Below are 54,049 nucleotides of genomic sequence, written 5' to 3'. Positions count from 1 at the left end.
ACCTGATGGCGGTATGCCAGCCCACTGTGGCCGCGCTGGCGCCGTGGCGTTGATGGCGGAGGATAACGATCCGGCGCAGCCGCCGAGCCTGATCCTGATGGCTGGACCCATCGACGCGCGTATCAACCCGACCAAGGTCAACGAACTTGCCACGAGCCAGCCCATCGAATGGTTCGAGCGCTCGCTCACCAGCTATGTACCATTGCGCTTTGCCGGCGCGATGCGCCGTGTCTATCCCGGCTTCATGCAGCTGATCGCCTTCATGAGCATGAACAGCGAGCGCCATCAGCAGGCTTTCCGTGACCTCTATGACCTGCGCGCCAGCGGCCAGCATGATCGCGCGGATGCGATCCAGGTGTTCTACGAGGAATACTTCGCCACCATGGACCTGACCGCCGAGTTCTATCTCGAGACCGTGAGCATGGTGTTCCAGGAGTTCCTGCTGGCACAGGGCCTGCTGGATGTCGGCGGCCGCCGCGTGAACCCGCACGCGATCCATCGCACGGCGCTACTCACCGTGGAGGGTGAGCGCGACGATATCTGCGCCATCGGACAAACCATGGCAGCGCAGGAACTGTGCGGCAGCCTGCGGCCGTATATGCGCATGCACCACGTGCAAACCGGCGTCGGTCACTACGGCGTGTTCAACGGCAAGCGCTGGGATTCGCAGGTTTATCCGCTAGTGCGCAACGCCGTCCATATGAACGCGTGAGATTGAACGCGCGAGGGGCGCGGTGCGGCCTTGCGGCTTAAGCGGCGTCGCGGTCCGCCGGCCACGGCGTCACCGCCGGCACCGCGCATGGGCCCTCGACGCCGACGGTGCCAAAATCCGCTGGTCCCACGATTTCCAGGTACTCCATGTCCGGCGAGTAGTCGAACAGGAAATGCGTGATGCCGGGGCGCTGGTGCACGCAATCTCCGGTCGCCACCAGCGTCTCCTTGTCCTCATACATGAAGCGCGCCCAGCCCTTGAGCATCAGCACCACATGGAACTGCGCCTCGTGCCGGTGCCAGCCGGTGCCTTGCTCGGGCGGCTGGTTGGCCTTGACCAGCTGCACCAGCAGCTTGCCGCCGGTGGCCTCGGCGATGCCCAGGTCGCGATACAGGAAGAAATCGCGCAAACCCTGGTCAACGAAGGCAGTGTCTTGCGGGCGCACGTGGGAGAACTTCGTGGGAGAGGCATCCGTGGCGGCATCGCCGGCGGACGCGGTGGACTTGCTGAGGGACTCGGCCATGACAAGCTCCTTTCGCTAGGGGAAACGCTCTGCGCTGCGACGCAACATTCACGCCAGCGGCCTGCCTGCCCAGGGCAGCGCCAAAAGCGGCAAGAACCGGTCCAAATGTGGCGCACCGATCGCTGCAAAAGGCACACGCCTGACGCGTCTCCCAATGGGCCTGCACCCCTCAGGGGCGCAGCCCGGCACCGCGCCGGTGCCGCGGCACGGCACGTTGGCGGCTATCATGCAGCGATGCCCACTCCCGCCGCAGCCTGCATGCCTCCTCTTAATTCTATGCATTTCCAAGGCCAGGAACTGATCCGGGTCGGCGACGACACCAGTTTCCTGCTGCTCGCGCCGCAGTTCGGCGCCCGCCTGGTGCGCTGGGTGCATCGGGGCGAAGATATCCTTTACTGGCCGGAAGCCGCCAACTGGTCCCAACTGGCCCGCGTGCGCGGCGGCAACCCGCTCCTGTTCCCCTTTATTGCCAGGCACTTCGTCGACGGCGTACCCGGCGCATGGAAGGACGCCGGCGGCACGGTGCGGGCAATGCCGGCCCACGGCTTCGCGCGCGACCTACCCTTCGACGTCACGCACCACGAGCCGGGACGCAGCCTGACCATGACGCTGCAAGCGTCCGACGCAACGCGCGCGGCCTACCCCTTCGATTTCCTGTTTGAAGTCACCTACCGCCTGCTTGGCGACGGCCTTGAGGCCACGTTACGCACGCGCAATGCCGGCGTGCAGGCCCTGCCTTACTACGCTGGCCATCACTTCTATTTCCCGCTCGCGCATCGGGTGCGCACCGCTTCCACGCTGGCCATGCCGGCCGCGGAGCTGATGCGCCAGCGCCCCGACGGCTCGCTGGAGGCGAACGGCAAGGGGGCCGAAGCCTATCGGCTCGACGACCCACGGCTGCAAGACACCTTTCACGTACTGCAGGCTCAGGCTCCAGCGCCGCGCCATTGCACGCTGGCCACGCCACCCGATGCCACCGCCCCGCGTGGGCGCAAGCTGGTGATCGAGTTGGATACGCCGGGCAGCGCGCCGTGGTTCGCCGTCACCACTTGGTCGGAGCGCGCCGACTCCGACTTCTACTGCGCGGAACCCTGGCTCGGCCTGCCCAACGCCATTCATCACGGCACCGGGTTGCGCTGGCTTGCGCCTGGCCAGGAAGAAGCGGCGGTCTGCCGGCTGCGGCTGGAGTCATAGAGGCAAGCGCACTATCGAGTTCTCCCGATCAGGGATAAACATAACGCCTACGTCACTCAGAGACGCTTCGGCAGAGTGCGGCTCGGTCACGCGGGAGCCGCGCCGGACAGTGGACAAGCCATTTCCCGACGCGATCCTCGATGCTGGCCCCGTTCGCGGTAGATGCCCTCTAGGCGCCGGGCGTTTTGTCTATCAGAACTTGGTGGCCTGCATCCTAAATCCTGAAGCTTGGCGCGGCGGCTCGACCTGTGGCTCGCAGCCCCGGCCCCCTGGGACCACCTGCGATGCCATCCACTATAATCGCGCGGTCGCGACGGGGGTTCCGCCGCTATTGAGAGTCAAGCAGAATTTATGACGTTTCGAGCAACGAAGCTGGCTACCTTTGCCAGCGCCCTGGTTCTGGCATTTCCAATTCTTCTTCTCTGTGTGCCACGTGGTTCAGGGATTTTTCTGGCCGCGGTGGTAGTGCTAGCGTTATGCGGCGGCCACCGAATGGCCAAGACCTGGGGGACATACCGTGATCTGCTCAATCCCTTGAGCCTGGCCATTCTGGCCCTGATGGTCGTCTACCTGGGATCAAAGCTGTACTTCGGCGTGCCGTGGAACGTTATCGACAACCCGTCAAGGATTCTACTTGCCTTACTGGCCTGTGTCGTGGTCATGCGCACGGTCCCGGATCCCACTGCAATCTGGCGTGGGATCACCATCGCACTGGTAGCTAGTCTCGCAATCGTCGCCATTCAGCACTACACGCTAGGCGAGGAACGACCGTCCGGGTGGACACAGGCCATTGCGTTCGCCAACATGGTTGCCGCGCTTGGTTTAGTCGGCTTTGCTCGACCGGGCACCAGTCGTCGCGTGCACGCGTTGGCCTGGGTGAACCTTGTGCTTGCAGCGATGATTCTGTTCTTAAACGGGACACGAGGGGCGACGCTCGCCATGCTTCTCACCGCGCTTCCGCTGCTCTTTGTCCGATACCGAGGACTGAGCGCTGCAAGGTTCTTTGCTGCGATAGCACTCTTTGCAACGTTGGGTGTTGGCGCCTATCTGATTCCTGGCGGTCCCGTAGCGCAGAAAATTGATCAGGTGCGCAACGAGGTCGGGCAGTTCGAGAAAGGGGATGCGGAAACATCCGTCGGCGCGCGTCTGGAGGTATGGAGAATCGCGGCAAGGTCGATCACCATGCACCCTTGGATGGGCGTAGGCGTGGGGCAGTTTGCCCGAATCCTGCATGCATCTGACTTCTGCAAGAGCACCAAGTCCACAGCATGCAATCTGGAGCACGCACACAACGACGTGGTGGAGGCTGCCGCAACCACCGGCCTACCCGGCATGCTCGCGCTGCTGGGTATATTCCTTATTCCTGCAGTCCTGTTTCTGCGGACGTTGCGCGCATGCTGCAACAATGACAACGCGCTTGGTGTCAGCCTCAGTGGGGCTGGGCTTGGCGTCGTGATGGCAAGTTTGATCAGCGGCCTGACGCAAGTGACGATGGCGCATCAGGCGAACATCGTCTTCTACGCCGGCATTATTGGGCTGTTGCTTGGTCTAGCCGGGGTGCAAGCAAAGCTTCCCCGCGCCGCCAAGGCAAATGTCTGAGGAAGCACTGTTCAAACGACTTAGCAATCAACGGCCGGACGCGGAAATATGAAAGGCATCGGAAACCATGCTAGAATCCGCGTCCAGCAAGCCTTAGCGGGCGTCGTATAATGGCCATTACCTTAGCTTCCCAAGCTAAAGACGTGGGTTCGATTCCCATCGCCCGCTCCACCTCAGATTGAGACGAGCCGCCTTCGCCACTGGTCGCATGCCCGATCAGGATTCGCCCGGCGGCTTTTTTGTTGCCATGCTCCCCCAAGACCCCAGTTCCGACCCGACGCCAGCCGACGACGCTGACAATGCGCCCGCCAAGGCCGCCGACGGCAGCGACGTGGCGCATCCGCGCCGCATCCGTTCCTTCGTGCGCCGCGCCGGACGTACCTCCACCGGCCAGCAGCGTGCCATCGATGACCTGGGCCCGCGCTTTATCCTGCCCTACGCACCGCAGCCGCTCGACTGGGAGGCCACGTTTGGCCGCGTCGCGCCGGCGATCCTCGAAATCGGGTTCGGCATGGGCGAGACCACCGCGCATATCGCGCAACTGCGCCCCCAGGACAACTTCCTGGGCTGCGAGGTGCATGAGCCCGGCGTGGGCGCCCTGCTCAAGTTACTGGGCGAGCGCGAGATCGGCAATGTGCGGATCATGCCGCACGACGCCGTGGAGGTGATCGCGCACATGCTGACGGAATCCTGCCTGGACGGCGTGCATATCTTCTTCCCGGACCCGTGGCACAAGAAACGCCATAACAAGCGGCGCCTGGTGCAGCCGCCGCTGGTCAAGCTGCTGGCCAACCGCCTCAAGCCGGGCGGCTACCTGCACTGCGCGACCGACTGGGAAGAATATGCTCACCAGATGGTGGAAGTGCTGTCGGGCGAGACCGCCCTGGCCAACACCTCGGACGCCGCCGGCGGCTTCGCCCCGCGGCCTGACTACCGACCGGTGACCAAGTTCGAGCGCCGCGGCGTGCGGCTTGGCCATGGCGTGTGGGACGTGGTGTTCCGCAAGCGGGCCTGAGGCCGCGCCGTAACCGGCGCACCATGAAAAAAGCGTGGCCTGGAGCCACGCTTTTTTATTCCGGCGACGGTTGCCAGCGCTATCTGCCGCTAGCGCTTTCAGGCATGCCAGGCGATCAGCCCCGAGTACGCGGTCGCCAGCACAACAACGCCGAAGATGATCCGGTACCAGGCAAATGGCTTGAAGTCATGCGTGGCGACGAAGCGCAGCAGCCAGCGCACGCACAGGAAGGCGGACAGGAAGGCGAAGACGAAGCCGATGCCGAAGATGCCCAGGTCGTCCGCGGACAGCAGCGCGCGCGACTTGTACAACTCATACACGGTGGCGCCGAAGATCACCGGGATCGCCAGGAAGAAGGAGAACTCGGTAGCCACCTGGCGCGAGAGCCCAAACAGCATGCCGCCGATGATGGTGGCGCCGGAGCGCGAGGTGCCCGGGATCAGCGCGAAGCACTGCGCCAGCCCGACCTTGATCGCATCGCGCCAGTTCAGGTCGTCGACCGACTCGATCCGCGGCGCGCCGGCCTTGGCGGCCTCCAGCAGCGCGTTGCCTTGCGGGTGGGATACCTGGCCGCGATGGCTTTCCCGCCATTCGGCCCACAAGATCACCACACCGCCGATGATAAACGCGGTGGCCACGGTGACCGGGTTGAACAAGTGAGCTTTGATCCACTTTCCGAATACCAGCGCCAGCACGATCGCCGGCACTGTGGCCACGACCACATTGATGGCAAAGCGCCGGGCCTTCTCATCGGTGGCCAGCCCACCCACCACGGTGACGATGCGGTGGCGGGCAAGGGCAATATCCATGCTGATTGGAATAAGTGGGATGCTGAATGGAGGAGCGAAGGAAAAGCCAAGGACAGGCGAGCAAAAAGGAAACGTGCAACCGTCAGCCCGATGCCATCAGCCACGCACCGGGCGCCAGGAATCACGACTATCCACCATGACCATGACACTGGAGTGGCTGCGCCGCGCACATGCCTGCGCGCGGCGCGTCATCAAGGCCGATTGATCTTGACGTTGATCCCGTTGGGCAAAACGGTGATTGTACCGGGTTCGACACTGGCGCCGGCGAGGCGCAATTCGTCGGGACGGAACGTATGGAGCGGGTAGCCTTGCAGCAACTGCTCCGCGAGGATGCCGCCGAGCGCATTGAGCTGACGCGTGAATTGAGGCGGCAGGCCTTTGACGTCGAACTGCTGGACCTGCGGATCCTGCAGCACCACCGCGCGGCTGGCCGGGTCGTAGCGCAGTCCACTGTCCAGCGCGAAGCGGCCGGTCAACGGCTCGCCGAAGAACAGGCGGTTGTTCACTGTGGCATCGAACTGCACGTTGACGCGGTTACGGCTGGGGTCCAGCGTGAGCTGCGGGTTGGCGAGCTGGATGTCGAACAGCTCCATATAGCGCTTGTTGAACGGAAACTTGCGCTCCAGGGCCGATTGCAGCTGGCTCTGCGAGAAGGTGTAGTCGTTGCCCATCATGCCGCAACCGGCCAGTGCCCCGGCCAGCGCGGCGGCGCCGCTTGGCCAGCCAGCGCCGGCGAGTGATCATGACCATCGGTTTGTTCCTTGCGGGTTCAGGCGGCGCGGCCAGGCGCGGTGGCGACTTCGAGCTGTGTCAGCCAGGCCAGCGCATGCCCGCGGGTTTCGCCGCACATGTCGGCAGAGGGCTTGAGTCCGGCGCAAAACGCCGGCCGCGTGGGTTCGCCAAAAATCGCGCAGCGCCGGTCGGGCAGCAACTGCGCGCAGGGTACGCCGGCCGGCTTGCCGCCGGGCATGCCGGGAATCGGCGAGGTAATGGAGGGCGCGGTGCAACAAGCGCCACAATCGGGCCGGCAGGAAAGTTCAGACTGGTAGGACATGGCAAAGGTTCAGGCGCGGACGACGCCCGGCAGCCCATATTGTGCCCCAAGCCGTGCGGCCCTCCCCGCGCTTGACCGCCTGATTCCGCTCCACTACATTACTGACCCAAGAGTTATTTATTTGCGAATCATGCGGAGCGCGCCCCGCAGAGGTGCGCAACGCCCCAGTGAAAAATCCTCCAGGCCAGAATCAGGAATCCGCGAACACCAAACGCTGGGCGCGCCGCAAGGCAGCGCGCCCACAGGAACTGGTGGCGGCCGCACTCGATCTCTTCGTTGAGCGCGGCTATGCGGCCACCCGGCTTGAAGATGTGGCAGCTGCGGCTGGCGTGTCCAAGGGCACCGTTTATTTGTACTTCTCTAATAAGGAAGAGCTGTTCAAGACCGTGGTACGCGAGAACCTGGTACCAACCCTGACCAGGGGCATCGACCTGGTGGAGAGCTACCAGGGCTCGACGCCGGAGTTGCTCAGGGAATTGCTGCGCGGCTGGTGGGGCCTGGTCGGGGCGACGCCGGTAGCGGGCCTGACCAAGCTGATCATGGCCGAATCCAGCCATTTTCCTGACATTGCCCAGTTCTACCATGAAGAAGTGGTGTTGCCGGGGGATGAGTTGTTCGCGCGCGTGCTCAGGCGCGGCGTGGCGCGTGGCGAGCTGCGAGACATGCCGCCCAACCCGACCACAACGCTGATCTGCGCGCCGCTGATGTTCCTGATGCTGTGGCAGCGTGCGTTCAGCGCGTCGTCACGCATCGAGATCGACCCCGAGGCGTTCCTCGACAACCTGCTCCAGATGTTGCTGTTCGGCCTGACCACCGGCACCGCGCGCGATACGCCACTGCCACCGAAGGTCGGCCCCTACGTCTGGGAACAGATACAACAAGAAGCCCTGGCGCAAGCGCAGGGGCAGCAGGCCGCGCGGGAGATCCCTGCGCAGCCGCCGGAGACTGCATGACCCGACGCAAGAAGATCTTGATCGCCGCGATCGCCACCGTCGCGGTGATTGCCGTGCTGAGCGCCGCAGCCGCCGTGCGCAAGGCTGGCAATGGCAAGCCCGGCACGGCCCCGGTTGCCGCGGCGCCCGACCTGGTGGAATTCCTGCAATCCGACCTGGTCGATGCCGCCACGCAAGACTTGCGCGTGTCGCTGCCGCTGTCGGGCGGGCTGCGGGCGCTCAACCAGGCCTCGGTCAAGGCCAAGGTCTCGGGCGAGGTGCAGCAGGTGCTGGTGCGCGAGGGCGAAGCCGTGCGCGCCGGCCAGGTCATCGTGCGCATCGATGCGACCGAGTACCAGGCCAAGGTGGCGCAGGCGCGCGGGCAGATGCTGGCGGCCCGTGGCCAGTACGAGAATTCGAAGCAGACCTTCGAGCGCAACCGCGAGCTGGTGGCCAAGGGCTTTATTTCCAAGACCGCCTTCGACAACTTCCAGAGCAACCTGGACGTGGCGCACGCCAATCTCGATGCCGCCCAAGGCGGCCTTGAAGTTGCGCAGAAAGCGCTCGCCGACACCATCGTCAAATCGCCGCTGGATGGCCTGGTGGCCGCGCGCGCGGTGCAGCCGGGCGAGAAAGTCTCGCCCGACACGCGCCTGATCGACGTGGTCGACCTGCGTGCGCTGGAACTCGAGGCGCCGATCCCCATGGCGGATGTGGCTCGCGTTGCCATCGGCCAAGCCGTGCAGCTCGACGTGGAAGGCAGCGGCCGCTTCGAGGGCAAGCTGGTGCGCATCAACCCGGCGGTAAGCCAGGGCACGCGCAGCATCATGGTCTATGTGCGGCTGGACAACGGCGAGGCGCGCCTGCGCGCGGGCATGTTCGCCCAGGGCGCGCTGGTGCTCGGCCACCATGCCGGCGTGGTGGCCGTGCCGGCCACGGCGGTACGCAACGATGGCGAGCGCGCCTTCGTCTACAGCGTGGAGAACAACGTGCTGGCGGAACGCCAGGTCAAGCTGGGCATCCGCGACGATGCGAGCGGGCTGGTGGAGATCGCCGGCGGCCTGGCTGCCGGTGCCAAGGTGGTGCGCAACAACCTCGGCACCCTGCGCGCGGGCAGCCGCGTCAAGCTGGTCAAGGCGTAGGAGCCCCCCCATGTGGTTCACCCGCCTGTCGATCCAAAACCCGGTGCTGGCCACCATGATGATGATGGCCTTCATCGTGATCGGCCTGTTCTCCTACCAGCGCCTGCCGGTTGACCAGTTCCCGGACATCACCTTTCCCATCGTCGTGGTGCAGACCGAGTACCCCGGCGCCGCGCCGGAATCGGTGGAGTCCGACGTCACCCGCAAGATCGAGGAAATCGTCAACACCATCTCCGGCATCGACGAGATCTTCTCGCACTCCTACCAGGGCACCTCGGTGGTGGTGATCAAGTTCGATCTGTCCGTCGATGTCGGCCAGGCCGCGCAGGATGTGCGCGACAAGATCGCGCTGATCCGCCCGCAGTTCCGCGACGAGGTGAAAGACCCGCGCGTGCTGCGCTACGACCCGTCGGACGCGCCGGTGTTCTACCTGTCCGTGTCGAACGCGCCAGGTGCGCAGCGCACGCAGCGCGAGCTGACCACCGTCGCCGACCAGATCGTGCGCAAGCGGCTGGAAACCGTGCGCGGCGTGGGCGCCATCAGCCTCGTTGGCGGCACCAAGCGCGAGGTGGAGATCCGCATCCGCCCGGCACAGCTGGAGGCGCTCGGCATCGGCGTGAACCAGGTGATGGATGCCATCCGCAACGAGAACCAGGAACTGCCCGCGGGCGAGCTACGCTCCACCTCCACCGAAACGGTGGTGCAGATCAAGGGGCGCGTCATCACGCCCGATGCGTTCCGTCACATCATCGTGGCGCGCCGCGCGGGCCAGCCGGTTACGCTGGAGCAGGTCGCCGACGTGCGCGACGGCGAGGAAGAACAGGAAAGCCTGGCCATGCTGGACGGCAAGCGCGCGCTGTTCCTGGCGGTGGTGAAGGCACAGGGACAGAACACGGTCGACACCGTCGACGGCCTGATCAAGATGACCGACGAGGTGCGCAAGCTGGTGCCCGCGGGCGTGCAGCTCACCGTGGTCAACGACGCCGCGCGCGGCATCCGCAGCAGTGTCAAGGAAGTCCGCTCCACCCTGCTCGAAGGCGCCTTCCTGACGGTTGCCATCGTCTTTCTGTTCCTCGGCTCCTGGCGCAGCACGGTCATCACCGGGCTGACCCTGCCGATTGCATTGATCGGCACGTTCGGCGTGATGTACATGTTCGGCTTCACGCTCAACGTGATCACGCTGATGGCGCTGTCGCTGTGCGTGGGCCTGTTGATCGACGATGCAATCGTGGTGCGCGAGAACATCGTGCGCCACAACCTGATGGGCAAGGACCACCGCACGGCGGCGCTGGACGGCACCAACGAGATCGGGCTGGCGGTACTGGCCACCACCTTCTCCATCGTGGCGGTGTTCCTGCCGGTCGGCTTCATGGGCGGCATCATCGGCCGCTTCTTCCACCAGTTCGGCGTGACGGTGGTAGCGGCGGTGCTGATCTCCATGTTCGTCTCCTTCACGCTGGACCCGATGCTGTCCTCGGTCTGGCATGATCCGGACCTGCACGGCACCGGCAACAAGAAGAGCCTGTACGGCCGCACCGTGGGCCGCATGCTGGACTGGTTCTCGGCGCGCATGGATGCGCTGGGCCACGGCTATGGGTCGATGCTGGGCTGGGCGCTCAAGCACCGGCTGGCCACGGCTATCATCGCGGCGGTGACGTTCTTCGGCAGCTTCGCACTGGTGCCGCTGATCGGCACGGAGTTCGTGCCGGCCGCCGACCTGGGCGAAACGCAAGTGGGCTTCACCACGCCGGTAGGCACGTCGCTCGCCGTCACCGAGGCCAAGGTCAGGCAGGTGGAGGCCGCGCTCAAGGCCTTCCCCGAAGTGGCCTACACCTACGCTACCATCAACTCCGGCAACACCTCCGGGCGCAACAACGCGCTGGTCTCGGTGCGCCTGACCGAGCGCCGCGCGCGCAAGCTCACCACCACGCAACTCAACCCGATGATCCGCGAGCGCATGGCCAGCATCGCCGGCATCACGCTGACCATGGTCGGCATGCCGGATGGCGCCGGCGGGCAGAAGGCACTGCAGGTGTCGATCCAGGGCGACGACCTGGAAACGCTGCGGCGCCTGTCGCTCGAAGCCAGCCGACGCATGGCCGCCGTGCGCGGCCTGACCGACCTCGACTCCAGCATGAAGGACGACCGCCCCACGGTGGAAGTGCGCATCCGCCGCGAGCTGGCGTCCGACCTGGGCGTGGGCATCGTGCAGATTGGCAATGCGCTGCGCCCGCTGCTGGCCGGCGACGCCATCAGCTCCTGGCGCGCCCCCGACGACCAGAACTACGACGTGCGCGTGCGCCTGCCCAAGGACGCCCGCACCGGCATGGCGGACCTGAGCGCACTCATGATCGCCAGCAACCAGAACAATGCCGACGGCTCGCCGCGCATGGTGCCCCTGCGCCAGATCGCCGAGCTGGTGCCCACCACCGGCGCCAACCAGATCAGCCGGCGCGACCTCTCCCGCGAGGTCGAGCTGACCGCCAATACGGCCGGGCGCTCGCAGGGCGAGGTGGCACGCGAGGTCAAGGCGGCGCTCGATGGCATGAACTGGCCGGCGGGCTACAAGTACCGCTTCGGCGGCTCCACCAAGTCGATGAACGAATCGTTCGGCTTCGCGGTGTCGGCGCTGGCGCTGGCGGTGATCTTCATCTACATGATCCTGGCCTCGCAGTTCGCCAGCTTCTTCCAGCCGATCGCCATCATGACCTCGCTGCCGCTCACGCTGGTAGGCGTGTTCGCGGCGCTGCTGCTGTTCCGCTCCACGCTGAACATGTTCTCCATCATCGGCTTCATCATGCTGATGGGGCTGGTGACCAAGAACGCGATCCTGCTGGTGGACTTCGCCAACCAGGCCAGGCGTGGCGCCGACGGCCAGCCGCCGATGTCGCGCGAGGCCGCGCTGGTCGCCGCCGCGCGGGTGCGGCTGCGACCGATCCTGATGACCACGCTGGCGATGATCTTCGGCATGGTGCCGCTCGCCTTCAGCCTGGGCGAGGGCGCCGAGCAGCGCGCGCCGATGGGCCAGACGGTGATTGGCGGGATCATCACCTCGTCGATCCTGACGCTGGTGGTAGTGCCTGTGATCTATACGTACCTCGACGACTTCAGCGCGTGGCTGGCCCGCCTGTGGCGCGGCAAGCAAGCCAATGCGGCGTGCGCCACGGCGCCCGCGGCCGGTGACACGCCCGCGCACAAGCCAGCGAGCGCGGAATGAAGCAACCCCGCCCGAAAGCCCGGAATGCCGCAGCCATGGCCGGACTGCGGCATGGAGGCCACACCTTGGGCGAAGCGCTTGGGCAACTGCCTTGGCGCGGGGTTAAAATATCAGGTTTGACGGATTTCCCCGGCCCCTGGCACCGCGCGGCCGGAACTCTGAACTGATTAGCGGTTGGCATTGGAAGGAATGGCAAGATGGATCTCGAGAAAGCCCGATTCAATATGATCGAACAGCAAATCCGCCCCTGGGATGTGCTGGATCAGGAAATCCTGGACCTGCTGGCGGTGGTCAAGCGGGAACAGTTCGTGCCGCAGGCCTACGCTGCGCTGGCCTTCGTCGACATGGAAACCGAAGGCAATGCCGCCACCGGCTGGGCCGCCAGCGCCCCCTACGACGTGATCTGCATCTCCGGCGCACTGCCGTGCGTGCCCGCATCCATCCTGTCGCAAGTCAAGGTAGGCGGGCGCATCGCCGCCATCGTCGGCGCGCTGCCGGCCATGGAAGCGCAACTCATCACGCGCGTCAGCGAGACCGAGTACAAGACGGTCAACCTGTTCGAGACTGCCATCACGCCGCTGATCGGCGCCGAGCAGCCATCGCGCTTCCAATTCTGAGCGGGAAACAAGACATGCAGGTAATCAACGCCCCCGAACTGATGCAATGGATGGCGGACGCCAGCCGGGCGCAGCCGGTATTGCTCGACGTGCGCGAAGGCTGGGAAGTGCAGACCTGCGCCATGCCCGGCATCACCCATATCCCGATGGGCCAGATCCCGGCACGCGCCGGCGAACTCGACGAGGAAGCCGACATCGTCTGCATTTGCCATCATGGCGCGCGCAGCATGCAGGTGGCAAGCTTCCTCGAGCGCCAAGGCTTTGCCAAGGTCTATAACCTGACGGGCGGCGTCCACGCGTGGGCCGAGCAGGTCGACCCGGCCATGCCGAAGTACTGAACGCACGACAGCACGACCAGCACCACCGCACCACCAGCACCAGCACCACCGCACCAAGAGCATCAATTCCAAGGCGCCGGCTTCCCGCGGCGCCAATTCCCTTGAACGCTGATCGTTAGAAACGTAAGCCGCGCGCCCGGTGCCCGGCAGACTGGAGATGTCATGAGGTTTGCGCTTTTCCCTGCGCGGGGCGTGCCCAAGACGCGCCTGGCACTGACGGGCTCACTGCTTGCGCTGCTGCACCTGCCGGCCGCGCATGGCGCCGACCTGCTCCAGGTCTATCGCGACGCACAGGCCAACGATGCGCAATTCGCCAGCGCGCGCGCGCAATTGGTGGCCAGCCAGGAAAAGCTGCCGCAGGGACGCTCCGGTTTGCTGCCACAGATCAGCGGCACGCTAAACGCCACGCGCACCAATGTCGACCAGACGGTGCCCTTGGTATCTGACCGCTTTATCAACAACAACAACTGGTCGCTGCAACTGATCCAGCCACTGTTTCGCTGGGATCGCTGGGAAACCTACAAGCAGGGCGAACTGGCCGCGCTGGCTGGCGAGGTGACCTTCAGCCAGGCGCAGCTCGACCTGATCACCCGCACTTCGCAGGCCTACTTCGACGTGCTGGCCGCGCAGGACAACCTCTACCTGGCCGGCGCGCAGAAAAAAGCCATCGGCGAGCAACTGGCGCAGGCCAAGCGCAACTTCGAGGTCGGCACCGCCACCATCACCGACGCCAACGACGCGCAGGCCCGCTACGACCTCGCCGCCTCGACCGAGATCGCGGCGCAGAGCGACCTCGAAATCCGACGCGCCAACCTGCAGCAGATCACCAGCAAGCCGGTCGACGAGCTGCTCGGATTGCGCACCGCCGCCACGCTGCCGGGCCCGCAACCGCCCGATGTGAACACCTGGGCGAGCCAGGCCGAGAACACCAACCCGCAGGTGGGCCTGGCGCGCTACAACCTCGACACCGCCCAGCGCGAGTACAACAAGGCGCGTTCCGGGCACCTCCCCTCGGTCGACCTGGTTGCCTCGTACGGCTTCGTCAACGCCACCGGCAACGCCGCGCAGCAGGTCAATATCTCCAGCCGCTACAACAGCGCCCAGATCGGTGTGCAGCTGAATGTGCCGATCTACGCCGGTGGCCAGATCCAGTCGCGCGTGCGCGAAACCGCCGCGCTGGCCGACAAGGCCGCCAGTGACCTCGAGTTTGCCCGCCGTACCGCAGCCCAGAACGCGCGCCAAACCTACTCGGGTGTGTCCAACGGGCTCGCCCAGGTCAAGGCTCTGGAAGCCGCCGAGCATTCCGCACAGAGCGCGGTGGAATCCAACCAGCTCGGCTACGAAGTCGGCGTGCGCATCAACATCGACGTGTTGAACGCCGAAGCGCAGTTGTTCTCCACCCGCCGCGACCTGGCCAAGGCGCGCTACGACACCATCATGAACGGGCTGCGCCTGAAGGCCGCTACCGGCGCGCTGACCGAAGACGACGTGGTGCAGATCAACACACTGCTGACCTCGACCCCGGGCTCAATGTACAAGCTGCCGGAGAAGGTCAAGCTTGGCACGGCATCGCCAGCCGGCACGCCACCGGCAAAGCGCGCTGCCACGCGCCGGGAAGCCATTACCGGAGCGCCCGCGCCGCGCAGCTGATGCGTTGCCGGGCGCCTGGCGGCAGTCGCCATCCGCTCAAAATGCAAACGCCGCGGCATCGACCGCGGCGTTTTGCTTACTGGCTCAGTGAAGCTCAATTCGCCCGGGTGCGAGACTCCACGTTCAACAACTGCCAGCGGATCGCGGAAGCATCCATCGGCGGGTTCTCCACCCGCGTCTCGCGCACCCGCAGGGTGTATGCCACGCCCGGCTCGAAATCCAGCCCCTCGATCGGCCCATACCAGAGCGTCCACGGCGCGCCCGGGTTCTCGCGCACGCGATAGCAGGTCTGCCGGGCCACGCCCGAGCACTCCACCCGCTGCGAATCCACGTACACCGTCTTCTCCACGCCACCGGCGGCCGCCTGCGCATCCAGCTTCGCGCCGCGCTGGCCCACCCCCTCCCGCTCGATGAATTGCAGCAAATCCCCGTCAGCGGTCTTCCAGATGATCTGGCGGCCCGTTGACCCGGCCGACGGCTGCGTACCCACGGTGGTGAACGGCGACTGCATCGCCTTGAGCAGCGCGCTCTCCAGTTCCCCGCGCGGCGCCGCGCAAGCCATGCGGGTTCCCGCCACCCGATCGAAGCGCATGCCCGTTGCCGTCTTGCCATAGCCACCGGTAAAGCGATTGCATCCGCTGTATCCGCTCACCGTGCCTTGCGCGGAATCGATCCCGCCATTGAACTCAAAGATGATCGGCTCGCCATTGTCGCCATGCGGAATGGACTTCAGCGTGCCATCGGCCTGCTGCCAGCGCACCAGCTCCCAGCGGCTGGGGCCGCCGGTCTGGGCCTGGTTCAGGCTGACGCCGGCGCCGGGTGAGTCCGGCGCGGGCGATGTGGCACAGGCGCCCAGGGCGGCGGCAAGCAGTACGGCAGCGGCGGCACGCGCGGTCAACGCTGCGGGTGAAAGACGAATCATTTTCTGCATCTGGAAGCTCCTGATAGGGGCCGCGCGGCCTGATCGGCCCGCACCGCCCGGCGGTAGCTCGCAGGCCCGGTGGGGCCGCGAGCCTGGCCCTCGCGCGAGATAGTTTAACAACCGCCCGGGCAAGAGGAACATCGGGCGGCGGCCTACAAGCTGCCGCATGCGGCAGCGAAAAGCGGCGTCGCGGCAAGACAGAACCGCCTAGTTCGCGCCGCCGAGCACCTGCCGCAGCGCAGCCATCGTGCGCGCCGTGGCACCCCGGTGAAGCACCGCGAACTCGCGCGCATTGCCCCGCATGGCGGCGAGACCGGGCGCGTCGCCCAATACGGTTGCCGCCGCGCGCATCAGCGCATCCGCATCCGACACGCGCTGGCAGGCGCCGGCAGCGATGGCATCCTCAGTGGCTTGCGCAAAGTTGAAGGTGTGCGGCCCGATCAGGACGGGCGTGCTCGCGGCGCAGGCCTCGATCAGGTTCTGCCCGCCCAGTGGCAGCAGGCTGCCGCCGATAAAGGCGATATCCGCGGCGGCGAAGTACATCGCCATCTCGCCCATGGAGTCGCCCAGCAGCACGTCCGCCGAGACCGGCTCGGGCAGGCCTGCCTGGTCCCACGCGGCGGCGTCACCGAGCGCGCTGCGCCGCTGCAGCGTGAATCCGGCACGCGTGACCATCGCCGCCACTTCATCGAAGCGCTGCGGATGGCGCGGCACCAGCAGCATCGCCGGGCGCGGCACATCGGCGCCAAGCGCCTGCCAACGCGCGAACGCTTCCAGCAACAATGCCTCCTCGCCGTCGCGCGTGCTGGTGGCGGCAAACACCGCGCGCGAGCCAAACCCCTGGCGCAGCAAACGGCCGCGCCGCAGCCCATCTTCGGGCAGCTGCATATCGAATTTCAGGTTGCCGGTCACCTGCACCAAAGGCAGCCCAAGGGCGCGAAAGCGCTCGGCATCGCCCTGGGTCTGCGCCAGCACCGCGGTGAAGTCGCGATACATCGCGGTGGCGGCGCCGCCAAAGCGCGCGGTGCGCCGGAAGCTGCGCGGCGACAACCGGGCATTGACCAGCAGCAGCGGCACGCCAGCCACGCGAGCACCGCGCACAAGGTTGGGCCACACCTCTGTTTCCATCAGCATGCCCGCGTCCGGGCGAAAATACCGCAGGAAGCGTTGCACCAGCCACGACAGGTCGTACGGCAGGTAGCACTGCAACACGCGCGGCTCGGCGCCATACAGCTGCGCGCCGGTCTGCCGCCCGGTGGGCGTCATATGCGTGAGCAGGAGGCGATGGGTTGGATACCGCGCCAGCAGCGCGTCGATCAACGGCTGGGCGGCGCGGGTCTCGCCCACCGAGACGGCATGGACCCACAGCCAGGGACCGGCCGACGGCAGGGCGCCGTAGGCGCCAAGGCGCTCGCCCACGTGCTGCACGTAGCCGGGCTCCTTGCGGGCGCGCCACACCAGGCGCAGCAGCGCGACCGGCAGCGCCAGCAGCCAAAGCAGGTTATACAGAACGCGCAGCATCAATTCCCCTGCCCGCGCACGCGCCGGGCGGCGGCGTAGACTTCATCGACAGACGGCACGATGCCGTCATCGCCCACATTGGCGATGCGGTCCGACCAGTAGCCCTCGGTCTTCCAGCGCCACGTCGCCGTGTAAATCTCCACAGTGGGCCGGCACAGGGCCGCGGCGATATGGACCAAACCCGTATCGACACCGATCACCACTTCGGCGCGATTAATCAGGCCGAATCCCTGCATGACCGTGAAGCGCGGCAGCACCTGCGCCTGCGGGACGCCGGCAGCGATCTCCTGCGCCGCGCGCCGTTCCGCGTCGTTGCCCCAAGGCAGCAACATGGTCAGGCCCTCGGCCACCAACCGGCGGCCGAGGTCGTGCCAACTGGCCAGCGGCCACTTCTTCTTCGCGCCGGCGGTGGCGTGAAAGCACACTGCGTAGCGCGTTGGCAGGCCAGCCCACAGGGGGTCGCCGACATGCAGCGTGCGCGCGCCGGGGCCGAAGAATTGGGGCGGCTCCGGTGGCGTGCCACCCGTCAGGGCCGCGCCCAGCAGGCGCGAGCGCCGCACCGAATGCGTCTGGCGGGGTACGGTCACCGGCGCGGTATAGAACAGCCGCGCGGCCGGCTCATAGCCGGAGCCTTGCGTGGCATTGGCCAGCCCGATCACCGGCGCGCCCTCGCGGCGGTTGGCCACGCGTGCCACCACGGCGGTCTTGAGCAGGCCCTGCGTCTCGATCACGGCGTCGTAGGCGTCCTCTCGCAGGGCGCGCTTGAACGCACCGATCTCGCGCCAGCTAGCGGCCTGGTAGAAACGCTTGCGCCAGCGCCGCAGCGCGAACGGAATCACCCGCCGCACTTCGGGCAGCAAGCGTACGAGCTCGACATAGCCCTCCTCGACCACCCAGTCGATCTCGCAACCCGGCCAGCGCGCGCGCAGGTCGTGCACCAGCGGCATGTTATGCACCACGTCGCCTAGCGACGAGACCTTGACCACCAGGATGCGCGGGCGCGCGGGCAGCGCATGCGGGGTCAAGGATTTGCCCATTGTTCCCGTCAGGGGCTCAGTCAACGGCATCCGCTCAGAACGGGAGTTGCGCGTCCGGCTTTTCCGCCAGGATCACACGTTTGAATTCAGCCTGGATACGCGCCAGCGCGGCGTCGTTGTCAGCCTCGAAACGCATCACCACCACAGGCGTGGTGTTGGAAGGACGCGCCAGGCCAAAGCCATCGGGGTACTCCACGCGCACGCCATCGATGGTGATGACTTCGCGCGCGCCGTCGAACTTTGCATTGGCGCGGATCTTGTCGAGCAGTGTGAAGGCTTCGCCTTCCGCGCATTTGAGCTGCAGCTCGGGCGTGCAGTTGGAATTCGGCAGGGCGTTGAGCACCGCGCTCGGGTCAGCATGCCTGGACAGGATCTCCAGCAGGCGCGCGCCGGTGTAGAGGCCGTCGTCAAAGCCGTACCAGCGATCCTTGAAGAACACGTGGCCGCTCATCTCGCCGGCCAGCGGCGCGCCGGTCTCCTTGAGCTTGGCCTTGACCAGCGAATGGCCGGTCTTCCACATCAGCGGCTCGCCGCCGTGTTCGCGGATCCATGGGGCCAGCTTGCCGGTGCATTTCACATCGTAGATGATCTGCTGGCCAGGATTGCGCGACAGGATCTCCTGGGCAAACAGCATCAGCTGGCGATCGGGGAAGATCACCTCACCGTCCTTGGTCACCACGCCCAGGCGGTCGCCGTCGCCGTCGAAGGCCAGGCCGAGCTCACAATCCGTGTCGCGCAGGCACTGCATCAGGTCCTGCAGGTTTTCCACATGGGCCGGATCGGGATGGTGGTTGGGGAAGTTGCCATCCACCTCGCAGAACAATTCCGTCACCTCGCAGCCAAGCGCGCGGAACAGGTCGCCCACGAACGCGCCCGCCACGCCATTGCCGGCATCCAGCGCGATCTTCATCGGGCGTGCCAGCTTGATGTCGCCAACGATGCGGTCCAGGTACTGCTGGCGGATGTCGACCTGCTGGTAGCTGCCCGCGCCGCTGGCGAACTTGCCGGCGTCGATGCGCTGGCGCAGCGACTGGATCTGCTCACCGTAGATCGCCTTGCCGGCCAGCACCATCTTGAAGCCGTTGTAATCGGGCGGATTGTGGCTACCGGTCACCATGATGCCGGAGGTGGCGCGGCGCCCTGCCAGCTCGACATTGGTGCCGAAGTACACCATGGGCGTGGCCACCATGCCGAGGTCGATCACATCCATGCCCGCGGCGCGCAGGCCTTCGACCAGGCCGCCCAGCAGGTCCGGGCCCGACAGGCGCCCGTCGCGCCCGACCACCACAGCGCGCTCGCCCTGCTCTGCGGCGGCCGTGCCAAACGACAAGCCAATCGCACGCGCCACGTCGCGCGTGAGGGTCTTGTCGACGATGCCACGGATATCGTAGGCCTTGAAAATGGAAGGATCAGCTTGCATGGTTCATCCTGTGTGTAGGCTGTACAACCGGTCGACATTGCCGGCCGCGAATTCCGGCCGGGGCCGGGGCGATGGGCAAATGCGCCAAAGGCCCTATTTTGCCGGATTGCGAGTGGCACGCCAGTTATAATCGACTGGCTTTGCTGGAAAATGGCGCTGCAAGCCAGCCTGGAAGTGGCTCGATCCCCACCCAAGCGGGGTGCCCAGGGCCCGCCGAGCGGTTGGGGACAAGCCTGCCGGACAGGCTTGCCGCCGGTCCTCTCCCTGGCTCATCGGCCATACCGACATGCCCTGGCAACCTGTTCCTGTAGCCCATCCTAGCGCTTTTTGCCCAGTGCCTTCGCCCCTGCCCTCCCGCCGCCCGCGTATCGCCTTCCTGATCACGAACTCCGAGATCGGCGGGGCGCAGACGCACGTTGCCGATCTGCTGCACGCCCTGCGCGACAGGATCGAGCCCGTGCTGCTGGCCGGGGGCGACGGGCCCCTGCTGGACGCCGCCAGGGCCGCCGGCGCCCGCGCCATACGCCTGGCCCTGCTCGACAATGCCCTCTCGCCGCTGCGCGCGCTGGCTGCGCTCAGGGAACTGCTCGATGCCCTCCGGGAAACCACGCCCGACCTGATCCATGCGCATAGTGCAAAAGCCGGCGCGCTGGGCCGGGTGGCAGGCTGGCTGCTTGGCATCCCCGTGGTCTATACCGTGCACGGCTTTGCCTTCAAAGCCGCCGCCCCGGCTCGCCAGCGCCTCATCTCGCGCTGCATGGAGTGGCTGCTGGCGCCACTGACCGCGCGCCTGATCTGCGTGGCGCAGGGCGAACGCACGCTGGCCGCGTCGCTGCCGATCCCCGCCGCGCGGGTCAGCGTGATCCGCAACGGCATCGCCGACAGCGGCGCGCAGGCCTCGCCCGGCACGCCGCTGCGGCGCATTGTGATGGTGGCGCGCCTGGCCGCCCCGAAGCGAGCCGACCTGCTGATTCGCGCCTTCGCGCGCGCCGCCCTGCCCGATTGCGAGCTGGTGCTGGCGGGCGTCGGCCCCCAAATGGCCGCCCTGCAGTCCTTGGCCGATCATGTGGCACCGGGCCGGGTAAGGTTTGCTGGCCCGGTCACCGACGTGCCCGCCCTGCTGGCTTCGGCCCAGGCTTTCGCACTGGCGTCCGACCATGAAGGCTTCCCGCTTTCGGTCCTGGAGGCCATGCGCGCGGGCCTGCCCATCGTCGCCAGCGACCTCCCGGGCATCCGGGAGCAACTGGACAGCGGCGCCAGCGGCCTGCTGGTCGCCGGCGATGACGAACACGCCTGGGCGGCCGCGCTGGCACGGCTGGCAGACGACCCCACCCTGCGCGAGACACTGGGACGCAATGCCCGGACGCGCTGGGCCGGCGAGTTTGGCCTGGCGCCAATGGCCGAAGCCACGTGGACGATCTACCAGCAAGCACTGGCGGGCAAGCCGGGCGCCGCCCGCGCGGCGGCCAGCATCGGAGCAGGTGGACAATGAACAAGACCCACAGCGTCGGCCGCCCTGCCCATCTGACCCGCCCGCAAGGCTCGGAAACCGTTCGCCGCGCCAGCCGCATGCTGGCCTGGGCGCTGCTGGGCCTGCTGCTGTTCGGCCTCAATATCGCGCTCGCCGAGTTCGCCCATCACGCCGGCCTGGTGACGTACGTCTTCACCCGCACGCTGCTATGGTCCGTGCTGCCCTACCTGTTCGCCTTCGTGCTGCTGCACCGCTCCCTGCACCTGCCCGCCATGGAAGGCAACAGCCTGGTCGGGTTGGCCACCACCCTGCCCTTTGCCGCGCTGCTCTTCGTCTTCGCCGCATTCCACCTCGAATACTCGCGCGGCGCGCTGCTGCTCAGCTATCTCACCACGCTGGGCTGGATCTGGTTCGGCTACCGGCGCTTCGTGCGCAACTACGTGCCCGTGTTCGGCTATACCGATGCCGCCACGCTGGCGCAACTGGAGCAGATCCTCGCCATGCCCGGCGCGGCGCCGGCCAGCCCCACCCACTTCCAGGCGATCAGCTCGCTCGACGAAGCCGTGCATTGCGACGGCCTGATGCTGGACCGCAACGCCACCGCCGACCCCGAGCGCACCCGGGTGCTCGCCCAGTTCAAGCTCAGCCACGTACGCATGTATTCCGTCGAGCGGATCGGCGAGATGCTGACTGGCCGCGTAGGCCTCGCGCACATCGACGAAAACTTCCTCGACGACTACGCCGCGCACTACTTCTACAGCTTCGCCAAGCGCCTGATCGACCTCGCCGCCGTACTCTGCATGGTGCCGCTCGCGCTGCCGCTGGGCGTAGCCGTGGCGGCAGCGATCCGCCTCGAATCCGCCGGCCCCGCCTTGTTCCGCCAAGGGCGGGTGGGCCTGTTCGGCAAACCGTTCACCATGTTCAAGTTCCGCAGCATGGCGTTCGACGCCGGCGCACCGGCGCAATTCGCCGCCCGCCGCGATCCGCGCGTCACCCGCGTGGGCCGTGTCATCCGTAAATACCGGCTCGATGAAATCCCGCAGTTGTGGAACGTGCTGGTAGGCGACATGAGCCTGATCGGCCCGCGGCCCGAGCAGGTACCGATGGTCGACGAATTCGCCCATACGATTCCGTACTACCCTTACCGGCACCTGGTGCGCCCCGGCTTGTCGGGATGGGCCCAGGTCCAGCAGGGCTACGTGGGCACGCATGAAGAAACCGTGACCAAGCTCAGCTATGACCTGTACTACGTCAAGCATTGTTCGTTTGCACTGGATCTGCTGATCGGGGTGAAGACGTTGCGGACGTTGTTGACGGGGTATGGGGCGCGGTGAGCAAACCATTCTCCTCTCTCTCCACCAACACGCCCATGCGTATTCTGCTGCTCACTACGGGTCTTAAGCTCGGTGGCGCCGAGCAGCAGGTGGCAGCGCTGGCGCGCCAATTCATCGCGCTTGGCCATTCAGTTGCAGTAGTTAGCTTGACTCGAGGCTGCGAAGTTATGCTGCCCGACGCGGCGACCATTCTGGAACTCGGCATGCACAAGACGCCCACTTCAATGGCACGCGCACTTTGGCGCTTACGCGCATTCGTGCGCGACTGGCGCCCGGATATCATCCACGCACACATGGTTCATGCCAACCTGTTTGCGCGCGCCATTTCCGCCATCACCACCGCGCCACCCGTTATCTGCACCGCCCACAGCGTGCGCGAGGGCGGCAGGCTACTCATGCTCGCCTACCGGCTCACCGACCGCTGGGGTAGTCTTATCACGCATGTGAGTCCACAAGGGCGTCAGGCAATGATTGAGGCAGGAGCAGCGCCAGGTGAGCACTTTGCAGTCATGCCCAACGGCATAGACACCACGCAGTTCAGTCCTGACCCCACGGCCAGGCAAACCGGCCGGACAGCGCTGGGACTTTCGTCAGATACCCGATTGATCCTTAACGTCGGCCGCCTAGTGCCGCAGAAGTCCCAACTCCTGCTGATCGAAGCTTTTGCGCTACTCGATCCTAGCTTCGATACCCGGCTGATGATCGTTGGTGATGGACCGGAGCGTTACGCCCTCGGGCAAGCCATCCAAAAGCACAATCTGGAGTCGCGTGTCATCCTGGCGGGAACTCGCCGCGATATCACAACGTTACTCAACGCCGCCGACCTCTTTGCGCTTTCCTCCAGCATCGAAGGCATGCCATTGGCGGTAGGCGAGGCCTTGGCTTGTGGGTGCCCGGTAGTTGCCACAGATGCTGCCGGCGTGGTGGAGTTGCTTGGCGACTGTGGAGACATCGTACCGAGAGGCAACGCTTCAGCACTGGCTGAGGCTATGCGCAAGGCCCTGGCCGCAGGTATTGGCTCGGCAGCCGATCAAGAGGTACGCCGGCAGCGCATCACGTCGCGATTCGGGCTGGAGGCCGTCGCCCGGCAGTGGCTGACTTGCTATGCTAAGTTGCGATTGGCCTCCCCCGCAGCCTACGCTGGATCCGCGTAATGCAGCGCCGGGTTGCCAGTAACCTGATCTGGATGCTTGTGGAGCGAGGCCTCCAGGTTGTCGCCGGTATCGGCATCGTAGCGATGCTGGCGCGCGGACTTGGACCGGAAGGCTTTGCACATTTTCAGTATGCGCAAGCACTAGTCTATATTGCATCCTCCATTGCCCTGATTTGCGGCAGCGAGGTTGTAGTCCCACGCCTGGTTGCAGATACGAGCCCGCTGGCCCAACACCGCTTGATCAGCCATGCTTTTCGACTTCGGCTGGCGGCAGGGGGGACAGGGTACCTGCTGATGTGCGCCTTCCTCTCCATCACCGCGCAACCCATTGAATTCTGGCTACCATCGCTGATCCTCGGCGTGGCAGTGATGTTGCGCGAACCTTTCGGTATTGTGACTGCCTGGATGCAAGCACATACGCAGACCCGGCCCAATACGCTGTTCAATCTTGCATCCTTGTCGGTAAAGGCGGCCTGTGTTGCCCTGCTCTTCATGCTCGGCACTCGCAATGTACCCGTCTACGCACTGGCTTTCTTGCTTGAATCCGTGCTAATGGCTGCACTGCTAGCAAGCTTCTACTTAAATCGTGCTCAGCACGCACCCACCTCCCATGACCCTGCACTGACCCGGGAATTGTTCGGCAACGGGCTTTTTTTCTGGGCCAGTTTCATGCTGATGATGGCGTCGCGCAGAATTGACCAGTTACTCCTGAAGCCGCAGGTATCGCTTGGCGATCTCGGTGCCTATGCAGCATCAGTGCAAATCCTCGACAACTTTGTGGTACTCGCCACGATCCTGGCCGCAGGGGTTGCACCGATCTACGTTTATGCGCAGCCTACCCTGGCACAAGCCCGCCGCAACATCCTGAAGATCGCGGTCGCCATGACAGCCGTGGGCACGACTGGCGGCATTCTGATTGCGCTGAGCGCCCACTGGATAGTCCACCTTCTCTATGGCGCGGCGTTCGCCAAAGCGGCCAACCTGTTGCAATTCACGGCACTGGCTTCAGCCCTTGTCTTCGCCGACGTCGGCCTGACCTTGCTACCGATCTATTTGCGCCGGCCGCGTCTGGTGGCGATAAAGTGGGGGCTGGTGTTCGGCGTCACCATTGCTATTGACCTCATCGCCATCCCACGTATTGGGGTCTATGGCGCAATCGTCGGCTATGCCACCGCCAACCTGCTTTCAGTATTATTTGGCCTTGCACTTTGGATACATAACGCACACACCACGCTGGCAATTCAGGAGACCCGCGCGTGAAATCAATGCTGCCGAACGTGTGCTTCCTGACGGGAACGCTAAACGTCATGGCGGGCGCTGAACGGATGACGGCCACAATCGCAAATGCACTAGCCGAACAAGGCTACGCAGTAAGCATCCTGAGCCTGTGGGATTCAGCGAGTTGCTTCCCGCTGCATCCAGCGGTCAAACACAGCGCGCTTTTTCCGCAGCGTCCGTCTTTCAAGCGCGCCTATGCGACGACGGTGGCTGGCATCCGACGCCATGTCAAGCTATGCAAGATTGACGTACTGGTGCAGGTCGACACCATGCTGGCGCTGTTCGTACTGCCTGCAACGCTGGGCCTCGGCCTGCGGCACGTCGCATGGGAGCATTGCCACTTCGATGAAGACCTTGGCAAGCCGGCTCGGAAGCTTGCGCGCCGGCTTGCCGCACGCTTCGGTGACCATATCGTGGTACTCACCGAACGGGACCGGCAACGATGGCTCGAGGCACTGAACCCGCGCTGCCCCGTTGTTTGCATTCCCAACCCTCTGCCCTTTCCGATGCCCGCGCAACCCGCACCGAGAACAGGTACGTCCGTCATCGCGGTGGGAAGACTGGTACCCGCAAAAGGATTCGATACGCTGCTGCGCGCCTGGTCGCAAGTAGTTGCCCAGGCACCCGATTGGAGGCTTGTCATCGTGGGGGAAGGCGAGGAACGGGTCGCTTTGGAGCGCCTACGCTCGCGACTTGGCCTGAACAGCGTTGTCTCGCTTCCCGGCGTTTTCCCCGATATAACGAATGCGTATAAACATGCCTCGATATTTTGCCTTAGCTCTCGCTATGAAGGCTTCGGGTTGGTGCTACTCGAGGCGATGGCCTTCGGCTTGCCTGTCGTGTCCACAGACTGCGAGACAGGGCCTCGCGAGTTACTCGATTCCGGGCACGACGCCCTAGTGGTGCCGGTCGATGACAGCGATGGAATGGCTCAAGCGTTGCTACGCCTCATCGTTCATCAAGAGGATGCCACGCGGCTCGGAAAAGCAGCGCGACAAAAGGCGCACCGCTTTTCAATGAAACGGATCGTATCGCAGTGGCAGGCGTTGCTGGGCCGCTCCAGGGATGACAGGCGATGTAAAGCGGAGTCGTTCGGGAGCGCCAAGGAATGAGGGAGGGCCGGGGTACCAATCGTGTGCGCGATCGCAAGCTTCGCCCCAGCCATCCAGTGGCCCTTTCCCCCACTGAACGGCCAGCACACCGCCCGGAACGATAGTACCTATTACGACTCTTTCTTCGCGCTCCCCGGGCGCAAGGCATTCATCAGAACGTCGCGCCAGAGGAAAGCCGCACTCAGTAGCGCAGCAAGCAATGCTACCAACACCATGACCATCAAGGGCCGTGGGCGCTCTGGTAAGTTCGGCACAGACGGCTCCGCGATAAAACGAGGTTGCGACTGGAACCGGACCGTCGTCGCCGATATATCGGCTGCTAGCGACGACAACTTCTCCTTCTGGGCGTCAGTCGTGGCCTTCTTGCCGAAGTCAGCAATCACGGCGGACACCTTGATCACGCTATCACTGCCTCTGTGCGCTTGTGCCGCAGCAGTTTCCGCCTGATCGGCCAGATCCTTCATCAAGGTTTGTTGGTCAGCTTCGCGATCGAGCCTCTGGATCTTCTCGCGGATGCCGATAATCTCGGACTCGGCCCCAACAAGTTGCGCCATCGGAGACATGAATTTCTCATTGTCCTTACGCACATCGACCACCTGCGAGGCCTCGCGTCGGGCGGCATCCGGATAGTCAGCCAGGATTTTCTTCAGCGCCGTTGCCCTGATTTGTGCCTGCTCGATATCAAACTGATACTTGCGCCTGCGCTCAGCAGCGCGATCGGAAAACTGCCTGCTATCCGACGTCCAAACTGAAACGAGCTGACGCACAGCCTCCAGCGTTGCCATATCCTTGAAATATGCGCCAAGCCACGTGGCCACCTTGGCTGCGTCATTGGGATCCGAGGTCGTGGCGGTGAACCGTACTCCCAGGTACACGATCGGAACCAGCGCGGTATCCCGGCTTTCCTCTGCAGCCCTCTCACGCCCCGCAGGCCGATCGCGCTCGCGCTCGCGCTCCTTCCCCTTCTCGCGCTCCTGCTCCAGCTGGAGTATGAGATCAGGCAGTTCCTTGGCATCGCCTCTGCTTACCCGCGGCACCGGCTTCTGCCATTCACCTTTCACCACGTCCTTGATCAAGCGATTGACATCATAGCTATCCAGGCCTGCGGGCGGCGATACCGCCACGAACTGACGCACAGTCCTGGCATCATTAGCCAACTCGGAAATCCGCTTGTACTCCGACGTACTCATTTCCACCTTAAGGACACCCTCGGATCTATAGCGCAGCAGCGGCCCATAGCCCAAACCCGCGCCTACAGCCGCGCCAGCCAAAGCAGTCACCAAAACTATCAATACCTTCTTTCGCATATTCATTCCAAACTTCTGTAGGGCTATTTTTTTATTTAACGAATGGCATTCAGGCAGCGATCACACAACTCTCGGCTCCTGCTGATTGCGGGTTATATCCGTGCACCAGTTGCTTCAGGACGCGCTTGATCGTCACCTCATCGTTGTGCCCCGCAGCCTGTCGCATCTCACCTAACACCAGCGCCAGTTGCCGCCACGCCACGAAATCTTCGCGCGCTTTCATGATTCGCTCGTGTGCGGTGGATTCCGGATTGTCACCAATCAACAACTCTTCGTAGAGCTTCTCTCCTGGCCGCAGGCCGGTAACCTTGATCTCGATGTCACCGTTTGGATTATCGTCGTCACGCACTGTCAGCCCGGACAGCTTGACCATTCGCCGCGCCAGATCCATGATTTTCACCGGAGATCCCATGTCCAGGACGAACACATCGCCGCCATGGGCCATGGCGCCAGCCTGTAATACCAGTTGGGCTGCCTCCGGAATGGTCATGAAGTAGCGGGTCACATCCTCATGGGTCACCGTCACGGGACCGCCTTCACGCAGTTGCTTTCGAAACAGCGGCACCACGCTACCACTGCTGCCCAGGACATTGCCGAAGCGCACCATGGAAAATATGGTGTCGTTCCGTACGTCCTGGCTCTGCATGCCGTCCTGCAAGTAAAAATCCACGGTTTCGCTAGCTGCCAGCGCTTGCAGGACGAGCTCGGCCATGCGCTTTGTAGCACCCATGACATTGGTGGGCCGCACCGCCTTATCCGTAGACACAAGGACAAAATGTGCCACCCCGCTTTCCATGGCGGCCCGTGCCGTGTTGAGGGTTCCAAACACATTATTCAAGACACCCTCCGACGGATTGCATTCCACCAGGGGTACATGCTTATAAGCCGCTGCGTGGTAGACGGTGGCCGGCCGATAGAGTTGGCAGATCTCCCGCATACGGCCAAAATTGCCCACACTCGCCAGCAGGGGAACAACGTCAACCGGCAATTCATGCTCGGCGCACAAGCTCTCCAACTCGCGATGGATCGTGTAAAGTCCAAATTCGCTATGCTCTACCAGCACCAGTTGTCGCGGCTTCTCCAAAAGTATCTGGCGACACAACTCACTGCCAATACTCCCGCCGGCGCCGGTGACCAGCACCACCTTGCCAGCCAGATTGCGTGCCAGCAAAGCTGGGTCTGGGGGTACGGCCGCGCGCCCCAGCAGATCTTCAACATCCAATTCCTGGAAGTCATGCACAGTTACCCGCCCAGACGCTAGGTCCACCATACCTGGTAGCGTACGTACATGAACCGGCAATTCTCGCAATTGGGCAATAATCGCGTTGCGGCGCGCACGACCCAGGGATGGGATAGCAAGCAAAATATCGGTCACTCCCATACGCTCGACAGCGTCGGACACTTCGTCGGGGCTCATAATGTCAACGCCGTTGATGCTGCGACCGACTTTGGCTCCGTCATCATCTACAAAGCCCAGCAGCACAAACTGGTGCGCGACACCCAGGGCGGAAGCTGTCTGCACCCCTGCCTCGCCCGCCCCATAAATCAGTAGCCGACCTTCGGAATAAAGCGCCTTCCCGGACCAGCCTGCCAGCCAAAATCTTGCGAGGGCCCGGCTCGCGCCAACCAGCAGCAGGAACAGCATCGGCTGGATCAACCCTACGCTACGGGGCACGCCCTCCCATTTGACCAGGAGGAGAACGACAAAGAACAGCGCTCCATAGATGCCGACTGCCTTGGCCGTGCTTGCCAATGCGGCCATCCCTGTATATCGGAAGATGGCACGGTAAAGGCCAAAGCGGACAAAGATGGGGAACGCAATCAATGGCGCCAGAAGGTAGACGTACTTTTGTTTTGTTGCTGTTGTGGGAGTCCCGTCTGGTCAATGCGCAAATAGAATGCGACCCAGACGGAAACCAACGCCAGCGCCAAATCCAGTGCAACCACTACCACGCGCTTGGCAGGGCGCGGCAACGCCAGCAATGGGACGGCAAACTTGTTCAACGGCATGCGCGCCCCAACACATCCGCCACTACCTCGCGGGTCCTCTGTATCTCCGCTCTGGTAAGCGTGGGATGAACCAGGAACATCAGACTAGTTTCGCCCAGCTCGCGAGCCACGGGCAAGCGTTCTGCTGGGCGCCAGCCCGTATTGTCGAACGCTTTTTCCAGGTACACCTCGGAGCACGAACCCTGAAAGCAGGGCACGCCGCCCTCGTTAATAGCCTCCACGAGGCGATCACGGGTCCAGCCAGGAGCAAGGTGCTCGGCTTGCACGTAGACGTAGCACTTATAGTGAGCGTGTACGCTGCCTTCGGGCACGGACGGAATGCGTGTCACTGGGAACGGGCGACAGGCCGCCCAGATGGCCTCGGCGTTGGCCGTGCGTTGAGCGGTCCAGTCTGCCATGCGTCGCAACTGAATGCGCCCGATGGCCGCCTGCATTTCCAGCATGCGCCAGTTGGTACCAAAGCTCTCGTGCAGCCAGCGAAAACCCGGCGGGTGCTGACGCTCGTATACCGCCTCAAAGCTCTTGCCGTGGTCCTTGAATGCCCACATGGCGCGCCACAGGGCTTCGTCATTAGTGGTCACCATGCCACCTTCGCCGCCTGTGGACATGATCTTGTCCTGACAGAAGGACCATGCGCCCACGTGCCCGATGGCCCCTACGCTGCGGCCTTTGTATCGAGCACCGTGCGCCTGGGCACAGTCCTCGATCACCTTCAACCCATGCTGCTCAGCCAACGCCATGATCGGGTCCATGTCGCATGGCCAGCCGCCAAGGTGAACGCAGAGCACGGCCTTGGTGCGCGGCGTAAGCACGCGCGCAATGGTGGCAGCGGAGAGATTCCCGCTATCTGCCTCCACATCGGCAAATACTGGCGTGGCCCCAACGTTGACCACGCTCGAGACGCTGGCAATAAAGGTTCGCGGTGTCACCACCACTTCATCGCCCGGGCCGATCTTCAGCGCGCTAAGCGCTACATCCAGCGCCAGCGTGCCATTGCCTAGCGCTACGGCGTGGGAAGTTTCGCACCAGGCAGCAAACTCCTTTTCGAACTCACGGCACTCGGTGCCCGTCCAGTAATTGACCTTATTGGACAACAGCACCTGCTGCAGGGCATTGGCCTCTTCTGTAGTGAAGCTAGGCCATGGGGAAAATGGAGTATTCAACATAGGTTGTCAAACTATCAAAAAAGTCAGTTGCGCCAGACTAGACGCCTCATATTCGGACAAGCGGCATTGCGGGGCACCCAGCCACCGTCAAGCCATCCCCTACTGCCTTTACCACTACAGCGCCGGCACCTACCATCGCGCCTGCGCCAATACAGGTTCCCTGGCGCACTGCAGCCCCAATACCCACCCAGCTGCAGCCCCCCACGATCACGTTACCCGATAGATGCGCGCCCGGACCGATATGCACGCCCTCCGCCAAAACGCAGTCGTGGTCCACCGTGGCCCCGGTGTTTATGATGCAGGCCTCCCCTACGGCGGCATCGACAGTCACCACGGCGCCCGCCATGACCACGGTACCTGCGCCCAAGCGAGCGAACGGGCTCACGCAAGCATGCGGATGTACTACCGTGGCCAGCCGCGCGCCCGCTGCGCGCAAGACCTGTTGCTTCTCCCACCGCGCCAGGCAGTTGCCAATGGACACAAGCACCCCGTCGAATTCCAGAACACGCGTCAACAGTGCCGCCGTATCACCACTCACAGGCCAATGGCCATTGACGGATACTCGCGGCCACGCATCGTCGAAAAACTCCACGCTTTGCCAGCCTGCCGCCAGTGCAGCGTCCGCCACTACTTTGCCGTGGCCGCTGGCTCCCAGCAAAGCTAGTCGCTTCATTGCTTGCTACCCGTGAACTTGGACATTGTCGCCTCACCGGCAGCACTGATACCTTCGCGCACCAACACCTTTCGTACCGTTAGCCACAGTATCTTGACATCCAGCCACAGTGACCAGTTATCGACATACCACACGTCGAGCTTGAACTTGTCCTCCCAACTGAGCGCGTTCCGGCCGTTTACCTGCGCCCACCCGGTGACCCCTGGGCGTACCTCGTGACGACGAGCCTGCTCGGTCGAGTACAGAGGTAAATACTCCATCAGCAGCGGACGCGGGCCAACCAAGCTCATGTCGCCCTTGAGGACGTTCCACAGCTCGGGCAGTTCGTCCAAGCTGGTACCTCGCAGAAAGCGTCCAAAGGCGGTAAGCCGGTCGGCGTCCGACAGCAACTGGCCATCTGGCCCACGCGAGTCCGTCATCGTGCGGAATTTGATCATCTCGAATGGGCGACCGCGCAAACCTGGCCGTACCTGTCGAAAAAACACGGGACTGCCAAGCCTCCTGCGCACCAACAGGATCAGGATCAGAAGTGGTAGGCACAGAAGCAATAGTGCCCCCGCGGCCAAGAGAAGATCAAAAACTCGTTTCATGCGATGCCCATTTCACGCAGCATCACGGCGTTAACCTTATGCACGTCGTACTTATCTTCCGCGATCTGGCGCGAGCGTTGACCCATGCGCGAGACTTTCTCCCCATCTTCAATGAAGTTCAGCATAGCTTGCTCCAAACCGTCCACGGACTTGACGGGCACCAGGAAACCGTTATCGCCGTTGATCACCGTCTCGCGGCAGCCCGGCGCATCGGTCGTAATGATCGGCCGCCCCATCGCCATGGCCTCAAGCACGGAACGCGGCGTACCCTCACGGTATGAGGGCAGTACGTAGACACTGCTATTGGCAATGGCTGGCCGCACATCCGACAAACGACCAAGGAACTCCAACGTACCATCCTCCACCCAGGCATCCAGTTCATGCTGCGCAATGGCATCCGGATTGGAATCAATCCAGCCAACCAGCGCACACCGGACATCCGTATATTTTGTCCGGATGCGGCGGGCCGCCTGCGCATATTCACGCACCCCCTTGTCGCCCAATAGCCTCGCGATCATCAGGAAACGCGGTGATCCGGTCGGCACAGGGGCCACTGCGAAACTGGAGACGTCCACTCCCGAACCATTAACCACACAAGAAGGCGTGACGGCGGCCAGGATTGACCTCTGACGAAACAAAGCCTCGTCATCTGGGTTCTGAAAAAATACCCCATGCGCCCGCCCAAGCGCCAGGGCGTACAAGCGCTGTACCATCGCCTGCAGCGCGCCGCGCCCGCCCTCGCCCTGGAATGCATAACCCAGACCGGTGATCAATGCGAAGCGATGCGGAACACTGGCCAGCCACGCTGCCAGGGTCCCATAAATGACTGGCTTGACGGTGTACCCCATGACCCATTGAGGGCGAATGCGACGCATCACGCCGCACAACGACCACAGCGTGCGCAAATCCGCGAGCGGATTCGTGCCCGTGCGCCGCATGGGAATGTCGTGCACGGTCAGCCCCCGAGCTTCCAACTGCAAGCGGATCGGATGCCCAATCGGCACTTCCGGTGCGGCTACATGCACCTGCAGGCCCTTGGCCTGCAGTGCAGCAATCAAGGGGGCCCTGAAGCCCATGAGCGACTCGGCAAAGCCCGCAATCATCAGGAACTTCACGTGCCCCCTCCCAACGACACCGACTCTCCAGCCAGCCACGCCTGAAACATCAAAATACACCACAGAGGGTGCTGCCAGTTGCGCTGCCCGCTTAGATGCTCAGCCCACTTCTGACGGATAGGCACCGGATTCAGGAACCCCTCGCGCTTGAGGCGAGACTCACTCAGCAGTTCTTCCGCCCAGGGGCGGAGCGGCCCCCTCAACCAAGTATCAATTGGCACACCAAATCCCATCTTCGGCCGTTCTATTAGCGCTTGCGGTACGTGCCGATAGAGTACCTCGCGTAGCGCCCACTTCGTGGTGTAGCCATTGTTTTCACGACGCAGCTTGCATTCGAGCGGAAGCTGCCATGCAAACTCGACGACGCGATGGTCCAGGAACGGCACGCGCGTCTCCAGACTCACTCCCATGGCCGCGCGGTCTACCTTGGTCAGAATGTCATCGGGGAGGTAGGTCAGCATGTCGAGCGCCATCATGCGCTCCACGTCGGTCAATCGAGCCAACTCAGGCAGCGCCTTGGTGAGCAGTGTGACGGGCTCGCCCCCTCCCAGTACAAGCGAAGCCGGATCCTGCCACTGCGATACCATCCCGCGGTACAAATCCTCGGCGGAACGCGCCGCCATGACCCCCGCGCCTTTATGGAGCTTATCGCCCACGTTCGCCCAGCGCGAAGCCATAGGCACCAAAGTAGCCAATTGATTCAGGCTCTGGGGCGAGAAGCGCGTCAGGCCCCATGCGATCGCCGAGCGGACGCTCGATGGAGCAACAGACAGTCTCTTCCACAGACTGGCCGTCAGCTGATAGCGGTTGTAGCCACAAAAAAGTTCGTCGCCCGCATCGCCCGAAAGCGAAACCGTAACATGCCGCCGTGCCAGCTCACTCACCAGGAAGGTGGGTATTTGCGACGAGTCAGAAAACGGCTCCTATCCCCAGGTGCCTTGCTACCGCCTTGGCATGCTCCGCCTCGTTGTACGCAGTTTCGTGAAAGCCGATGGAAAAGGTCTTCACGGGGCGCGAGGACTGCGATTGCATCAGCGCCACCACAGTCGAGGAGTCCACCCCGCCAGACAAGAAGGCACCAAGTGGTACATCGGCCATCATCTGCTGGCGTATGGCGTCTTTCAGCAACGCCTCCAAAGTGTCCACGGCATCCGTCGTGCTGCCGGCGAAAGGCCGTGCGGAGCCTTTCGCCGCGACTTCGGCACCAGACCAATAGGCACGTATCGAAGGCTCCCGCGCCTGCAAGGAGACCCTCAGCAATTGTCCCGGTGGCAGTTTGCGAATGCCTTGGTAGATTGAGTACTCGCCGCCCACATTGTTGTGGCGCATATAGAGACACAAAGCATCACGGCTCACCTGCCTCTCAAACGCCGGGTGCGCATGCAACGCCTTCAACTCTGACCCGAACAGGAAGACGGCCGCACGGCCGCGTCCCTGCCAGCCATAGTACAGCGGCTTCTCTCCAAGACGATCACGCCCCAGTGTGAGCATGCGCTCTTGCCGATCCCACAAGGCAAAGGCAAACATCCCAATGGCACGCCCCACTGTGGCCTCGATACCCCATGCATCAAACCCTGCCAGCAATGTTTCGGTATCGGAATGCCCTCGCCAGTCGGGCGCCACTCCTTCCCTTTGCAGTTCCGCTCGTAAGTCGAGATGGTTATAGATCTCACCATTGAACGCGATGATGTAGCGACCACTGCCTGAGGCCATCGGCTGATGCCCTGCCGGCGATAGATCCACAATAGCCAGGCGCCTATGCCCGAAACCGATCTGCGCGTCCGGGTCGCACCACACGCCACCATCGTCCGGGCCACGGTGGCGGATTCGGTTGGCCATGCCCTCCAATAGGACGGCACGATCCGCTGCACTTTGCGAGTCTCCGCCCAGGAACCCTGTAAAACCGCACATGTCTACCGCGCTCCGACTTTCTGCAGCAGTTTCGCCAAGCGCGGCGCCACCTGCTGAACACAATACTCCGCTTCCACACGTCGGCGGCCCTCTCGACCCATAGCAGTGCGCATGGACAAATCTCCAAGCAGCTGGCTCAATCTAGTTACCCAGGCCTGCGCGCCGTCTGCCAGGAAACCATTCTCCCCATCGCGGACAATCTGCGTGTTCACACCTATGGGGGAAGCCACGACGGGCAACCCGCACGCCATATATTGAATCAGCTTGTAGCCGCACTTGCCATGCTCCCACGGAGAATCGAGCAACGGCATAATGCCAATGTCGCACTGCGCAATGGAGGCGACCTCGGTAGCTTCGGTCCAGGGAACGCACTCCACATCGACGCCGGGCAAATCCACGTTGGCACCGATCACCCGCAACTTGAAAGCAAAACTGCGGGCGAGTTCCTGTAGCGGCGCCTCCAATGTCGACAAATAGCGCGCCGTGGAGGGAGAGCCGATCCATACAATACGAGGCACTTGCCCTTCCTCGTAAGACCGCGCGGTCAGATCGTAGCGCTCCAAGTCCACCACAGTCGGCACAATTTCCACCCATGGCGCACCTGCATCCCGCGCGCGTTGCGCCAAGTACTCGTTACCCGCAACCACGAGGCTTGCTCCGGCCATCAGCCGGTCGATGCGCCGACCCAGCATGCATCGCACCAACGATGAGCGATGTAGGTCGTAATTATGAAAAAGCGCATCGTCGTAGTCCAGCACGTAAGGCACTCCGCGCAGCAGAGCACGTTCTAACGAGGCCGGGAACCAGGGCAAGGCTTCTTTTTCAATCCAGAGCAGGTCAAACGACTGGCGGCGTACGAGTTGCTTGATCCTTGCCCAATAGGATTGAATCAAGTGGCTACGCTGATAGCGTCCGCCTCGATATCTTGCCATCAGCGAGTCATCGTCGAGAAATGCTTGCGTGCTGCAGACGACGCCGGCGCTCTCCAGCCTTGGCGCAAACTGCATGAAACGCATTCGGGACGATGCGCCCATGCGCCCATAACGAGTCAGGACGAGACCATTAATAGTTTCCATCAACGCGCCTCTACCGGTCGAATCGATCGCAAGATAAGAGAAGGAAATAAAAACAAGTGCAAACAAGTAGACGTACGTTGCGTTATATTTCGGCACAAAAAAGCTAAACATCGAGACCAGCACCAGATTTGCCCAAAGAAATAATCCTGGCACGGACCTTGACCGAAGCGCAACTAAGGAAACGAGATCAATCGCAAAAATGATCAATGGCGCGCCAACGAAAACAAACAGCAATCCACCGTCGGAAAACAATGGCTCAAGGAAGGTACCGACATTGGTCAGAAATGGCACTTCCCTAAACTCGAGGATCTGCGGAGGGACCCCGGAAATAGCGCCAAACCCCTCCATAATTTTGGCTAACGGATAGAATACCCTGGACAGCCCAAAATCCGGACTCACATCACTCATTAATACGGAGAAATACCCAAATCCCCCAAGAATATAGACAAAGAAATTATTCAGCAACCCCTCCCCAGCATCGTATTTCCCGGTATATAGCGCCTGGGCAAAAAAAATCACCAGCGGCCCCAAAAATACAGCAAGATAAAATCGAAATGGGCTCTTCATAGACCCAAATTTGATTAATCCGAACCCCAGCGCGGAAGCAAGAAACAATATGGTCGGTCGAGTTCTATCTACAAACAGCAAATTTAAAAGAAACCAAACAAACCGATCAGGCTGAATAAAAATTTATCGACCAGGGTCGAAAGCAGGGTCGAAGCCTTCCCCGCGAATATCGCAAACAGGCAGTAAAAAATCGACAACCAGCTAAAATAGGAAATCTGGAAGCCGATCGATGAGGAATCCTCTGCCAACGCTCGAATTTCAAGCGGGTCGTTAAAAAAGGCCGTGAAGAATCCACCGATTCCGCCAAAACTCGCAGAAAAATCGTAAACATACAAAAACAAGCCGATAAAGCCAAACAAAGTACTCAGAGCAAGGAGGACATGATCCGACTTGTCATAGACAACATCCTCGCCCACCTTTCCGATCTCAATACTGTAAAAGTGCCCACGAATCAAGACATTCGACACCAAAAAGCAAACCACTACATAACCAAATATCAGCATCGCATTGACACTGACATCCAACTCAATGACACCGACCCCCAAAAGGGACAACAGGAAGGTCCAGATCAAGAACCCGTAAGTCGAGGGGATCAGGAATAGATTCCAGAATCTTTGCTTCATTTTAGTTTCAAGCAAAAATAAACCAACAAAACCGCATCAACGCTAACCCTAATCACCCATGCATAGGCTGCCCCCACAGCACCGAAATGCAAGATGCAAAAGTAGATAAGAGCAAGAAAGAAAGGGAACTCAATGAGATTTATCTTGGCCGTGGTGTCGGTTTTCCCGTCCGCGTGAAGCAAAGATATGCACATCGTCCCGATCGTATACGGCACCAACCCGAAACTGAGCACCTCAATGACGCTCCGCGACTCCGGAGAAAGCACCTTTCCGAGCCATAGAGTCAGCACGAAACCGCCGAGAAAAAAGTAGCAAACAGCTACAAAAAACATCCCTCCCAGCGACACCCCCAACATCTTATAAAATATCTTTTTCGCTCTGGCAGAATCATGGACCCTGAGCTGACTCAAGAACGGGAACGCAACCGTGGTGACGGCCCCAACAATGATCAAGCTCTGCGCCGCCATTTCATATGGAATGACATACGCGGTAACAGCGGCCGCAGATACTACCGAAGCAATATAAAATCTATCAGCAGATGCGACAACAGGATTCAGCACACTGCTTAAGGTAAACCATCCACCAAACTTAATCAGCTTCCTGGCAATCTCCGGCGAATAAGAGGACGGGTGAGCAACTAACAAATCGCGGATGCAACTCCTGGCAAGGATCCGATAAACCCACAAAGCCAATCCACGGGAAACAACCAGGCTCAGGATAAGCCAATGGACTTCCGTGGTGTAAATCGCAATAAGGAATGGGATCCCAAAATTAGCCGCGCCCAAGAAAATTTCTCAGAACGCTAATCCCTTTGAAATTGAGATATGCCTCATTCACACCTCGATAAGCAGCACTAATAGCCTGGAGCGGCAAAGCGATTGCCAAAAAACATATCGAGATCCTAATCTCGACAGGCGGCACCTGATCAGCCTTTACCAACCCTTCCAAACCAAATGGCAGCCCCATCAATATGACTATCGCCGCCAGCCCACCCGTTACCAAAGTAATGCGAACCGCAGTAGCAAGCACCGCTGGAATCTGCTGTTTCTCGGCTCCAGCCCCGGCCCTCATTTCCGCAATTCGATGAGTCGCCGCCCTTCCGATGCCTAAATCAAGAGCCCCAGCATAGCCAATCAAACCCCAAGCCAGGGCCAGAAGCCCAAACCTCTGGTTTCCGAGGGTCGCGACAAGATGCGGCACCGTGACGGCCGCGATCAACAAGGGCAAACCCAAGCCAAAAAAGTTCCAGGAGATATGAGATGCTCTCATCAATTAGAGGATATGCACGCAGGGAAAACTCTCCCGACGCTTATTAAAGTGGATATGTGCACAACGCTTCCGATGGATCATCAAATCCCGAACTAACGATTGCCGGTTACTCAGCACCGGCCCACGCTCTTGGAACAACGATGCTCGATACAAACTGACTCATGGCACTAGGAGCACTCATCAGCACTACGTAAGCCTAAGCTCCGGGCTCAGAAGCTGGATCTATCTTGTGCTCCCTGATATACCAACCCATCGCTTCCCGCAGGCCCTCGCCAATTCGATGGCTGGGCTCATACCCCAACAACTGGCGCGCTTTTCCCACGTCGGCTTGACTATGACGCACATCCCCCGCGCGGAAGTCGCGATAGACCGGTTGTACGTCCGCACTCACGCCATCAGACAAAAGATTTTCACGAAGCGAGGCAAATAGGCCATTCAAGGTCGTGCGATCACCAACTGCGACGTTGTAGACCTGGTTTCTGGCGCTCGGATTCTCCACGGTTGCGGCCAGCAAATTCGCCTGAACGGCGTTGGCAACATAGCAGAAGTCGCGACTGGTTTCGCCATCACCATTGATGTAGACGTCCTCGCCTTTTAGCAGCGACGCCGTCCATTTTGGAATAACGGCGGCATAAGCACCGTTAGGATCCTGCCTGGGCCCAAACACGTTGAAATATCGCAAGCCAACGGTATTGAAACCGTAGCAGCGCGCGAACACATCCGCATAGAGCTCGTTGACATATTTGGTCACGGCGTATGGACTCAACGGCTTGCCGATGCGATCCTCCACCTTTGGCAATCCCGGATGGTCCCCATACGTGCTACTGCTGGCCGCGTAGGTAAAGCTCCTCACTCCGGCATCACGCGCCGCCACCAGCATGTTCAGGAAACCCGTAATGTTGGTCGCGTCAGTGGAAATGGGGTCCGCCAAACTGCGGGGAACGGAACCCAAGGCTGCTTGATGGAGAACGTATTCGACCGCAATGGCTTGGCTTGCGGTCGAGGCATCCGTGCCAGGTGATCCGGCCGATCGGCCGAAGGTCATGGCACGGCGGCAGTCATCCAGATTGCGGATGTCGCCTTCGACTAGCTGAAAGCCAGCCCACTGTCCCGGTGTCACCAGCGTTCGAACTTCATCCAGATTGCGCCGATACCCCGTGGCAAAGTTGTCCAAACCCACGACGCGCTGGTTTAGCCGAAGCAATGTCTCCAGCAAATTGCTACCGATAAAGCCTGCAACGCCTGTCACAAGCCAGGTGTGTGATTCGTTGCTCAGACGCTGCTTGAGTTGCTCGAAGGAACTCGTTTGAGGAGAGAGGTCGGTCATATTGTTTCTGTCCTGACTTTTACAGACGGCCGTCTGCCGCGCCCAGCGGCAGAATGCCCTTGACGTCAAACAATACGGAGCCGGGCTGACCGAAAGCCTTGATACCTTGCTCGCCCAGAGCAACAAACTGGTGGTGACCCACAGCCAGCACAATGGCCGCGTACTGCCCGCGGGCCGGCATTTCAGTCAGGCACTTCAGTCCGTATTCATGCTCGGCATCGGCCACATTGATCCATGGGTCATATACGTCCACGCTCGCGTTGTAGCCGTGGAGGGTACGCACGATATCGACGACCTTAGTGTTGCGCACATCCGGGCAGTTTTCCTTGAACGTGAGGCCGAGAACCAGCACTTTGCTGCCAAGCACGGGAAAGTTCTTGCGCAGCATCAGCTTGATCGTTTCGTCAGCGACATGGCTCGCCATGTTGTCGTTGATACGGCGCCCCGCCAGAATCACTTCCGGGTGGTAACCCACTTCCTGGGCCTTGTGAGTGAGGTAGTAAGGATCGACACCGATACAATGGCCACCTACCAGACCCGGGCGGAACGGCAAGAAGTTCCACTTGGTACCAGCCGCTTGCAGCACTTCCAGCGTGTCGATACCTAGCTTATGGAAAATGAGGCTGAGTTCGTTCATCAGGGCGATGTTGACATCGCGCTGCGTGTTCTCTATGACCTTGGCAGCTTCGGCAACCTTGATGCTGCTGGCTTTGTGGGTGCCAGCGGTAATAATCTGCCCGTAGAGTTGATCAACAGCCTCAGCCACTTGCACGGTGCTGCCGCTGGTCACTTTCCTGATTGTGGGCAGGCGATGTTCCTTATCGCCGGGATTGATACGCTCAGGGCTATAGCCGCAGTAAAAGTCCACGTTGAACTTCTTGCTGCTGACTCTCTCGAGCACCGGTACGCACATTTCCTCGGTGGCCCCTGGGTATACCGTGGATTCATAGATCACCACGGCGCCTTGAGGCATGACCGCACCAACGGTTTCGCTGGCCTTGATAAGGGGAGTCATGTCGGGACGGTTGGCCTGATCTACTGGGGTAGGTACCGTGACAATGAAGACAGCACGGGTGGACCGCCAAGATCAGGCCACTCGATGGCGATATCCGAATCGTTCCAGGCAATGCAACGCTCATGCTGCGGGGCGTAGTAGTCAGTGGTCTTGTAAAGGAATTCGGCCGATTCGCTCAGCGCAACAAAACCGTGCGCGAATCCCGGTGGAATCCAGAATTGCTTGTGGTTGTCCTCCGTCAACTCAACGGCCGCCCAATTTCCAAACGTGGGCGAATGCTTGCGGATATCCACCGCCACGTCAAACACAGCCCCTCGCACCACGCGCACTAATTTGCCTTGCGGCTGCTGAACTTGGTAATGCAAGCCACGAAGCACGCCTTTGCTGCTCCTGCTGTGGTTGTCCTGCACAAAACTCAGGTTAAGCCCAGTCGCGTCGGAAAAGGCCTTCTGATTGAAACTCTCGAAGAAGAAGCCGCGCGAATCCCCGAACACTTTGGGTTCGATGATCAGCACCTCGGGGAGGTTTGTACGAATGACGTTCAAGCTCATTTGATCGCTTTCGAAATGATCTGCTGCAGGTACTGGCCGTACCCGTTCTTGGAGAGCGGCGCAGCCAATTGCGCAACTTGATCGGCGCTGATCCACTTGCTGCGATAGGCTATTTCCTCCGGGCACGCCACCATTAGCCCCTGCCGGTTCTGCAGGGTCGCAATGAATGTAGCTGCTTCCAGCAGGGAGTCGTGTGTGCCAGTATCCAGCCAGGCGTAGCCCCGCCCCATGATCTCCACGTTCAACTGCGCCATCTCCAGATAGCGCTTGTTGACGTCAGTAATCTCCAACTCCCCGCGCGCCGACGGCTTGATGTCCGCTGCGATATCGCACACCTGGTTATCGTAGAAATACAAACCGGTAACTGCGTACTGAGAGCGCGGCTTGACAGGCTTCTCTTCAAGAGAAAGCGCTCGGAAGCTATCGTCAAACTCGACCACGCCATAACGCTCTGGATCGAGCACGTGGTAGGCAAACACTGTTGCGCCACTTTGCTGGGTGCCCGCGTGCTCCAGTTGCCTCACCAGATCGTGGCCGTGGAAAATGTTATCACCGAGAATCAGCGTGGACGGGTCGTTACCAACAAAGTCGCGGCCGATGATGAAGGCTTGCGCCAGGCCGTCTGGCGAGGGCTGCACGGCATATTGCAGATTGATGCCCCATTTGCTGCCGTCACCGAGCATGTCGGCAAAGCGCGGGGTATCCTCCGGCGTGGAGATAATTAAAATGTCACGAATCCCTGCCAACATTAGCGTGGACAGCGGATAGTAGATCATCGGCTTGTCGTACACCGGCAGCAGTTGCTTGGAAACCGAGCGGGTGATCGGATATAGCCGGGTGCCGGAGCCGCCCGCGAGAATAATGCCTTTGCGCATAGTGTATGAATTAGGGAAGAATTTGATCCAGCAGGTGCTGCATACCCTGCCACCAATCTGGAAGATGGATGCCGAAGGTTTGACGCAGCTTGCTGGTATCCAGGCGCGAGTTCCCCGGACGCGGCGCCGGCAACGGGTAGGCGGCAGCCGGAATCGCTTCGATACGCGTTAGATCCACCTTCAGGTCAACGCCACGTGCCGAGGCATAGCGCAGCACTTCGGTTGCGTAGCCGTGCCACGTGGTTTCGCCTGCGGCGGCCAAGTGATACAAACCCGAGGAGAACGTTTCACGCTGGCCGTGCAGCCAGTGACGCGCCACGATCTGCGCGGTCACATCTGCGACCAGTGCAGCGGTTGTAGGCGCGCCGAACTGATCGGCGATCACGCGTAGGCTATCCCGTTCGCGGCCTAGCTTAAGCATGGTTTTGGCGAAGTTGCCGCCATGGGCGCCTGCCACCCAACAGGTGCGCAGGATGAGTGCCGCGCAGTCGGCGGCGGCAATAGCCTGCTCGCCCGCTAGCTTGCTCTTGCCATAGACGGATTGAGGATTGGCTGCATCCGTCTCCGTGTAAGCGGCGCCCTTGCTGCCGTCGAACACATAGTCGGTGGAATAATGCACAAGCAAGCTACCCAGCGCCTTGGCCTCCTCAGCGAGCACTCCTGCTGCAGTGCCGTTGATGGCGTAGGCGGCATCAGCGTCCGTCTCGGCCCTGTCCACTGCAGTATACGCGGCCGAGTTGATAATCACGTCGGGGCGCAGCTCGCGCACAACGCGGCGCAGCTCGTCCGGACGCGACAGGTCGCATGCAGCACGATCCAGTGCCACCACCCGGCCCAGTGGCATCAAGCTGCGGCGCAACTCGAAACCAATCTGGCCGTTGCTTCCAGTTACAAGAAGGGCGGGAATGGGAAGCGCCTTATGCGTCATATTGCTTGGCAACCCAGTTTCTATACGCCCCTGACATCACATTTTGCACCCAAGGCTGGTTTTCCAGATACCACTGGACGGTCTTGCGAAGCCCGCTCTCGAACGATTCGGCGGGCTTCCAGCCTAGTTCGCGCTCAAGCTTACGAGCATCGATGGCATAGCGCTTATCGTGACCTGGGCGGTCCTTTACGAAGGTGATCTGGTCTCGGTACGACCCGGCGGCCTTGGGGCGCAATTCGTCGAGCAGGTCGCACAGCGTGTGCACCACGTCCAGGTTAGTCTTCTCGTTCCAACCACCAACGTTATATGTCTCGCCCACCTGGCCGCGTGCAAGTACTTCGCGAATGGCAGCGCAGTGATCACCAACATACAACCAATCACGCACATTCAGGCCGTCGCCATAGATCGGCAGCGTCTTGCCGCCGAGCGCGTTGGCAATGATCAGGGGGATCAGCTTCTCCGGGAAGTGATAGGGTCCATAGTTGTTCGAACAGTTTGTCGTCAGAACCGGCAAGCCATAGGTGTGGTGATAGGCGCGCACCAGATGATCGGAGGCAGCCTTGGAAGCCGAATAGGGACTATTCGGTGCGTAGGCCGTGGTTTCCGAGAACTGCGGGTCATTCGAGCCGAGGGAGCCAAACACCTCATCTGTGGAGACATGGAGAAAGCGGAAGCCTGCGCGAGCAACATCGCCGAGCCCGCCCCAATACGCACGGACTGCTTCAAGCAGCGTGAAGGTGCCGACGATATTAGTCTGGATGAACTCGGCTGGACCGTGAATCGATCGATCGACGTGGCTTTCGGCCGCGAAATGAACCACGGCACGTGGCTTGTAGGCCACGAAAAGCTGATCCAGTGCTGCCCGGTCTCCAATATCGGTTTGCGAGAAAACGTGACGGTTGTTGCCCTCCAGCGAGGCCAACGTCGCGAGGTTGCCGGCGTAAGTCAGCTTGTCCACATTGACAATGCTGTCCGCCTCCTCCCTGCCTAGCCAGTTCAGGACAAAGTTGGCGCCAATGAACCCCGCGCCGCCCGTAACGAGAATATGAGACAAAACCTTTGCTCCCTGCTTATCGATATGTTTCGAGAACCCGACCAATGCCGAGCGCCCGCCTTGGTCCATTGTGCGGACGGCGGGATCTTAAGTGCCTGCAGAAGTGGCGGTATTCTAGCTGACCGGGGGCGGGGACTACCCTTCACCCCCCATCTTTTTGTAGCCTGATGTAACTCGTTGACAAATTTGTAGGCACAATCGTGTAGTGAAACATCAATTTAGCTGATCTGTCACGCTTGAAAATAGGTATTTGTGCTCATTACATCTCATTACGCTATCGGCGACCTCCAGGGCTGTCCAGAATCCCTTGACGATCTCGTTGCCAGGCGGCTACCGCCTTCAAGCCATTTGCGCTTCGTCGGCGACCTCGTCAATCGAGGACCAGACTCTGCCCGCACACTACGGATTGTTCGGGATCTAGGCAGCCGCGCCGAAAGCGTTCTCGGCAACCATGACATTCATTTGCTCGCTGTCGCCGCCGGCGTGCGCAGACCGAGCCGCAGCGACACGCTGAACGATATCCTTGATGCGCCAGATTGTGACGCATTGATAACCTGGCTTCGTCACAGGCCGCTAGCCCTCTTCGAGAACGGTTTTCTGCTCGTGCATGCGGGCGTCCTACCTCAATGGACCGCAGAACAGACTCTCGAACTTGCTCAGGAGGTCGAAAGTGAATTGCGCGGCAGCAACTGGAAGGCGTTCCTTTCTGAAGTCTTTGGGAACACCGCGAATCGATGGGATCCGCGCCTGCACGGTATCGAGCGCCATCGCGTTGTAGTCAACGCGCTCACGCGCCTGCGCTTTTGCACCGTGGATAGGGTAATGGATCTCAAGACGAAGGATGGGCTTGGTCATGCATCCGACGGCTTCATGCCGTGGTTCGACGTGCCTTATCGACGCACGGAGAACGTGACTGTGGTCTGCGGGCACTGGTCCACCTTGGGCCTGCTGATGCGCCCCAACTTGATGGCATTGGATACGGGCTGTGTCTGGGGAGGGAGGTTGACGGCAGCGAGGCTCGTTCCGGATCCTCTCGCACGTACCGTTGTCCAGGTTGCTTGCCCGCAATCGTGCGATCCGCTTGCGTAAGCAAGTGGGCATGGAGCGACTGGTGACGGGGTTGCCCAAATTCAAGGCTGGGCCACGACGGAATTCGCGAGCGCTGAAAATGGCGCATTGAGTCCCGCGGCATGGCATCTATTCTGACGCCTCAAAAACTCCCGCGCGACTCTCCTGCGCCAGTTCTCTTTATGCCGTCCAATGACAGCAGACCCAGGCATACGATCAACGTCGCCCCAAAAAAAAAAAAGAAACAAACAAAAGCACGAAGAGATTCGGCCCCGAGCGATGATCCGCTACTGTCGGGCCGGAAACAAATCTAGTATTCAGAAGATGCTTGGTTTGAAGTTGTTCGGCTATCACGCCTACGTCATTGGATACTTGTCGGATACTGTCGTCCTCCAGACTTACATTATCAAAGACCTCTTTTTGCAGCAACGAGTATTCCGCGAGCAATGTCTTACCCGCTTTTGGCAATCTGCCTAGCACCTCCGCACGCGAGAAAAATTCTCCACGCAGCTTATTTTGCGCGGCCTCACGCTCAAGTGAAACAAGTTCCGCTCGAAGCCCAACAATCTCCGATTCGGCACCAACAAGCTGTATTACCGGAGACAGAAATTTCGAGCCATCGGAGTCAGAAGAGAGAAACTGCCTGTACCCAAGCCTGGAGGCTGCGGGATATTTATCCGCAATACCCTGCAAGGCATTCAACCTCCCAATCACCTCGTCAAGCTGCAACTTCTTCAAAATCAGCTGATTATCGATCTCCTGCTTCTTGACTTTGAATTCGGCGGCCTTGGCGTGCACAATTTCCAGGAGTTCTTGGCGCAGCATCGTATCTTTGAGAAAGTCACCCATCATCCTTACCCTCGCCGCAGCCTCAGCAGGCGACGACCCAGTGAAAGAAATGGAAAATCCCAGGATATCCGGATTGACGGCGCTCTTGATATCGCCAATGTATTTGAGATCCGCCTTTGAATATGGCAACACAACTCGCACATGTTTCTGCAGGAAGCTGTCCTGCAGGGCTCGGACCAGATAGATCCCGGTCGGATTATCGCTCAAATTATTGGATGCCAGGAAGCGCGACAATGAATTTCCGTCGGCAAACGACGATTTCTGTGCATTATATTCAGTTAGCTTTCTGAACGCCTTTAAGAAACCCTCACTTTGATAATTAGAATTGAGCGAAAATACAAATAAAAACAAAAAAGAAGCGACAAACGGGACGCAAAACAATAAATGAATTCGACGCTCTCGAAGCCAAAGACATGCGGCACGAAAAGTGCCGACGAAATCTTGCCGATTCTTCGTTATCTCACTTCCCTGCATAAATAGCCTGCGCAGTAATTAGTCAATCGGATATTAATAACCTAAGATGACAGCATTCAAGCCCCACCCGATCGGATGTACATTCTTGGTTGGCGCACAACACCTCAAACATACTCTGGGGCAGGGAGGACGGTAAGAAATATGTCCGCCAGCTCAATATCATGCAACCCGGTTTCGACGAAGTGTAACTCCGGCCATGCAAAATAAGCATTCGCGAAACAATTGTCACAATGTTCCGGGTGTTGTCACCTGTTAGATAAACCACCAGGACCTATCCATCTTTGCTGCCGGAAGAGCCAATCGAGGCAATCCGAGCCAGCCGCATCCACAGTCGTGTAGGCATCCCGTCATGTAGACAACCAAGCACACTGAACTTCGTGCTGACCACGTGGCTCGAGATTTGGCGCCTGCCTCCCCTATGCCGGAAAGGCTGCCCCAGTGAACAGGGCAGCACCATATAGCGCAAAACATAGGGACGTTAGCGCCCACACAGTCGACACTTAGGGCGAGCCCCAACAAGCACTCACGACCTTTCATCAGCAACGCCTGCCAATGCCTCTTTGGTACACGGCGCCCCCCCCTGTGCACACTTTCGTTCATCAACCGTTGTTGCGTTCGCAGTGAAGCCGCACCGCGATTTCGGCGCACCGCCGAAGAGCCAGTACAATCGCGGGGCAAATGGGACACCCACTCGTCAGAACGGCTTGTCGAGGAGCAGAGGAGACGCGGCAGTCATCTGGATTCTCATTGCAACGCTTCATGAAGAATTCGGTGGGCTTGGCAGTCTGGGGTTGCGCTGATGCACCGAGTCGCACTTGGGTGGAAGCGGGAGCCTCCCCCCCCCCGGGAATCCCGCATGGACATTCTTAGAATCAATTGGCTAACGATGCATTACCTGTCACAAAAGAAATTCAAACAGGATCTCCAGATACTGTTGCTGGCAGCGGGAACCGTGCTAGCGCTCTTCCTCTGGCAAGGCCACAAAGGCTTTGAACTGTGGGATGAGGGCTACCTGTGGTACGGCGCGCAACGCGTAATGGTCGGCGAGGTACCTCTTCGCGATTTCATGTCCTACGATCCCGGTCGCTACTACTGGTCTGCGGCAATCATGGGCTTGCTCGGTGACAATGGCATCCTGGCACTACGGGAGGCGGTCGCAGTTTTTCAGGCTATTGGTCTGTTTATCGCCTTGAAACTTCTGTCCTTCAACACGGATAGGCCAAAACAGATCTTACTGGTGCTTGGAACAATCACCCTTGCAGTCTGGATGTTCCCCTGGTTCAAACTGTTCGATATTGTGCCGTCCATTGCACTGATCGGCGCTCTCACGCTACTTGTACAGCAACCGTCCCGTCGCCGGTACTTCCTGCTAGGCCTGATTGTTGGCTTGGCCGCCGTCTTTGGCAGGAATCATGGGGTGTACGGCGTAGTGGGCAGCTTGGGCGCCATGGCCTATTTGGCTACCCGACGCGGGGATGCGCCTCCCCTTCCTATCCCCTGTGTGCCTTGGCCTTGGCGTGTCCCATTTGGGCAAGTGCCTCCCATTGAGGCCGCGCGTGGTGTCCTGTTGGGGCTATTCTTCATAGCTATCGTTGCATTTGGAATGCTCGGCGTGGTTTGGGCAATTTGTCAGCGCCTGCGGAACAAGCCGATCTCACCGGTGCTGGTAGCCTCCAGCCTACTGGCTCTGCCTTACGCACACTCTGCCTATTCGAGGGCTGACGCCGTCCATTTGGCACAGGGTATTTTCCCCTTTCTAATTGGCAGCCTAGCGCTACTGGCAAACCAGCCAGCAAAAGTCAAATGGCCGTTTGCTACTCTGCTATGCGGCGCAAGCTTACTGGTCATGCTTCCTGTGCATCCTGGGTGGCAGTGCTACGCAACTCAGCAATGCATTAACGCCGATGTGGGTGGGAGCAAGCTTGCGATAGAGCCAGGCGCTGTCAACGATCTGGCGATGTTGAACAAACTTGCAGATCAGTTTGCCCCTGGCAAGCAAAGCGTCCTCGTTACGCCATTCTGGCCAGGCGCATATGCAGCACTGAATCGAAAATCTCCGATGTGGGATATCTATGCACTGTTCCCGCGGGAGGAAGCCTTTGAACTAGCTGAAATTGAACGCATCAAATCTGCCGCCCCGGGTTTCGCCTTGATTATCGACATCCCCATTGACGGGCGGGATGAAACACGTTTCCGCAGCACTCACCCCCTGACTTACCAGTACATTCTGGAGAATTTCGAGCCCGTAACAGGGTACAGGCAAGAGTCGGCCTATCAGATCTACAAGCGCAAGGAGACCGGGCCCGCCCCTCGTACCGCGCCGTAAAAGCAATGCACTGGACTGTACGGCGATTCTGCTCCAACTGTGACGAAGTCGGCCGGATTGTGAATATAATTTATCTGAGAGTTCGGATATGCGAGGCTATCGCTACGCTCTGCTTGCCTATGTGGTCCTTTTTGCAGTTCTCACGTTTCGCTACTGGGGCCTTGGCGAAGTCATTGCGCCACACAGGCAGACGGAGGAACTTGGTCTTACAGCCACCGTTAGTCCAGCACATCCTGAAAACCGGAAGTTCTCAGACTATACAAACGTCTTTGTCCCAGAAACGGAAGTACTGCTGCACGGACGTCGCTCCGGGTGGCTGAGCCTGTGGACCGACAAGAATGAACTTGGCCGCCCGCTGTATCAGCTTTCAGGATTCAGCCCTGCGTACCCGCCATCCGCGATACTCGCGCTGCTAACAGATGAACCCAAACGATTTATCACAATCCTGTCCCTGAGCACCTGTTTCCTGGGAGGATTGTTTGCATTGCTCCTCTGCCGGGAACTACAGTTGTCACCTGCCTCCGGCACAGTCGCCGCAGTCAGCCTGGGAGCGTCTCCTGTCTTCATGTACTGGTTGACGTTCACGATATTCCCCGCCGTATGGACCTGGTCGGCTGCGGCACTGTTTGCGATGACCCGGCTAGCCCGTCGGCGGGACAAACTTGGGTGGATCGTTTTTGGTTTTAGCGTGTACAGCCTCCTGATAACGGCATACCCGCAACCAGTCGTCTTTCACGTCTACGTTTTTCTCGGATATGGCTCGGCGTTGGCACTTCGACTATGGCGCCGATGTGGGGGACGACAGGCTGGACGCTTCGTGATCGATCTGGTCACGGCCGGTGTCGTTGGCGTGGCGCTTTGCATACCGATCCACGTTGACCTCTTCCGGATCGCAGCTGATTCGACACGAATCTCAGCCGATGCGGCGTTTTTCAGCCAGTATCTCCCTCGAATCGAGACGACCACGGAGCTCGCGCGTTTCCTGACTCTGACGCTGTTTCCGGAAATACTCGGGAATCCAATTTTGCCCACCTTTGTACTACCGTATGACGGGTTGAGCATTTCGCCGGTTGTCATTTTCTTTGCGATTTGCGGGCTGCTTCTGGCTTATCGACAGACCTGGGGATGGTGGCTAGCGATTGCTATAGTATGCGTATTCACTTTCAGTCCGACTGCCTATATTTTTGGCGTCAAGTACCTCGGTTTCAACTTATCTCCCAGCACGCCGCTCGGAACCACACTACTGCCCATTACCGTTGTTGTTGCCTATGGTGTAGACCAGATTGTTGGTCATCGACACATTGCTGGAGCGAGGTGGGTAGTTGTTGCCGCAACGATGTGTACTGCGGCCGGCCTTGCCGGCTCAATCGCCTTTGCTTTCGGCAACGGCCTTCAGGTTGACTGGCAGACCGCTTTCCTGGCGGGGGCCGTGATCGTCTTGCTCCTGGGAGTCGCCCTCCGCCCGCACCCGCTCCTGCTCGGCGCTGCGCTTGCCATCACCTTAGTGTATTCGGCCGCACCCTTGATGCTTCATCAGGATATCTCGCAAATTGCCGTATCCTCTCCACTCGAGGACGCGGTGCGAACCAATCTGCCGCTAGACGCTCGCTATGCGGTGCTGAGTCCGGGACTGGCATCGCTGCCGCCAAACCTGAACGCTGCCATCGGGCTATCGTCAATCCATAGCTACAACAGCCTGTCGTCACGGCGCTACCGCACACTGCTTAAGGAACTCGGCGGCGATGCAAGCGCCTTCGGACGCTGGAATGACGCAATACACCCCGATTTCAACAGCATCGCGTTCTGGATGAGCAATATAGGAGTCGTGCTCTCGCCTGTTCAGTTGCCACCTACGTCGACACTCCAATACGTTGGCCACTATGGCAATGCACATCTCTACCGTGTTTTGTCGCGCATGGGCTGCTGCCTCCAAGTTCCAAAATCGCAGACCACCGTACGCACGGGGGGCGACATTAGCATCGATCCCGCGGCTATACGCAGCGGGCTACAAGCGACGAAGACGGACGACCAAGGCGATCTGCTTCATTTTGATATTTCGGAAGGAGTCGCGTCAATCCTTGTCCTAAGCCAGAAATATCATCCAGACTGGCATGCGCAGGCACTCACCGCGCGCGGATGGGTTGCTATTCCCACCGGCCCGGTGAATGATGTCTTCCAGGGTGCTGTGCTTCCAGATGGTGCCCGTCAGGTACGACTACGCTTCGAACCGTATGCCAGATTCGCCTGGATCGCTCATGTATTCTGGCTGCTTGCGCTCGCCGCACTGGTCGTTCCGTTTGCCGCTCGGCGTATATTGCCGATCGTCACTCGGAAGGGCGTGCTATCGAAATGAGCGGCGTCTATTTCCCCCGAATGACCCATGGATGGAGGGTCAGGGCGTGTGTCACGGATCGCCGTATAGGAGCCATTTTATGATCGGCGCATAGGCGCCACCACCTACACGGTGTAGCAGAACGCGATTCGAACTTTCCCAACTAGGTACGCTTCGCTCCTTTGTGAGCGGAGCGCCCATGACCAACCGGAGGTTCGAATTGTTTGAGTACCGCCAAGTCCTTGTCCGCATGCGGCAAGGCGATTCCGATCGCGACATTGCGCGCCTCGGACTGATGGGTTGATGGGTCGCAAGAAGCTCACCGCCGTCAGGTGCGTTGCTCAGGACCTCGGCTGGCTCAACCCAGCGCAGCCACTGTCGGGAGACTCAGTGATCGCTGGACAGTTCGGTCGCACGCCGCACCTGCCCAGCACTTGCGTGTCGATGCTCGAGCCCTTTCGTGAACTGGAGGACATTTATCTGTGGTTCAACGCCGTCTACGGGCACCAGGGCCGCCGCTGCTACGCAGCCCGGGCCCGGGCGAGCCAGACGAATCGTCAGACGACTTCGACGACCCGTTCTGAATCTACCTCTGCACCGGAGGCCTCAGCGCCCCCGTTTGCCTGTCTCGCCCCTGAAAGCACCGCGCGACGCTTCGCTCGGCCCGGCTGCCTGCCATCCCGGCGCGCGTCAAGACAGTTGTCGCCTCATTCATGCAGCCAATCGCTGCTTTTCGGCGTCTGGCTTGGTGCTGCTGGGCACCGCGATCTCGCGCTCGGGGTTGAGCGTGACCGTGCTGATCGGCGATCAGTCTCGCGTGTGGCGTGGCCAGCGACGTGGGTTGCGCTCGCGGGCCTGAACATACAGCGTATGGCGCGCGGCGAGAATCTTGTCGTCTTCGCCGGCGTGACGCTGCGCCGGGCTCACATCGCGGATGCCGCTGTGCCGATGCTCGTCGTTGTACCAGTGGACGAAATACGCCGCCCAGGTGCGCGTCGTGGCCAGATCGGCGAAGTGCGTATTTCGGGGCGCGTGATCGGCGATTTCAGCGCAACGTGATCACCTGTTTCGGCCGGAAGATGATCGCCGGTTTCGGCTGAACGTGATCACTTGACGGTGACGCCGAAATCGGTGATCACGATCCCGAAAGGAGTGATCACGTTGCCGAAATAAGTGATCAAGCAGCCGAAACGGGCGATCATGCACCGAAATGATGCCGATCAAGGGCTGAAGGTGGTACTGCGCATGGGCTAGATCGCCGGCGATACGCTGTTTCCTTTTTTTGCAAGGAAGCAAGCTGATGCCGGCCAACCGGATGACCATGCGCAAGATTAAGGAAGTGCTTCGCCTGAAGTGGGCGTGTGGCCTGTCGCACCGGCAGATCGCCAGGGCGACGGGTGTGAGTGTTGGCGCTGTCTCGCAGTACGCGGCGATGGCGAAGGCTTCGGGACTGGATTGGCCGCTGGCAGACAGTCTTGACGAGGATGCCCTGGAGCAGCGGCTGTTCGGCGCGCAGAAGCCGGCCAACAGCCCAGGCGGCCGAGTGACGCCGGACTTCGCCTATCTGCATCGCGAGTTGCGCCGCAAGGGCGTGACGTTGCAGTTGCTGTGGGAGGAATATCTGGAGGCGAATCCACGTGTCCCAATCTACCAGCACACACAGTTCTGCTGTCGCTACCGGGACTGGGCAGCGACGCTCAAGCGGTCCATGCGCAAGCATCACAATGCTGGCGAGAAGCTGTTCGCGGACTTCGCCGGCCCGATGGTTCCGATTCTCAACCGCGAAGGCGGCACTTCCTTCGAGGCCAGTATCTTCGTCGCTGTGCTGGGCGCGTCGAACTACACCTACGCGTGCGCCACCCGCGGCCAAACCACTGCCGACTGGATCGGAGGCATGGTTTGCGCAATGGAGTTCATCGGCGGTGTGCCCGAATTGCTGGTCATCGATTTTGTTGCCGGCAACAAAATCCAGCACCACGTACTGGGGCACGCCGCCAAAGTAACGCCAAGCCTGCTCATGCAGTTCCGCCCAGACCTGATGGCTCGATTCCCACACCACACGCCGGAAGCTGTGCCGGGAATGGCGCAACGTCATCACGAACAGCCGCGGCTTGCGATAACGGTCCGTGCCTGGCATCCGGGTCGGAGCGCCTTCGCCGTAGTCGACCTGCGCCTCCTCGCCGGGCAGGAATTCCAGCCGGTCGAATTGCGCCGGCGCGTGGTGGCGCATGGTCCTGACGAAGCGCTTGACGCTTTCGTAGCTGGAGGCAAAGCCGAACTGGTCCACCAGGTCCTGGTAGATGGCCGTGGCGTTGCGATTCAGACGCACCTGGGCTTGGACAAATTCCTGATACGGCGCGCAGGCCGACAACGTGTGTCCGCTATTTGTCGGCGGTCGGGGTGGGGGAATTTGCGCCCCAGAGCCGGAGGTCACCGTGGGGGAGTTTGCCTGGGCGGCGGCAAATCGTTCTTGATATCCTCGAATCGTCTTGCGATCGATCCCGGTAATGCGGGCGATCTCCCGCTGGCCTTTGCCTGCCGCGACCAGCGTAGCAATGGTGGTCTGTAGATGTGGCTTCAAGACCTTCACTCCGGCAACCCCTCTGCTTCATGCGAGGGGAACAAGGTAACGTCCTGCCGGGCGCCTACATCACTTCCAGCGCCCCTTCAGGTGGGGGAGTTTGAGGTGACCACAGGTGGGGGAGTCTGACCGACCATCGGGGCTCAAAAGCGCCGATAACATCAAATTCTTCTGAATAGGGCAGTTGCCGTGGATCCATCTGAATCAACTCGACGTTTGGCAGACGAGGCGCCGCGAAGTGCAAGCCAGGGATAAAAATTTCACTACCGAACAAGCGTAGGGACGGAAATGATCTTGCTACGCCAGACAGAC

Annotated in this window: 38 protein-coding genes, 1 tRNA gene and 10 pseudogenes; 20 read left to right on the top strand and 29 right to left on the bottom strand. The window is 61.1% G+C overall.

What is annotated here, in order from left to right; genetic code table 11:
• A pseudogene (phaZ, locus tag OR16_RS25425) lies at positions 1–712 on the top strand (polyhydroxyalkanoate depolymerase); the annotation flags it as partial.
• A gap of 37 nt (positions 713–749) precedes the next feature.
• Here phaZ and OR16_RS25420 read toward each other — a convergent pair.
• Positions 750–1,235, bottom strand: coding sequence for a cupin domain-containing protein (locus OR16_RS25420; RefSeq protein WP_006161105.1), 486 nt, complete (start codon positions 1,233–1,235; stop codon positions 750–752).
• A gap of 258 nt (positions 1,236–1,493) precedes the next feature.
• Between OR16_RS25420 and OR16_RS25415 the strand changes: the two genes are divergently transcribed.
• The 4 genes from OR16_RS25415 to trmB all read left to right on the top strand — a co-directional run bounded on the left by OR16_RS25415 (position 1,494) and on the right by trmB (position 5,043).
• On the top strand, positions 1,494–2,429 hold the full coding sequence (locus OR16_RS25415) for an aldose epimerase (protein ID WP_043421043.1): 936 nt from the start codon (positions 1,494–1,496) through the stop codon (positions 2,427–2,429).
• Positions 2,430–2,780: 351 nt separating this feature from the next.
• Entirely contained in the window at positions 2,781–4,028 is a 1,248-nt protein-coding gene (locus tag OR16_RS25410; protein WP_043421041.1) for an O-antigen ligase family protein, read from the top strand.
• Positions 4,029–4,124: 96 nt separating this feature from the next.
• Positions 4,125–4,199, top strand: a tRNA-Gly gene (locus OR16_RS25405).
• Positions 4,200–4,275: 76 nt separating this feature from the next.
• Positions 4,276–5,043 carry a tRNA (guanosine(46)-N7)-methyltransferase TrmB gene (trmB, locus tag OR16_RS25400; protein WP_006161102.1) on the top strand — a complete coding sequence of 256 codons (768 nt, stop codon included), beginning with the start codon at positions 4,276–4,278 and terminating at the stop codon, positions 5,041–5,043.
• A 98-nt stretch (positions 5,044–5,141) separates the two neighbouring features.
• Here the strand turns inward: trmB and OR16_RS25395 are convergent.
• From OR16_RS25395 to OR16_RS43675, 3 genes and pseudogenes are all read right to left on the bottom strand, one after another.
• Positions 5,142–5,834 (bottom strand): annotated as a pseudogene (locus OR16_RS25395) (undecaprenyl-diphosphate phosphatase); the annotation flags it as partial.
• Positions 5,835–6,043: 209 nt separating this feature from the next.
• Positions 6,044–6,602 (bottom strand): annotated as a pseudogene (locus OR16_RS25390) (DUF1439 domain-containing protein).
• A 19-nt stretch (positions 6,603–6,621) separates the two neighbouring features.
• The gene (locus OR16_RS43675; protein ID WP_043421038.1) at positions 6,622–6,906 is read right to left on the bottom strand and encodes a YkgJ family cysteine cluster protein; all 285 of its coding nucleotides are present in this window, start codon (positions 6,904–6,906) and stop codon (positions 6,622–6,624) included.
• A 167-nt stretch (positions 6,907–7,073) separates the two neighbouring features.
• Between OR16_RS43675 and OR16_RS25380 the strand changes: the two genes are divergently transcribed.
• The 6 genes from OR16_RS25380 (at position 7,074) to OR16_RS25355 (ending at position 14,802) form a co-directional block, all read left to right on the top strand.
• A complete protein-coding gene (locus OR16_RS25380; protein WP_006161098.1) occupies positions 7,074–7,859 on the top strand; it encodes a TetR/AcrR family transcriptional regulator in 786 nt (261 codons plus the stop codon).
• On the top strand, positions 7,856–8,980 hold the full coding sequence (locus tag OR16_RS25375; RefSeq protein ID WP_006161097.1) for an efflux RND transporter periplasmic adaptor subunit: 1,125 nt from the start codon (positions 7,856–7,858) through the stop codon (positions 8,978–8,980). The genes OR16_RS25380 and OR16_RS25375 overlap by 4 nt, the downstream gene beginning before the upstream one ends.
• Before the next feature lie 10 nt (positions 8,981–8,990).
• On the top strand, positions 8,991–12,197 hold the full coding sequence (locus tag OR16_RS25370) for an efflux RND transporter permease subunit (RefSeq protein ID WP_006161096.1): 3,207 nt from the start codon (positions 8,991–8,993) through the stop codon (positions 12,195–12,197).
• Positions 12,198–12,394: 197 nt separating this feature from the next.
• A complete protein-coding gene (locus OR16_RS25365) occupies positions 12,395–12,814 on the top strand; it encodes a protein-L-isoaspartate O-methyltransferase family protein (protein ID WP_006161095.1) in 420 nt (139 codons plus the stop codon).
• Positions 12,815–12,828: 14 nt separating this feature from the next.
• Positions 12,829–13,152 (top strand): rhodanese-like domain-containing protein, encoded by a 324-nt coding sequence (locus tag OR16_RS25360; RefSeq protein WP_006161094.1) that lies wholly within the window; start codon positions 12,829–12,831, stop codon positions 13,150–13,152.
• A gap of 162 nt (positions 13,153–13,314) precedes the next feature.
• On the top strand, positions 13,315–14,802 hold the full coding sequence (locus tag OR16_RS25355) for a TolC family outer membrane protein (protein WP_006161093.1): 1,488 nt from the start codon (positions 13,315–13,317) through the stop codon (positions 14,800–14,802).
• A 94-nt stretch (positions 14,803–14,896) separates the two neighbouring features.
• Here OR16_RS25355 and OR16_RS25350 read toward each other — a convergent pair whose 3' ends face one another.
• The 4 genes from OR16_RS25350 to OR16_RS25335 all read right to left on the bottom strand — a co-directional run bounded on the left by OR16_RS25350 (position 14,897) and on the right by OR16_RS25335 (position 19,702).
• Positions 14,897–15,733, bottom strand: coding sequence for an META and DUF4377 domain-containing protein (locus OR16_RS25350; RefSeq protein WP_043421035.1), 837 nt, complete (start codon positions 15,731–15,733; stop codon positions 14,897–14,899).
• A gap of 198 nt (positions 15,734–15,931) precedes the next feature.
• Positions 15,932–17,245 (bottom strand): lipid IV(A) 3-deoxy-D-manno-octulosonic acid transferase, encoded by a 1,314-nt coding sequence (waaA, locus tag OR16_RS25345; RefSeq protein ID WP_006161090.1) that lies wholly within the window; start codon positions 17,243–17,245, stop codon positions 15,932–15,934.
• Positions 17,245–18,282, bottom strand: a complete 1,038-nt coding sequence (gene waaC, locus OR16_RS25340; RefSeq protein WP_006161088.1) for a lipopolysaccharide heptosyltransferase I — start codon at positions 18,280–18,282, stop codon at positions 17,245–17,247. Before waaC ends, waaA begins: the two co-directional genes overlap by 1 nt.
• A gap of 34 nt (positions 18,283–18,316) precedes the next feature.
• Positions 18,317–19,702: a phosphomannomutase/phosphoglucomutase gene (locus OR16_RS25335; protein WP_006161086.1), complete on the bottom strand. Its 1,386-nt coding sequence runs from the start codon at positions 19,700–19,702 to the stop codon at positions 18,317–18,319.
• A gap of 334 nt (positions 19,703–20,036) precedes the next feature.
• Here OR16_RS25335 and OR16_RS25330 point away from each other — a divergent pair, with 334 nt between their 5' ends.
• Genes OR16_RS25330 through OR16_RS25310 form a run of 5 tightly spaced genes read left to right on the top strand, consistent with a single transcriptional unit; the run spans position 20,037 to position 26,050 of the window.
• Positions 20,037–21,194, top strand: coding sequence for a glycosyltransferase family 4 protein (locus tag OR16_RS25330; protein WP_006161085.1), 1,158 nt, complete (start codon positions 20,037–20,039; stop codon positions 21,192–21,194).
• Complete coding sequence (locus tag OR16_RS25325) at positions 21,191–22,507, top strand: sugar transferase (RefSeq protein ID WP_006161084.1); 1,317 nt, start codon at positions 21,191–21,193, stop codon at positions 22,505–22,507. Before OR16_RS25330 ends, OR16_RS25325 begins: the two co-directional genes overlap by 4 nt.
• A gap of 35 nt (positions 22,508–22,542) precedes the next feature.
• A complete protein-coding gene (locus OR16_RS25320) occupies positions 22,543–23,661 on the top strand; it encodes a glycosyltransferase (RefSeq protein WP_006161083.1) in 1,119 nt (372 codons plus the stop codon).
• Positions 23,661–24,920 (top strand): lipopolysaccharide biosynthesis protein, encoded by a 1,260-nt coding sequence (locus OR16_RS25315; RefSeq protein ID WP_006161082.1) that lies wholly within the window; start codon positions 23,661–23,663, stop codon positions 24,918–24,920. Before OR16_RS25320 ends, OR16_RS25315 begins: the two co-directional genes overlap by 1 nt.
• Before the next feature lie 5 nt (positions 24,921–24,925).
• Complete coding sequence (locus tag OR16_RS25310) at positions 24,926–26,050, top strand: glycosyltransferase family 4 protein (RefSeq protein ID WP_050983103.1); 1,125 nt, start codon at positions 24,926–24,928, stop codon at positions 26,048–26,050.
• Between the two features lie 110 nt (positions 26,051–26,160).
• Here OR16_RS25310 and OR16_RS25305 read toward each other — a convergent pair whose 3' ends face one another.
• The 17 genes and pseudogenes from OR16_RS25305 to rfbB form a co-directional block, all read right to left on the bottom strand.
• On the bottom strand, positions 26,161–27,363 hold the full coding sequence (locus OR16_RS25305) for a hypothetical protein (protein ID WP_006161079.1): 1,203 nt from the start codon (positions 27,361–27,363) through the stop codon (positions 26,161–26,163).
• A 43-nt stretch (positions 27,364–27,406) separates the two neighbouring features.
• Positions 27,407–29,367 (bottom strand): annotated as a pseudogene (locus OR16_RS25300) (polysaccharide biosynthesis protein).
• On the bottom strand, positions 29,358–30,533 hold the full coding sequence (locus OR16_RS25295; RefSeq protein ID WP_006161074.1) for a DegT/DnrJ/EryC1/StrS family aminotransferase: 1,176 nt from the start codon (positions 30,531–30,533) through the stop codon (positions 29,358–29,360). The pseudogene OR16_RS25300 and the gene OR16_RS25295 overlap by 10 nt, the downstream one beginning before the upstream one ends.
• A 46-nt stretch (positions 30,534–30,579) precedes the next feature.
• Positions 30,580–31,206, bottom strand: a complete 627-nt coding sequence (locus OR16_RS25290) for a NeuD/PglB/VioB family sugar acetyltransferase (RefSeq protein WP_043421031.1) — start codon at positions 31,204–31,206, stop codon at positions 30,580–30,582.
• Positions 31,203–31,796: a sugar transferase gene (locus OR16_RS25285; RefSeq protein ID WP_006161071.1), complete on the bottom strand. Its 594-nt coding sequence runs from the start codon at positions 31,794–31,796 to the stop codon at positions 31,203–31,205. Before OR16_RS25285 ends, OR16_RS25290 begins: the two co-directional genes overlap by 4 nt.
• Positions 31,793–32,911 (bottom strand): glycosyltransferase family 4 protein, encoded by a 1,119-nt coding sequence (locus OR16_RS25280; RefSeq protein WP_006161070.1) that lies wholly within the window; start codon positions 32,909–32,911, stop codon positions 31,793–31,795. Before OR16_RS25280 ends, OR16_RS25285 begins: the two co-directional genes overlap by 4 nt.
• Positions 32,908–34,822 (bottom strand): annotated as a pseudogene (asnB, locus tag OR16_RS25275) (asparagine synthase (glutamine-hydrolyzing)). Before asnB ends, OR16_RS25280 begins: the two are co-directional and overlap by 4 nt.
• A gap of 2 nt (positions 34,823–34,824) precedes the next feature.
• Positions 34,825–36,465: a glycosyltransferase gene (locus tag OR16_RS25270; protein ID WP_006161069.1), complete on the bottom strand. Its 1,641-nt coding sequence runs from the start codon at positions 36,463–36,465 to the stop codon at positions 34,825–34,827.
• 83 nt (positions 36,466–36,548) lie between these two features.
• A complete protein-coding gene (locus tag OR16_RS25265) occupies positions 36,549–37,088 on the bottom strand; it encodes a hypothetical protein (RefSeq protein WP_006161067.1) in 540 nt (179 codons plus the stop codon).
• Positions 37,085–37,873 (bottom strand): polysaccharide biosynthesis C-terminal domain-containing protein, encoded by a 789-nt coding sequence (locus tag OR16_RS46360; protein ID WP_237717220.1) that lies wholly within the window; start codon positions 37,871–37,873, stop codon positions 37,085–37,087. The genes OR16_RS25265 and OR16_RS46360 overlap by 4 nt, the downstream gene beginning before the upstream one ends.
• Positions 37,860–38,357: a hypothetical protein gene (locus tag OR16_RS46355; RefSeq protein WP_237717219.1), complete on the bottom strand. Its 498-nt coding sequence runs from the start codon at positions 38,355–38,357 to the stop codon at positions 37,860–37,862. The genes OR16_RS46360 and OR16_RS46355 overlap by 14 nt, the downstream gene beginning before the upstream one ends.
• A 196-nt stretch (positions 38,358–38,553) precedes the next feature.
• Entirely contained in the window at positions 38,554–39,684 is a 1,131-nt protein-coding gene (locus OR16_RS25255; RefSeq protein ID WP_006161066.1) for an NAD-dependent epimerase/dehydratase family protein, read from the bottom strand.
• 19 nt (positions 39,685–39,703) lie between these two features.
• A pseudogene (locus tag OR16_RS25250) lies at positions 39,704–40,750 on the bottom strand (nucleotide sugar dehydrogenase); the annotation flags it as partial.
• On the bottom strand, positions 40,720–41,250 hold the full coding sequence (gene rfbC / locus OR16_RS25245) for a dTDP-4-dehydrorhamnose 3,5-epimerase (protein ID WP_006161063.1): 531 nt from the start codon (positions 41,248–41,250) through the stop codon (positions 40,720–40,722). The gene rfbC and the pseudogene OR16_RS25250, both read right to left, overlap by 31 nt.
• Complete coding sequence (gene rfbA, locus OR16_RS25240) at positions 41,247–42,125, bottom strand: glucose-1-phosphate thymidylyltransferase RfbA (protein ID WP_006161062.1); 879 nt, start codon at positions 42,123–42,125, stop codon at positions 41,247–41,249. The genes rfbC and rfbA overlap by 4 nt, the downstream gene beginning before the upstream one ends.
• Before the next feature lie 10 nt (positions 42,126–42,135).
• Positions 42,136–43,053 (bottom strand): dTDP-4-dehydrorhamnose reductase, encoded by a 918-nt coding sequence (gene rfbD, locus OR16_RS25235; protein ID WP_006161061.1) that lies wholly within the window; start codon positions 43,051–43,053, stop codon positions 42,136–42,138.
• A complete protein-coding gene (gene rfbB, locus OR16_RS25230) occupies positions 43,043–44,107 on the bottom strand; it encodes a dTDP-glucose 4,6-dehydratase (protein WP_006161060.1) in 1,065 nt (354 codons plus the stop codon). Before rfbB ends, rfbD begins: the two co-directional genes overlap by 11 nt.
• Positions 44,108–44,359: 252 nt before the next feature.
• Between rfbB and OR16_RS25225 the strand changes: the two genes are divergently transcribed.
• Positions 44,360–45,196 (top strand): symmetrical bis(5'-nucleosyl)-tetraphosphatase, encoded by an 837-nt coding sequence (locus tag OR16_RS25225; protein WP_043421027.1) that lies wholly within the window; start codon positions 44,360–44,362, stop codon positions 45,194–45,196.
• A gap of 195 nt (positions 45,197–45,391) precedes the next feature.
• Here the strand turns inward: OR16_RS25225 and OR16_RS25220 are convergent, their stop codons facing one another.
• A complete protein-coding gene (locus OR16_RS25220; protein ID WP_006161058.1) occupies positions 45,392–46,258 on the bottom strand; it encodes a hypothetical protein in 867 nt (288 codons plus the stop codon).
• Positions 46,259–47,354: 1,096 nt separating this feature from the next.
• Between OR16_RS25220 and OR16_RS25215 the strand changes: the two genes are divergently transcribed.
• A complete protein-coding gene (locus tag OR16_RS25215; protein WP_006161057.1) occupies positions 47,355–48,824 on the top strand; it encodes a hypothetical protein in 1,470 nt (489 codons plus the stop codon).
• Between the two features lie 88 nt (positions 48,825–48,912).
• Entirely contained in the window at positions 48,913–51,177 is a 2,265-nt protein-coding gene (locus OR16_RS25210; RefSeq protein ID WP_141639912.1) for a hypothetical protein, read from the top strand.
• 789 nt (positions 51,178–51,966) lie between these two features.
• On the opposite strand, the pseudogene OR16_RS43045 reads toward OR16_RS25210, so the two are convergent.
• Positions 51,967–52,170 (bottom strand): annotated as a pseudogene (locus OR16_RS43045) (IS3 family transposase); the annotation flags it as partial.
• 286 nt (positions 52,171–52,456) lie between these two features.
• On the opposite strand from OR16_RS43045, the pseudogene OR16_RS25200 reads away from it, so the two are divergent.
• Positions 52,457–53,104, top strand: a pseudogene (locus OR16_RS25200) (sigma factor-like helix-turn-helix DNA-binding protein); the annotation flags it as partial.
• A gap of 14 nt (positions 53,105–53,118) precedes the next feature.
• On the opposite strand, the pseudogene OR16_RS46350 reads toward OR16_RS25200, so the two are convergent.
• A pseudogene (locus OR16_RS46350) lies at positions 53,119–53,746 on the bottom strand (IS21 family transposase); the annotation flags it as partial.
• Positions 53,747–53,801: 55 nt separating this feature from the next.
• A pseudogene (locus OR16_RS46345) lies at positions 53,802–54,049 on the bottom strand (class I SAM-dependent methyltransferase); the annotation flags it as partial.

The sequence above is a fragment of the Cupriavidus basilensis OR16 genome (genome assembly GCF_000243095.1).
Taxonomy (GTDB): Bacteria; Pseudomonadota; Gammaproteobacteria; order Burkholderiales; family Burkholderiaceae; genus Cupriavidus; species Cupriavidus basilensis_D.
Note: the sequence above shows the minus strand (reverse complement) of the source record. Positions and strands in the feature narration are given on the sequence as shown.

What these genes read in the sequence shown, in the direction of transcription:
- OR16_RS25420 (WP_006161105.1), bottom strand. Translation starts at nt 1,235, where the DNA reads ATGGCCGAGTCCCTCAGCAAGTCCACCGCGTCCGCCGGCGATGCCGCC.
- OR16_RS25415 (WP_043421043.1), top strand. Translation starts at nt 1,494, where the DNA reads ATGCCTCCTCTTAATTCTATGCATTTCCAAGGCCAGGAACTGATCCGG.
- OR16_RS25410 (WP_043421041.1), top strand. Translation starts at nt 2,781, where the DNA reads ATGACGTTTCGAGCAACGAAGCTGGCTACCTTTGCCAGCGCCCTGGTT.
- trmB (WP_006161102.1), top strand. Translation starts at nt 4,276, where the DNA reads ATGCTCCCCCAAGACCCCAGTTCCGACCCGACGCCAGCCGACGACGCT.
- OR16_RS43675 (WP_043421038.1), bottom strand. Translation starts at nt 6,906, where the DNA reads ATGTCCTACCAGTCTGAACTTTCCTGCCGGCCCGATTGTGGCGCTTGT.
- OR16_RS25375 (WP_006161097.1), top strand. Translation starts at nt 7,856, where the DNA reads ATGACCCGACGCAAGAAGATCTTGATCGCCGCGATCGCCACCGTCGCG.
- OR16_RS25370 (WP_006161096.1), top strand. Translation starts at nt 8,991, where the DNA reads ATGTGGTTCACCCGCCTGTCGATCCAAAACCCGGTGCTGGCCACCATG.
- OR16_RS25365 (WP_006161095.1), top strand. Translation starts at nt 12,395, where the DNA reads ATGGATCTCGAGAAAGCCCGATTCAATATGATCGAACAGCAAATCCGC.
- OR16_RS25360 (WP_006161094.1), top strand. Translation starts at nt 12,829, where the DNA reads ATGCAGGTAATCAACGCCCCCGAACTGATGCAATGGATGGCGGACGCC.
- OR16_RS25355 (WP_006161093.1), top strand. Translation starts at nt 13,315, where the DNA reads ATGAGGTTTGCGCTTTTCCCTGCGCGGGGCGTGCCCAAGACGCGCCTG.
- OR16_RS25350 (WP_043421035.1), bottom strand. Translation starts at nt 15,733, where the DNA reads ATGCAGAAAATGATTCGTCTTTCACCCGCAGCGTTGACCGCGCGTGCC.
- waaA (WP_006161090.1), bottom strand. Translation starts at nt 17,245, where the DNA reads ATGCTGCGCGTTCTGTATAACCTGCTTTGGCTGCTGGCGCTGCCGGTC.
- waaC (WP_006161088.1), bottom strand. Translation starts at nt 18,282, where the DNA reads ATGGGCAAATCCTTGACCCCGCATGCGCTGCCCGCGCGCCCGCGCATC.
- OR16_RS25335 (WP_006161086.1), bottom strand. Translation starts at nt 19,702, where the DNA reads ATGCAAGCTGATCCTTCCATTTTCAAGGCCTACGATATCCGTGGCATC.
- OR16_RS25325 (WP_006161084.1), top strand. Translation starts at nt 21,191, where the DNA reads ATGAACAAGACCCACAGCGTCGGCCGCCCTGCCCATCTGACCCGCCCG.
- OR16_RS25320 (WP_006161083.1), top strand. Translation starts at nt 22,543, where the DNA reads ATGCGTATTCTGCTGCTCACTACGGGTCTTAAGCTCGGTGGCGCCGAG.
- OR16_RS25315 (WP_006161082.1), top strand. Translation starts at nt 23,661, where the DNA reads ATGCAGCGCCGGGTTGCCAGTAACCTGATCTGGATGCTTGTGGAGCGA.
- OR16_RS25310 (WP_050983103.1), top strand. Translation starts at nt 24,926, where the DNA reads ATGCTGCCGAACGTGTGCTTCCTGACGGGAACGCTAAACGTCATGGCG.
- OR16_RS25305 (WP_006161079.1), bottom strand. Translation starts at nt 27,363, where the DNA reads ATGAATATGCGAAAGAAGGTATTGATAGTTTTGGTGACTGCTTTGGCT.
- OR16_RS25295 (WP_006161074.1), bottom strand. Translation starts at nt 30,533, where the DNA reads ATGTTGAATACTCCATTTTCCCCATGGCCTAGCTTCACTACAGAAGAG.
- OR16_RS25290 (WP_043421031.1), bottom strand. Translation starts at nt 31,206, where the DNA reads ATGAAGCGACTAGCTTTGCTGGGAGCCAGCGGCCACGGCAAAGTAGTG.
- OR16_RS25285 (WP_006161071.1), bottom strand. Translation starts at nt 31,796, where the DNA reads ATGAAACGAGTTTTTGATCTTCTCTTGGCCGCGGGGGCACTATTGCTT.
- OR16_RS25270 (WP_006161069.1), bottom strand. Translation starts at nt 36,465, where the DNA reads ATGAAGAGCCCATTTCGATTTTATCTTGCTGTATTTTTGGGGCCGCTG.
- OR16_RS25265 (WP_006161067.1), bottom strand. Translation starts at nt 37,088, where the DNA reads ATGAAGCAAAGATTCTGGAATCTATTCCTGATCCCCTCGACTTACGGG.
- OR16_RS46355 (WP_237717219.1), bottom strand. Translation starts at nt 38,357, where the DNA reads ATGAGAGCATCTCATATCTCCTGGAACTTTTTTGGCTTGGGTTTGCCC.
- OR16_RS25255 (WP_006161066.1), bottom strand. Translation starts at nt 39,684, where the DNA reads ATGACCGACCTCTCTCCTCAAACGAGTTCCTTCGAGCAACTCAAGCAG.
- rfbC (WP_006161063.1), bottom strand. Translation starts at nt 41,250, where the DNA reads ATGAGCTTGAACGTCATTCGTACAAACCTCCCCGAGGTGCTGATCATC.
- rfbA (WP_006161062.1), bottom strand. Translation starts at nt 42,125, where the DNA reads ATGCGCAAAGGCATTATTCTCGCGGGCGGCTCCGGCACCCGGCTATAT.
- rfbD (WP_006161061.1), bottom strand. Translation starts at nt 43,053, where the DNA reads ATGACGCATAAGGCGCTTCCCATTCCCGCCCTTCTTGTAACTGGAAGC.
- OR16_RS25215 (WP_006161057.1), top strand. Translation starts at nt 47,355, where the DNA reads ATGGACATTCTTAGAATCAATTGGCTAACGATGCATTACCTGTCACAA.
- OR16_RS25210 (WP_141639912.1), top strand. Translation starts at nt 48,913, where the DNA reads ATGCGAGGCTATCGCTACGCTCTGCTTGCCTATGTGGTCCTTTTTGCA.